Annotated in this window: 60 protein-coding genes (2 of these 60 only partly in view); 39 read left to right on the forward strand and 21 right to left on the reverse strand. The window is 69.6% G+C overall.

Annotated elements, in window-relative coordinates:
- The 4 genes from AKJ13_RS05250 to AKJ13_RS05265 all read left to right on the forward strand — a co-directional run.
- Positions 1–233, forward strand: partial view of a response regulator gene (locus AKJ13_RS05250; RefSeq protein WP_007568119.1) — the final stretch only. The gene continues 241 nt to the left of window position 1, outside the view; only the last 233 of its 474 coding nucleotides appear in the window; the start codon falls outside the window, past its left edge; the stop codon is at positions 231–233.
- A 110-nt stretch (positions 234–343) separates the two neighbouring features.
- On the forward strand, positions 344–1,426 hold the full coding sequence (locus AKJ13_RS05255; protein ID WP_050732396.1) for a Ppx/GppA phosphatase family protein: 1,083 nt from the start codon (positions 344–346) through the stop codon (positions 1,424–1,426).
- Positions 1,427–1,436: 10 nt separating this feature from the next.
- Positions 1,437–2,162, forward strand: coding sequence for an RlmE family RNA methyltransferase (locus AKJ13_RS05260; RefSeq protein WP_050732397.1), 726 nt, complete (start codon positions 1,437–1,439; stop codon positions 2,160–2,162).
- Between the two features lie 10 nt (positions 2,163–2,172).
- A complete protein-coding gene (locus tag AKJ13_RS05265; RefSeq protein WP_050732398.1) occupies positions 2,173–2,928 on the forward strand; it encodes a hypothetical protein in 756 nt (251 codons plus the stop codon).
- 197 nt (positions 2,929–3,125) lie between these two features.
- On the opposite strand, the gene AKJ13_RS05270 is transcribed toward AKJ13_RS05265, so the two are convergent.
- The 5 genes from AKJ13_RS05270 to AKJ13_RS05290 all read right to left on the reverse strand — a co-directional run bounded on the left by AKJ13_RS05270 (position 3,126) and on the right by AKJ13_RS05290 (position 10,677).
- Positions 3,126–4,244 carry a DUF4167 domain-containing protein gene (locus AKJ13_RS05270; protein ID WP_050732399.1) on the reverse strand — a complete coding sequence of 373 codons (1,119 nt, stop codon included), beginning with the start codon at positions 4,242–4,244 and terminating at the stop codon, positions 3,126–3,128.
- A gap of 421 nt (positions 4,245–4,665) precedes the next feature.
- On the reverse strand, positions 4,666–5,571 hold the full coding sequence (gene prmC / locus AKJ13_RS05275) for a peptide chain release factor N(5)-glutamine methyltransferase (protein ID WP_050732400.1): 906 nt from the start codon (positions 5,569–5,571) through the stop codon (positions 4,666–4,668).
- Positions 5,572–5,579: 8 nt separating this feature from the next.
- Positions 5,580–6,665: a peptide chain release factor 1 gene (prfA, locus tag AKJ13_RS05280; RefSeq protein ID WP_050732401.1), complete on the reverse strand. Its 1,086-nt coding sequence runs from the start codon at positions 6,663–6,665 to the stop codon at positions 5,580–5,582.
- A gap of 222 nt (positions 6,666–6,887) precedes the next feature.
- Entirely contained in the window at positions 6,888–9,149 is a 2,262-nt protein-coding gene (gene ptsP, locus AKJ13_RS05285; protein WP_007568133.1) for a phosphoenolpyruvate--protein phosphotransferase, read from the reverse strand.
- A gap of 292 nt (positions 9,150–9,441) precedes the next feature.
- A complete protein-coding gene (locus tag AKJ13_RS05290; RefSeq protein ID WP_050732402.1) occupies positions 9,442–10,677 on the reverse strand; it encodes an aspartate kinase in 1,236 nt (411 codons plus the stop codon).
- Positions 10,678–10,938: 261 nt separating this feature from the next.
- Between AKJ13_RS05290 and ubiG the strand changes: the two genes are divergently transcribed.
- The 6 genes from ubiG to AKJ13_RS05320 all read left to right on the forward strand — a co-directional run bounded on the left by ubiG (position 10,939) and on the right by AKJ13_RS05320 (position 15,107).
- Positions 10,939–11,700 carry a bifunctional 2-polyprenyl-6-hydroxyphenol methylase/3-demethylubiquinol 3-O-methyltransferase UbiG gene (ubiG, locus tag AKJ13_RS05295; protein WP_050732403.1) on the forward strand — a complete coding sequence of 254 codons (762 nt, stop codon included), beginning with the start codon at positions 10,939–10,941 and terminating at the stop codon, positions 11,698–11,700.
- Between the two features lie 46 nt (positions 11,701–11,746).
- Positions 11,747–12,319 (forward strand): YbhB/YbcL family Raf kinase inhibitor-like protein, encoded by a 573-nt coding sequence (locus AKJ13_RS05300; RefSeq protein WP_050732404.1) that lies wholly within the window; start codon positions 11,747–11,749, stop codon positions 12,317–12,319.
- A gap of 138 nt (positions 12,320–12,457) precedes the next feature.
- Positions 12,458–13,075 (forward strand): PAS domain-containing protein, encoded by a 618-nt coding sequence (locus tag AKJ13_RS05305; protein ID WP_050732405.1) that lies wholly within the window; start codon positions 12,458–12,460, stop codon positions 13,073–13,075.
- A 164-nt stretch (positions 13,076–13,239) separates the two neighbouring features.
- A complete protein-coding gene (gene ykgO / locus AKJ13_RS05310; RefSeq protein ID WP_003601867.1) occupies positions 13,240–13,365 on the forward strand; it encodes a type B 50S ribosomal protein L36 in 126 nt (41 codons plus the stop codon).
- 129 nt (positions 13,366–13,494) lie between these two features.
- Entirely contained in the window at positions 13,495–14,100 is a 606-nt protein-coding gene (locus AKJ13_RS05315) for a tetratricopeptide repeat protein (RefSeq protein ID WP_050732406.1), read from the forward strand.
- Entirely contained in the window at positions 14,097–15,107 is a 1,011-nt protein-coding gene (locus AKJ13_RS05320) for an alpha/beta hydrolase (RefSeq protein WP_050732407.1), read from the forward strand. Before AKJ13_RS05315 ends, AKJ13_RS05320 begins: the two co-directional genes overlap by 4 nt.
- 3 nt (positions 15,108–15,110) lie before the next feature.
- Here AKJ13_RS05320 and pyk read toward each other — a convergent pair whose 3' ends face one another.
- The 3 genes from pyk to AKJ13_RS05335 form a co-directional block, all read right to left on the reverse strand.
- A complete protein-coding gene (gene pyk, locus AKJ13_RS05325) occupies positions 15,111–16,547 on the reverse strand; it encodes a pyruvate kinase (protein ID WP_050732408.1) in 1,437 nt (478 codons plus the stop codon).
- Between the two features lie 123 nt (positions 16,548–16,670).
- Complete coding sequence (locus AKJ13_RS05330; protein WP_144426187.1) at positions 16,671–17,096, reverse strand: DUF1036 domain-containing protein; 426 nt, start codon at positions 17,094–17,096, stop codon at positions 16,671–16,673.
- Between the two features lie 31 nt (positions 17,097–17,127).
- Complete coding sequence (locus AKJ13_RS05335; RefSeq protein WP_050732410.1) at positions 17,128–18,447, reverse strand: glycerate kinase; 1,320 nt, start codon at positions 18,445–18,447, stop codon at positions 17,128–17,130.
- A gap of 193 nt (positions 18,448–18,640) precedes the next feature.
- Between AKJ13_RS05335 and AKJ13_RS05340 the strand changes: the two genes are divergently transcribed.
- The 3 genes from AKJ13_RS05340 to AKJ13_RS05350 all read left to right on the forward strand — a co-directional run bounded on the left by AKJ13_RS05340 (position 18,641) and on the right by AKJ13_RS05350 (position 20,171).
- Positions 18,641–19,405, forward strand: coding sequence for an N-formylglutamate amidohydrolase (locus AKJ13_RS05340; RefSeq protein WP_050732411.1), 765 nt, complete (start codon positions 18,641–18,643; stop codon positions 19,403–19,405).
- 59 nt (positions 19,406–19,464) lie between these two features.
- Positions 19,465–19,773, forward strand: coding sequence for a DUF1244 domain-containing protein (locus tag AKJ13_RS05345; protein WP_050732412.1), 309 nt, complete (start codon positions 19,465–19,467; stop codon positions 19,771–19,773).
- A 116-nt stretch (positions 19,774–19,889) separates the two neighbouring features.
- Positions 19,890–20,171, forward strand: a complete 282-nt coding sequence (locus AKJ13_RS05350) for a DUF2312 domain-containing protein (RefSeq protein ID WP_039904239.1) — start codon at positions 19,890–19,892, stop codon at positions 20,169–20,171.
- A 118-nt stretch (positions 20,172–20,289) separates the two neighbouring features.
- Here the strand turns inward: AKJ13_RS05350 and AKJ13_RS05355 are convergent, their stop codons facing one another.
- The gene (locus AKJ13_RS05355) at positions 20,290–22,116 is read right to left on the reverse strand and encodes a nucleotide pyrophosphatase/phosphodiesterase family protein (protein WP_050732413.1); all 1,827 of its coding nucleotides are present in this window, start codon (positions 22,114–22,116) and stop codon (positions 20,290–20,292) included.
- A 500-nt stretch (positions 22,117–22,616) separates the two neighbouring features.
- Here AKJ13_RS05355 and AKJ13_RS05360 point away from each other — a divergent pair, with 500 nt between their 5' ends.
- From AKJ13_RS05360 to AKJ13_RS05375, 4 genes are all read left to right on the forward strand, one after another.
- Positions 22,617–23,834, forward strand: a complete 1,218-nt coding sequence (locus AKJ13_RS05360; protein WP_050732414.1) for an ABC transporter substrate-binding protein — start codon at positions 22,617–22,619, stop codon at positions 23,832–23,834.
- 105 nt (positions 23,835–23,939) lie between these two features.
- On the forward strand, positions 23,940–24,812 hold the full coding sequence (locus AKJ13_RS05365; RefSeq protein WP_050732415.1) for a branched-chain amino acid ABC transporter permease: 873 nt from the start codon (positions 23,940–23,942) through the stop codon (positions 24,810–24,812).
- Positions 24,813–24,817: 5 nt separating this feature from the next.
- Complete coding sequence (locus tag AKJ13_RS05370; protein WP_050732416.1) at positions 24,818–26,869, forward strand: branched-chain amino acid ABC transporter ATP-binding protein/permease; 2,052 nt, start codon at positions 24,818–24,820, stop codon at positions 26,867–26,869.
- Positions 26,862–27,584, forward strand: a complete 723-nt coding sequence (locus AKJ13_RS05375; RefSeq protein WP_050732417.1) for an ABC transporter ATP-binding protein — start codon at positions 26,862–26,864, stop codon at positions 27,582–27,584. The genes AKJ13_RS05370 and AKJ13_RS05375 overlap by 8 nt, the downstream gene beginning before the upstream one ends.
- 77 nt (positions 27,585–27,661) lie before the next feature.
- On the opposite strand, the gene AKJ13_RS05380 is transcribed toward AKJ13_RS05375, so the two are convergent.
- Positions 27,662–28,702, reverse strand: a complete 1,041-nt coding sequence (locus AKJ13_RS05380; RefSeq protein WP_007568179.1) for an aspartate-semialdehyde dehydrogenase — start codon at positions 28,700–28,702, stop codon at positions 27,662–27,664.
- 241 nt (positions 28,703–28,943) lie between these two features.
- Here AKJ13_RS05380 and AKJ13_RS05385 point away from each other — a divergent pair, with 241 nt between their 5' ends.
- Positions 28,944–29,828, forward strand: a complete 885-nt coding sequence (locus AKJ13_RS05385) for a hypothetical protein (protein ID WP_244471517.1) — start codon at positions 28,944–28,946, stop codon at positions 29,826–29,828.
- Between the two features lie 136 nt (positions 29,829–29,964).
- Positions 29,965–30,387, forward strand: coding sequence for a hypothetical protein (locus AKJ13_RS05390; protein WP_007568184.1), 423 nt, complete (start codon positions 29,965–29,967; stop codon positions 30,385–30,387).
- Positions 30,388–30,654: 267 nt separating this feature from the next.
- Here AKJ13_RS05390 and AKJ13_RS05395 read toward each other — a convergent pair whose 3' ends face one another.
- The 9 genes from AKJ13_RS05395 to ruvA form a co-directional block, all read right to left on the reverse strand.
- Positions 30,655–31,623 (reverse strand): hypothetical protein, encoded by a 969-nt coding sequence (locus AKJ13_RS05395; protein WP_050732509.1) that lies wholly within the window; start codon positions 31,621–31,623, stop codon positions 30,655–30,657.
- 76 nt (positions 31,624–31,699) lie between these two features.
- Positions 31,700–32,101: a DUF2809 domain-containing protein gene (locus AKJ13_RS32560; protein WP_050732418.1), complete on the reverse strand. Its 402-nt coding sequence runs from the start codon at positions 32,099–32,101 to the stop codon at positions 31,700–31,702.
- Positions 32,098–33,027 carry a DUF817 domain-containing protein gene (locus AKJ13_RS05405; RefSeq protein ID WP_050732419.1) on the reverse strand — a complete coding sequence of 310 codons (930 nt, stop codon included), beginning with the start codon at positions 33,025–33,027 and terminating at the stop codon, positions 32,098–32,100. Before AKJ13_RS05405 ends, AKJ13_RS32560 begins: the two co-directional genes overlap by 4 nt.
- A 42-nt stretch (positions 33,028–33,069) precedes the next feature.
- On the reverse strand, positions 33,070–33,723 hold the full coding sequence (locus tag AKJ13_RS05410) for an alpha-ketoglutarate-dependent dioxygenase AlkB (RefSeq protein WP_050732420.1): 654 nt from the start codon (positions 33,721–33,723) through the stop codon (positions 33,070–33,072).
- Positions 33,724–34,362 (reverse strand): 2,3-bisphosphoglycerate-dependent phosphoglycerate mutase, encoded by a 639-nt coding sequence (locus AKJ13_RS05415; protein WP_050732421.1) that lies wholly within the window; start codon positions 34,360–34,362, stop codon positions 33,724–33,726.
- Between the two features lie 27 nt (positions 34,363–34,389).
- Positions 34,390–35,187: a 4-hydroxy-tetrahydrodipicolinate reductase gene (gene dapB / locus AKJ13_RS05420; protein WP_050732422.1), complete on the reverse strand. Its 798-nt coding sequence runs from the start codon at positions 35,185–35,187 to the stop codon at positions 34,390–34,392.
- A 147-nt stretch (positions 35,188–35,334) separates the two neighbouring features.
- Positions 35,335–35,832 carry a bacterioferritin gene (gene bfr / locus AKJ13_RS05425; protein WP_007568197.1) on the reverse strand — a complete coding sequence of 166 codons (498 nt, stop codon included), beginning with the start codon at positions 35,830–35,832 and terminating at the stop codon, positions 35,335–35,337.
- Positions 35,833–35,876: 44 nt separating this feature from the next.
- A complete protein-coding gene (locus AKJ13_RS32565) occupies positions 35,877–36,149 on the reverse strand; it encodes a (2Fe-2S)-binding protein (RefSeq protein WP_082316868.1) in 273 nt (90 codons plus the stop codon).
- A 238-nt stretch (positions 36,150–36,387) separates the two neighbouring features.
- Positions 36,388–37,005 carry a Holliday junction branch migration protein RuvA gene (gene ruvA, locus AKJ13_RS05430; RefSeq protein WP_050732423.1) on the reverse strand — a complete coding sequence of 206 codons (618 nt, stop codon included), beginning with the start codon at positions 37,003–37,005 and terminating at the stop codon, positions 36,388–36,390.
- A gap of 152 nt (positions 37,006–37,157) precedes the next feature.
- Between ruvA and AKJ13_RS05435 the strand changes: the two genes are divergently transcribed.
- The 18 genes from AKJ13_RS05435 (at position 37,158) to AKJ13_RS05520 (ending at position 51,961) form a co-directional block, all read left to right on the forward strand.
- A complete protein-coding gene (locus tag AKJ13_RS05435; RefSeq protein WP_050732424.1) occupies positions 37,158–37,778 on the forward strand; it encodes a YceI family protein in 621 nt (206 codons plus the stop codon).
- Between the two features lie 161 nt (positions 37,779–37,939).
- Complete coding sequence (locus AKJ13_RS05440; RefSeq protein WP_050732425.1) at positions 37,940–38,308, forward strand: hypothetical protein; 369 nt, start codon at positions 37,940–37,942, stop codon at positions 38,306–38,308.
- Between the two features lie 177 nt (positions 38,309–38,485).
- Positions 38,486–38,800, forward strand: coding sequence for a 50S ribosomal protein L21 (rplU, locus tag AKJ13_RS05445; protein ID WP_007568206.1), 315 nt, complete (start codon positions 38,486–38,488; stop codon positions 38,798–38,800).
- A gap of 64 nt (positions 38,801–38,864) precedes the next feature.
- Entirely contained in the window at positions 38,865–39,131 is a 267-nt protein-coding gene (rpmA, locus tag AKJ13_RS05450; protein ID WP_007568208.1) for a 50S ribosomal protein L27, read from the forward strand.
- Between the two features lie 185 nt (positions 39,132–39,316).
- Positions 39,317–39,913 carry a GNAT family N-acetyltransferase gene (locus AKJ13_RS05455; protein ID WP_050732426.1) on the forward strand — a complete coding sequence of 199 codons (597 nt, stop codon included), beginning with the start codon at positions 39,317–39,319 and terminating at the stop codon, positions 39,911–39,913.
- A 189-nt stretch (positions 39,914–40,102) separates the two neighbouring features.
- Complete coding sequence (gene obgE, locus AKJ13_RS05460; RefSeq protein WP_050732427.1) at positions 40,103–41,137, forward strand: GTPase ObgE; 1,035 nt, start codon at positions 40,103–40,105, stop codon at positions 41,135–41,137.
- Positions 41,138–41,200: 63 nt separating this feature from the next.
- Positions 41,201–41,500: a type II toxin-antitoxin system VapB family antitoxin gene (locus AKJ13_RS05465; protein WP_144426188.1), complete on the forward strand. Its 300-nt coding sequence runs from the start codon at positions 41,201–41,203 to the stop codon at positions 41,498–41,500.
- 20 nt (positions 41,501–41,520) lie between these two features.
- Complete coding sequence (locus AKJ13_RS05470) at positions 41,521–41,913, forward strand: type II toxin-antitoxin system VapC family toxin (protein WP_280137101.1); 393 nt, start codon at positions 41,521–41,523, stop codon at positions 41,911–41,913.
- 138 nt (positions 41,914–42,051) lie between these two features.
- The gene (proB, locus tag AKJ13_RS05475; protein ID WP_007568218.1) at positions 42,052–43,167 is read left to right on the forward strand and encodes a glutamate 5-kinase; all 1,116 of its coding nucleotides are present in this window, start codon (positions 42,052–42,054) and stop codon (positions 43,165–43,167) included.
- Positions 43,168–43,328: 161 nt separating this feature from the next.
- Entirely contained in the window at positions 43,329–44,627 is a 1,299-nt protein-coding gene (locus AKJ13_RS05480; protein ID WP_050732430.1) for a glutamate-5-semialdehyde dehydrogenase, read from the forward strand.
- Positions 44,628–44,679: 52 nt separating this feature from the next.
- Entirely contained in the window at positions 44,680–45,249 is a 570-nt protein-coding gene (locus AKJ13_RS05485) for a nicotinate-nucleotide adenylyltransferase (protein WP_050732510.1), read from the forward strand.
- Between the two features lie 166 nt (positions 45,250–45,415).
- On the forward strand, positions 45,416–45,766 hold the full coding sequence (gene rsfS, locus AKJ13_RS05490) for a ribosome silencing factor (protein WP_007568224.1): 351 nt from the start codon (positions 45,416–45,418) through the stop codon (positions 45,764–45,766).
- A gap of 306 nt (positions 45,767–46,072) precedes the next feature.
- On the forward strand, positions 46,073–46,567 hold the full coding sequence (gene rlmH, locus AKJ13_RS05495; RefSeq protein ID WP_050732431.1) for a 23S rRNA (pseudouridine(1915)-N(3))-methyltransferase RlmH: 495 nt from the start codon (positions 46,073–46,075) through the stop codon (positions 46,565–46,567).
- Between the two features lie 6 nt (positions 46,568–46,573).
- On the forward strand, positions 46,574–47,941 hold the full coding sequence (locus AKJ13_RS05500; protein ID WP_050732432.1) for a peptidoglycan DD-metalloendopeptidase family protein: 1,368 nt from the start codon (positions 46,574–46,576) through the stop codon (positions 47,939–47,941).
- Positions 47,941–49,275, forward strand: coding sequence for a S41 family peptidase (locus AKJ13_RS05505; protein WP_007568231.1), 1,335 nt, complete (start codon positions 47,941–47,943; stop codon positions 49,273–49,275). Before AKJ13_RS05500 ends, AKJ13_RS05505 begins: the two co-directional genes overlap by 1 nt.
- A 174-nt stretch (positions 49,276–49,449) precedes the next feature.
- On the forward strand, positions 49,450–50,685 hold the full coding sequence (locus tag AKJ13_RS05510; protein ID WP_050732511.1) for a divergent polysaccharide deacetylase family protein: 1,236 nt from the start codon (positions 49,450–49,452) through the stop codon (positions 50,683–50,685).
- A 63-nt stretch (positions 50,686–50,748) separates the two neighbouring features.
- The gene (locus tag AKJ13_RS05515) at positions 50,749–51,306 is read left to right on the forward strand and encodes an RNA pyrophosphohydrolase (RefSeq protein WP_050732433.1); all 558 of its coding nucleotides are present in this window, start codon (positions 50,749–50,751) and stop codon (positions 51,304–51,306) included.
- A 25-nt stretch (positions 51,307–51,331) separates the two neighbouring features.
- Positions 51,332–51,961, forward strand: a complete 630-nt coding sequence (locus AKJ13_RS05520; protein ID WP_050732512.1) for a DUF2939 domain-containing protein — start codon at positions 51,332–51,334, stop codon at positions 51,959–51,961.
- A 140-nt stretch (positions 51,962–52,101) separates the two neighbouring features.
- Here AKJ13_RS05520 and AKJ13_RS05525 read toward each other — a convergent pair whose 3' ends face one another.
- Complete coding sequence (locus AKJ13_RS05525) at positions 52,102–52,497, reverse strand: hypothetical protein (RefSeq protein WP_050732434.1); 396 nt, start codon at positions 52,495–52,497, stop codon at positions 52,102–52,104.
- Between the two features lie 24 nt (positions 52,498–52,521).
- Entirely contained in the window at positions 52,522–52,953 is a 432-nt protein-coding gene (locus AKJ13_RS05530) for a response regulator (protein ID WP_007568241.1), read from the reverse strand.
- Between the two features lie 207 nt (positions 52,954–53,160).
- On the opposite strand from AKJ13_RS05530, the gene AKJ13_RS05535 reads away from it, so the two are divergent.
- Both AKJ13_RS05535 and AKJ13_RS05540 read left to right on the forward strand, forming a co-directional pair.
- Complete coding sequence (locus tag AKJ13_RS05535; RefSeq protein WP_050732513.1) at positions 53,161–53,835, forward strand: YoaK family protein; 675 nt, start codon at positions 53,161–53,163, stop codon at positions 53,833–53,835.
- Positions 53,832–54,703, forward strand: the 5' portion of a protein-coding gene (locus AKJ13_RS05540; protein WP_050732435.1) for a hypothetical protein. It continues 142 nt past the right edge of the window; only the first 872 of its 1,014 coding nucleotides appear in the window; its start codon is at positions 53,832–53,834; its stop codon lies off the right edge, out of view. The genes AKJ13_RS05535 and AKJ13_RS05540 overlap by 4 nt, the downstream gene beginning before the upstream one ends.

Below are 54,703 nucleotides of genomic sequence, written 5' to 3' on the forward strand. Positions count from 1 at the left end.
CCTCGCCCTGCCCGACCATTCCGATCATTCTGATGCTGGCCCAACCGCGCCGGAACGTGGTCGACCGCGCGGTGGCGCTGGGGGTCAACGAGATCATCGCGAAGCCGTTCTCGCCCAAGACCCTGTGGTCCCGGCTCGACGAAGTCATCAACCGGCCCCGCCCCTATTCGCAGGTGAAGAGCCTGCTGCGGCCGATCCCGCGCCGGACCAGCGCCATGAAGGCGGTCGCCTGAGTACGGTCTCGATCGGACGTTGCAGTTCCCGACCGACCCTGTAGGGTCTTTCACCAAGAATGGCCGAGCGCGACGCTCATGGCCGACCCGAAGGACCGACGGCCGCGCCGATGAGGGACGAGACCGCCGCGGCCGCGCCGTCCCGCCCATCGACCGGCGCAGCGCCGCTCCAGACTCCGGCCCCGCTGCCGGGCCGCGACCGGCGTCGCGTCGCCTACGCGGCGCTGGATCTCGGCACCAACAATTGCCGCCTGCTGATCGCCGAGCCGACCTTCAGCGGCTTCCGGGTGATCGACGCGTTCTCGCGCATCGTCCGGCTCGGTGAGGGTTTGGGCACCTCGGACCGGCTGAACGAGGCGGCGATCGAGCGGACCGTCGAGGCCCTGCGCATCTGCCGGACCAAGATGCAGACCAGGGGCGTCCGGCGCGCCAAGGTGATCGCCACCGAAGCCTGTCGCCTCGCGGTGAACGGCGCGGCCTTCGTCGACCGTGTCCGCCGCGGCGTCGGGCTCGATCTCGAGATCGTCGACCGGCAGACCGAGGCGTATCTGGCGGTCACCGGTTGCGCGGCGCTCGCCGACCCAGCGGCCGAATCCGTGGTGATCTTCGATATCGGCGGCGGCTCCACCGAGATCGCCTGGCTCGACGGCGAGGCCGCCAACCCATCCACCGATCCGACCCTGCGGATCCGCGCCTGGGATTCCCTGCCGGTGGGCGTGGTGACCCTGGCCGAGCGTCACGGCGGGGCCGAGGTGACCCGGCGCATGTTCGAGGGCATGGTCGAGGAGGTGGCGGAAAAGCTGTCCGCCTTCGCGATCCGCGCGGCGGCCGCGGCCACGGCGCCGCATTTCCACCTGCTCGGCACCTCCGGCACCGTGACGACCATTGCCGCCATGCACCTGCGCCTGGCGCGCTACGAGCGGCGGCGGGTCGACGGCTTGTGGATGAGCGACCACGAGGTCTCGACGGCGATCGACGACCTGCTCGACACCCGCCTGGAGCAGCGGGCCGACAATCCCTGCATCGGACGGGACCGAGCTGATCTGGTACTGGCGGGCTGCGCGATCCTGGAAGCGATCCGGCGGGCCTTCCCGTCGGACCGTCTGCGCATCGCCGACCGGGGCCTGCGCGAGGGATTGCTGATGAACATGATGCGGGAGGACGGCGTCTGGAACCGGAAGGCCGTTCGATGAGGATTCGGCGATGACGGACCGGCGCGGGGGCGCGGGCTCCACCGGGGGCGTGCGCGGCGACCTCAAGCAAAGGGTGAAGACCGGCCGCGGCCGGACCCTGTCGCAGAAGCGCTGGCTGGAGCGCCAGCTCAACGATCCCTACGTCGCCCGGGCCAAGCGCGAGGGCTATCGCTCGCGCGCGGCCTACAAGCTCATCGAGATCGACGAGCGCTACAAGCTGCTGCGGCCCGGCCAACGGGTGGTCGATCTCGGAGCAGCGCCCGGCGGCTGGTCGCAGGTCGCGGCGCGGATCGTCGGGGCCACGGGGCGGGTCGTGGGCATCGACCTGCTCGAGATCGAGCCGATGGCGGGCGTCGAGTTCATCACCCTCGACTTCCTCGATCCCGAGGCGCCGGACAAGCTGACGACGCTGCTCGGCGGCCCGGCCGACCTCGTCCTGTCCGACATGGCCGCCAACGCCACCGGGCACAAGAAGACCGACCACCTGCGGATCATCGGCCTGGCCGAGACCGCCGCCGAGTTCGCTCGGGAGATCCTGGCCCCGGGGGGCGCCTATCTGGCCAAGGTGCTGCAGGGCGGCACCGAGAACGCCCTGCTGGCCGACCTGAAGCGCGATTTTACCACCGTCCGCCATGTGAAGCCGGCGGCCAGCCGCTCCGATTCGAGCGAGCTCTACGTGCTAGCCACCGGCTATCGCAGCGTCGCCGCTCGAGCCGCGACGGCCGACGAGGCCTGACCCCGCCCCGATGCTGCTCGCGTGGGCGCTGTCGCTGGTCAATCCCGCGCCCCTGCGCCTGCGCCGCCTCGGCTACGTCCGCCAGAGCGGCCTGCTCCACGCCCGGTCGCGCCGCTGCCGCGCCGCCTGGGCGCCGCACCTGATGCGGGGGCGTGGCGTCATCCTGGCCGCCGCGGAGGCGACGGTGGGCCGGGGTTCGGCAGTGGTGCTGGGCTCCGGGCTCCTCGACGACGTGCCGCTCGACTCGCTGGTGCAGCTGTTCGACCGGGTGACCTTGGTGGACGCGGTGCATCCTTGGCCGGCGCGGCTCGCCGCCCGGCGGCACGGCAACGTCGCCCTCCTGACCGCCGAGATCACCGCCGGACTGACGGATCCTGACCTCGCGGGACTCTGCGCGGCCGCCGACCTGATCGTCTCGGCCAACCTCCTGTCGCAGCTGCCGATCGTCCCGATCGACGCCTTCGAGGCAAGGGGCCGGGAGGCGCCGCCGCGGCTCGGCACGCAGATTGTCGAGACCCATCTCGCCGCCCTCGACCGGTTGGCGGGCACCGTCGAGCGGATCTGCCTGATCACCGACACCGTCCAGCGTGTAGAGGACCGGGCCGGGCGGGTGACCGACAGCCTCGACCTGATGTGCGGCGTGATGCTGCCGCCGCCGGCCGAGGCCTGGGATTGGGAGCTCGCGCCGTTCGGCGAGGTCAGCCGGCGCCGCCGGCTGATCCATCGGGTCCACGCCTATCCGGATTGGCGCGCCGCCCGGGACTGATCGGCTTTCGGGTTGTGGGCCGACAGCGTCATTGCGAGCGGCGAGAAGCTGCCCAGGGCCGCGCGCGGTCCCGGAATGGAGGCGCATCGCGCGTTGCTTCGCGGGCGCTCGCAATGACGGCAAGCGGTGCGTTGAAAAGGCAAAAAGCCGCTCCGGTTGCCCGGCGCGGCTTTGTCTGACAGCGACGGCGCCCCGATTTACTCGGTCGGCGCGTCCTCGGTGGGCGTGCGCGCCTCACCCTCCTCCGGGGCGATCCCCTCGAAGCGCGGCCGGCGGCGGCGACGCGGCTTCACGGGCGCCTCTTCGGCAGCGGCCTCGGGGGCGGGGGTGGAAGCCGGCTGCTCGACCGGCGTCGTTGCGGCCACGGGGCGCGGCGGCGTCATCAGGAAAGCCGGCAGGCTCGCCGGATCCTCTGCGGTAACCGGAGCCGGGGCTGCCTCGCGACGGCGCTCGCGGCGCGGTGCGGGCTCGGCCTGACGTGGTGTCTCGGCGCGGGGGGCAGCCTCGCCCCGGGGCTCGGACCGACGCGGCGGACGCTCCTCCGAGCGAGCCTCGGCCCGGCTCTCCTGGGGCCGGTTCTCGGGCTGACGCGCTTCCGGCCGCGCGTTCTCGGAGCGCCCGGACTCGTAGCGGTTCTGGTCGCCGCGGGAATCCTGACGGTTGTCCTGGCGGTCCTGGCGATAATCCTGCCGGCCGTAATCCTGGCGCGCGTCCTGCCGGTTCTCTTGCCGACCGTCCTGCCGGTTATCCTGGCGCTCCTGCCGGTAGTCCGGGCGCTGATAATCCTGCCGCGGCGAATCCTGGCGCTGGTAGTCCTGCCGGGGCTGATCCTGCCGCCGGTAATCCTGCCGACCGTTGTTGTCGAACCGGCGCTGGTCCCGGTTCTGGAACCGGTCGCGGCCCTGCTGGCGGCCGTCCTGGTTCGGCTCCTGGCGCATCTCGTAGGGCTGAGGCTGCTGGCCGGGATCGTTGTCGTCGTAGCCGTTATAGGCGTGGCCGTTCGGGCCCGAGCCGTTGCCCTGGCCCTCGTCGTCACCCTCGTCCATCTCGTCGTCGTAGGCGCGACTGGCATAGCCCCCGGTATTGGCCGGGCGAGTCTGCTCCTGGGCGCCGGAGACGATCCGGAAATAGTGTTCGCCGTGCTGGAAATAGTTTTCGGCCGCAACGGGGTCGCCGGCCGCCTGCGCATCGCGGGCGAGCTGCGCGTACTTGTCGGCGATGTGCTGCGCCGTGCCGCGAATTTTGACGTCTGGGCCGTTGGATTCGTACGAGCGCGTCAGCGGATTCGGACCTTTCGGCCGGTTGCGGCCGCGCATCCGTCGATTCTGGTTTGGTCTCATCGGTCTTCAGTGACCCTCGTTCACGCAAACGACGTTCTTCGGGGCGTCCGGCGTCGATCTTCAGACGCGCTCCGGCCAAATGCACCCAGTGGAGCCGCACGTATGACCGCTCCGCGGTCCGCGCGTCTGCCTGACCATCCCTTAGCACCGCGCGCCCGGGCACAGACGCCAGAAACCAGTCGATTGTCAGGTTCGAGTGCTGTCGAACCGCCGCGCAGTCGCACGCGCGCTCAAGTCCAACGGTACGGGGGATCAGCGAACCAAGCGGCGACCAGAGATCGTCACCGACCTTACAGTCGTCCGTCTTAACGAACCGTTCGCGATCTTCAAGCGGAGTCTAGCGTTCCCAAGGAGATGCAACAAGCATTTTCTCAACGCACCGATCGTCGTTGCCGAGTTAGGCATCCGTGTGGCTGGAAGAAAGACCCGGTGAGAGGCTGAATGCCAGCACCCGGTCATGGCCCGCGAGATCCCGGGTGAGCCCGCGATCGGCGAAGCCAGCCCCGCGCGCGAGGGCGCGGACGGCATCGGCCTGGTCGTAGCCGATCTCGAACAGAAGCGTCCCGTGCGATGCCAGCAGCGCGCGCGCGCGCACGCCCTCTAGGATACGGCGGTAGGCGTCGAGCCCGTCCGGGCCGCCATCGAGGGCCGCGCGTGGATCGTACTGGCGGACGTCCCGGTCGAGATGCGCGATGACATCCTGCGCGATGTAGGGTGGGTTCGAGACCATGAGGTCGAAGCCGCCCCGAAGGGCATCGCACCAATCTCCCGCCACGAAGGCGGCCCGGCTGCCGACCCCGTTCGCCACGGCATTGTGATGCGCCACACGCAAGGCGCCCGGCGAGCGGTCGAGGCCGATCCCGAAAGCGTTCCGCAATTCGCTCAGGAGCGCCACCAGGATGCAGCCTGAGCCGGTGCCGAGGTCGAGGCAGCGCAGGGGCGCCGTCCGGTCCCGCACGGATGCCAGCGCCGTCTCGACGAGGATCTCGGTATCGGGGCGCGGGACCAGCGTCTCGGGCGCCAGCTGGAACGGCAGGCCCCAGAATTCCCAGGCGCCGAGGATGCGCGCCACCGGCTCGCCGGTGAGCCGCCGCGCCAGGGCGGCATCGAAGCGTCTCGCCTCGTCCGCGCCGAGGCTTTTGTCGCCATCGAGCAGGAGATCGCGGGATTCGAGGCCGAAGAGGCCCAGCATCAGGAAGCGCGCGTCCCCCGCGGCCTCCGCGATGCCGCCTTCGCTCAGCAATGCCGTGCCCCGGCGCAGGGCGGCGCGGCGCGACAGGCCCTGGCTGGTATCGCCCGTCACGGCGCCGCTCAGGCCATGCCCTCGGAGGCCAGCAATTCGGCCTGGTGCTCGGTGATCAGGGCGTCGACCACCTCGTCGAGCGCCGTACCGGCCATTACCTCCTCCAGCTTGTAGAGCGTCAGGTTGATGCGGTGGTCGGTCACCCGGCCCTGCGGGAAGTTGTAGGTGCGGATCCGCTCGCTGCGGTCGCCGGACCCGACCTGCGCGCGCCGGTCGGCGGCCCGGGCCGAATCCTTGGCGGTCCGCTCGGCGTCGTAGAGCCGGGCGCGCAGCAGGGCCATGGCGCGGGCCCGGTTCTTGTGCTGCGAGCGCTCCTCCTGGACGAACACCACGATGCCCGTGGGCAGGTGGGTGATGCGGATCGCCGACTCGGTCTTGTTGACATGCTGGCCGCCGGCGCCCTGGGCGCGCATCGTATCGATCTTCAGGTCGGCGTCGTTGACGACGATATCGACCTCTTCGGCCTCCGGCAGCACCGCCACGGTGGCCGCCGATGTATGGATGCGCCCCTGCGTCTCGGTGTTGGGCACCCGCTGCACCCGGTGGGCGCCGCTCTCGAACTTCAGGCGCGCGAACACTCCCTTGCCCTTCACCTCGGCCACGACCTCGCGGAAGCCGCCGACCGTGCCCTCGCTCTCGGAGATCACCTCGACCCGCCAGCCCTTCGACTCGGCGTATTTCGCGTACATCCGGAACAGGTCGCCGGCGAACAGGGCCGCCTCGTCGCCGCCGGTGCCGGCCCGGACCTCAAGGATCGCGCTCTTCTCGTCGGCGGCGTCCTTGGGCAGCAGCATGAGCTGGAGCGCCCGGTGGGTTTCTTCAAGCCGCTCCTGAGCCTCCGGCTTCTCGTCGGCCGCCAGGGCGCGCATCTCCGGATCGGTGCCCGGCTCGTCGATCATCGCCTCGAGATCCGCCAGGTTCGCGAGCGCAGCCCGGTACGTGCGGATCGCGTCCACCACGGGATCGAGGTCGGACAGCTCCCGCGACAGCTGGATCACGGACTCGGATTCACCCTCGCCCGTGGCGAGTCGCGCGGTGACGAATTCGTGCCGCGCCAGGATGGCGTCGAGGCGCTCGGTGGGAAAGGGGATCATCGCCCGTGTTTCTGCAGGTTTTGACGTCCGGCGTTCCGGGCCGGGCGGGGTCTCGTCTCAGGGGTGCGAGCGCGGGATCAGGGAACTGACCGACGCGGCGAGACAGGTCCCCTACCCAACACCGCTTCCCTTCGAGAGCGGAGGCCGCCGCGCATCGACCGAAATCGTCGTGGCTTTGCCGTACTACCCCGGCCGAACCTTCGGCAAGGGTCGCATGACGGGTTAGATAGGTACGCCGTGGGCATGCGCGAAGGCGGTGAGCGCCGGGCGCAGGGAATCGCCGTCCTGCATCCGGGCCATCTCGGTCTCGATCAGTTCCGAGACCGCGCCCGCATGGAGGCTCAGCACCATCGCCTTGACCGGGCCGATGGCGGCCGGAGACATCGAGAGGCTGCGGTAGCCGAGGCCGATCAGCGCCATGGCGTCGAGCGGCCGTCCGCCGATCTCCCCGCAGACGGTCACCGGGCAGCCGGCGGCATTGGCCCGTTCGGCGATCAGCCGAAACGCTCGCAGGGCCGCGACGCAGAGCGGATCGAACCGGTCGGCGACACGGCGGTTCTCGCGGTCGACCGCGAACAGGAACTGCATCAGGTCGTTCGAGCCGACGGAGAGAAAGTCGGCCTCCCGGGCGATCTCGTCGATCTGGAACAGGAGCGAAGGCACCTCAACCATCGCACCGAGGCGGCACTCGGTGGGCAGCTGGTAACCGTGGCGGCGCAGATAGGCCTTCTCGCGCTCGACGATGCCGCGGGCCCGCACGAACTCGTCCACGGTGGCGACCATCGGGAACATGATCTTGAGCGGGTCGCCGTCGGCAGCCTTCAGGAGCGCCCGCAACTGCATCCGGAGCAGGGCCGGCCGGTCGAGGCCGATCCGGATCGCCCGCCAGCCGAGCGCCGGGTTCTCCTCCTCGAGCTTGGCCATGTAGGGCAGGATCTTGTCGCCGCCGATATCGAGGGTCCGCACCGTGACGGGCTTGCCGGCCGAGGCGACGAACACCTTGCGGTAGAGCTCCTGCTGCTCCGCGGCCGACGGCATCCGCTGGGCGACCATGAACTGCAATTCGGTGCGGAACAGGCCGACGCCCTCGGCCCCGGTCTCGTGCAGATGGCTGAAATCGACCAGCAGGCCGGCATTGAGCTGCAGGGCCACCCGCACCCCGTCCCGGGTCTGGGCCGGCACGTCGCGCAGCGCGCGATACTGCTCCTGCCGGCGGGCGCGCAGCCGCACCATCTCGGCATAGGCGGCCTCGACCTCGGGGCCCGGCCGGACATGGACCTCGCCGGCCACACCATCGACGATGATGGCGTCGCCCGCATCGCACAGGGCCGAGGCGTTCTCGACCTCGCCCACTGCCGGGATGCCGAGCGCCCGGGCGACGATGGCGACGTGGCTGGTCGGCCCACCCTCCTCCAGCACGATGCCGCGCAGGGTCGAGGAATCGTAATCGAGCAGTGCCGCCGGGCCCATGGTGCGCGCCACCAGGATGGCATTCTCCGGCAGGACCACGATCCCGGCCGCCTCGGGGCCGATCAGGGCCCGCAGCAGCCGGTTGGCGAGATCGTCGAGATCGTGCAGGCGCTCGCGCAGATACGGGTCCGACTGGCGCATCATCCGGGCGCGATTGTCCGATTGCACCCGCTCGACCGCGGCCTCGGCGGTCAGGCCCGAGGCCACCGCCTCGCGCATCCGCCGGAGCCAGCCCTTGTCGTGGGCGAACATCCGGACGGTCTCCAGCACCTCGCGCGATTCGGCGGTGCCGATCCGGTCGCCGCGCTCGACCAGCGCGTCGATGGCCGAGCGGACCTCCTCGATCGCCGCGTCGAGCCGCGCGACCTCGCGCTCGACATTCTCGGCGATCAGCGTCTTCACCACGACGCGGGGCTCGTGGAGCACCACGTGCCCGAGGCCGATCCCGTCGGCCAGCGCAATGCCGCGCGCGACCACCGGGCGGCGGGCGGCGGTGCCGGCATCCGGCGCCAGGCCCTCCAGTTCGCCGGAGGCGATCATCTCCGAGAGCACCATCGCGGTGGTCTGGAGCGCCTCAATCTCCTCCTCGGAATAGACCCGGTAGGTCTTATTCTGGACGGTGAGCACGCCGAGCGTGTTGCCGGCCCGCAGCAGCGGCACGCCCAGGAAGGCGTGATACGCCTCTTCCCCGGTCTCCGGCCGGTACGAGAAGGCCGGGTGGTTCTGGGCGTCCGAGAGAGAGAGCGGCTCGGCGGTGCGGGCGATCAGGCCGACGAGGCCCTCGTCGGCGTGCATCCGCGTCAGGTGCACCGCCTCGCGGTTGAGACCTTCGGTGGCGAACAATTCGAGGGTGTTGTCGTCCCGCAGGACGTAGACCGAGCAGACCTCGGCGACCACATTGGCGGCGATCAGGACGACGATGCGGTCGAGGCGCGCTTGGGGGCTGACCGGCTCCGCCATCGCTTCGCGGAGGCGGCGCAGCAGCAGGCGCGGGCCTCCGGGCGCAGCGGGCATCGGTTCGTCGTTCCAACGTGGCGAGTGGCCTTGGCGTCGACCACCCTGCAACCTTGGCGCCACCATCGAAACGGAAGGCGCCCGATGGACCGTGCCGCATGCCCCAGAGCACCTCTGGGATCGGCGGACCGGCCCGTGACTGTTCTAGTTCAAGACACCCGATCCGCTCCTGGATCCCGCCCGATCGGACACGATTCCAGGCTTTAGTCCAAGTCCTTGTTTCAGCGCGCGCCCGTCACCGAACCAGCATCCGTTCCGGCCCCAGGGCGCGCTAATCTAGACCCTCTCAGGCTCAGGCCTGATCCAGGCCGTATAGCGAGTGAAGCGTGCGCACGGCAAGCTCCGTATAGGCCGCGTCGATCAGCACGGAGAACTTGATCTCCGAGGTGGTGATCGCGCGGATGTTGATGCCCTTCTCGGCCAGAGCCCGGAACGCCTTGGCGGCGACGCCGGCATGGCTGCGCATCCCGACGCCGATCGCCGAGACCTTGACCACGTCGGTCGCGCCCTCGATCTGCGCATAGCCGATCTGCGGGCTGGCCTGGTCGAGGATCGCGCGGGTACGCTCGTACTCGGCGGCCGGGACCGTGAAGGTCATGTCGGTGGTCGACTGGTCGCCCGACACGGTCTGGATGATCATGTCGACGTTGATGTTCGCGTCGGCGAGCGGCCCGAAGATGGCGGCGGCCACGCCGGGGCTGTCCTTGACCCGGCGCAGGGTGATCTGCGCCTCGTCCCGGGAGAACGCGATCCCGGTGATGATCTGCTGTTCCACGATGTCGTCCTCGTCGCAGATGAGGGTGCCAGGGCGCGCGGCGTCCGGCGGATCGAAGGAGGACCGGACCGTGGTCGGCACCCGGTGGACCATGGCGAGTTCCACCGAGCGGACCTGCAGCACCTTGGCGCCGAGCGACGCCATCTCCAGCATTTCTTCGAAGGTCACGCGCTCCATGCGCCGGGCCTTCGGCACGATCCGCGGATCGGTGGTGTAGACCCCGTCCACGTCCGTGTAGATGTCGCAGCGCTCGGCCTGGATCGCGGCCGCCACGGCCACCGCCGAGGTGTCCGAGCCGCCGCGCCCGAGGGTGGTCACCCGGCCGGTCTCGGCATGGATACCCTGGAAGCCGGCGATCACCGCGACCTCGCCCTTGGCGAAGCCCGCCTCGAGGTTCTTCGGGTCGATCTCGGCGATGCGGGCCGAGCCATGCGCGTCCGAGGTGACCACGGGGATCTGCCAGCCCTGCCAGGAGCGGGCCTTGAGGCCGTCCTTCTGCAGGGCGACCGCCAGCAGGCCGGCGGTGACCAACTCGCCCGAGGCCACGACGGCGTCGTACTCGCGCGGGTCGTAGAGCGCGTTGGCGTCCTTGACCCAGTCGACCAGCTCGTTGGTCTTGCCGGACATGGCCGACACGATCACGGCGACGTCGTAGCCGGCCGCGACCTCGCGGGCGACGTGGCGGGCCACGTTGCGGATGCGGTCGACGTTGGCGACGGACGTACCGCCGAATTTCATCACCAGACGGGGCATGTTGGTTCTTCGCGGGTTCCCGACGTCTGGGAGAGGGACCGCCCTGGCGGGCCTCGGACAGTGCCCGGCGGGTACAAGCGGCTCGTTGAGGTGTCAACAACCGCTCAGGCATGGCTCCGGCGTCGCGGCGACGGCCCTAGGTCAGGCGTGCTATGGCGACCCCGACAGGTCCCGCCGATAGCCCCGATCCGGATCGCGCGTCGAGCGCCCGGTGCTCGGGCATCGCCCGGACACGGCCGGCATCTTCTGGACGGAACGCGCATGGACAGGGCAGCCACGAACCCGGGGACGGGCGGATTCGTCGATCGCGGCGAGGTCGCGCGCTTCGACGCCCTCGCCGCCACCTGGTGGGACGAGGCGGGCCCGATGCGGGTGCTGCACCGCTTCAACCCGGTGCGGCTGGCCTATATCCGCGACGCGCTGTGCCGGCGCTTCGGCCGAAATCCGCAGACGCCCTTTCCGCTGGATGGTCTGACGATCTGCGACGTCGGCTGCGGCGGCGGTGTGCTGTCCGAGCCGCTCGCCCGGCTCGGCGCGAGAGTCACCGGCCTCGACCCGGCGGAGCAGAACATCGCGGTGGCGCGCGCCCACGCCGAGTCCGCCGGCGTGCCGGTGGATTACCGAGGTGAGACCATCGAGGCCGTGGTCGCCGCCGGCCAGACCTTCGACGCGGTGCTGATCATGGAGGTGATCGAGCACGTCGCGGACATGCCCGCCTTCGTGCGCACCGCCTGCGTGGCGGTGAAGCCCGGCGGCATGCTGTTCGGCGCGACCCTCAACCGGACGATGCGCTCCTTCGCGATGGCGATCGTCGGCGCCGAATACGTGCTCGGCTGGTTGCCGCGGGGCACGCACGACTGGGAGAAGTTCGTGACGCCGGAGGAATTCAGCCGCGCTATCCGGGCGGGCAGCCTCGACGTCACCGATACGATCGGCGTCGCCTACAACCCGCTCACCGACGGCTGGCGCACCAGCCGGGACAAGGCGGTGAACTACATGGTCGCGGCCGAGCGTCGGGCCTGAACCGGAGGCTCCTTCCTCGGTTGAGACCGCAGCGGAGACCCGAACCATGCTCGAGAAGATCCCCACCGCGGTGGGCGCGGTGCTGTCCGGCCTCAAGGCCGGGATGGAGAAGACCGCCTATCGCGCAGCCTTCGCTGACATTCCGGAGACGCTGCGGCTGACGAGCTCCGCCTTCGCGGACGGCGCCGACATCCCGGCACGCTTCACCGCGGATGGGCCCGGGACTTCGCCGCCGCTCGCCTGGGAGGGAATGCCGTCCGGGGCCTCGACCCTGGTCCTCCTGGTCGAGGATGCCGGCAGCCCGACGCCGCAACCGTTCGTTCACCTGATCGTGTGGAACCTGTCGATCACCGCCGGAAGCCTCGCGGAAGGGGCATTGCCGAGTCCGGATCAGGGGTCCAGCCGGCTCAGCCTCGGGCAGAACAGCTTCCTGCGATCCGAATGGCTCCCACCCGATCCGCCCGGCGGTCACGGGAGCCACGCCTACGTCTTCCAGCTCTACGCGCTTCGCGACGCTCTCGACCTTCCGGAAAATCCCGGCCGCTCCGCCCTGCTGGACGCGATGCGCGGCCACGTAATCGCAAAGGGACGGCTGATCGGCACCTACGCGCGAACCTGAGGCCGGGTATCGCGGCGCTTGGATTGGTCGGCGGCCAAAAGCCGTTCGCGGTGTACGGCCGGGCGCCGCACGTTACTGTGTCGACAAAATATCGCCTTGGCGATCAGAGACTTTCCTTCCGTTCAGGAGACGAGATCCGTGGGCGTCGATGCGTCGCCGAAGCGGCGGGACAGCGAGATCATCGCGCGCGCGCTCGCCGCGTCGAATGTCGGGACCTGGGAGTGGCGGATCGCCGACGACGTCGTGCGCTGCGATTCCGTCGCTGCCACGATGCTGGGCATTCCCCGGGCGGCGACCGGGCGGGGCACGACCTACGCCCTGTTCTTCGAACGGATCCATCCGCAGGACCGGCCGCGCATCGCCGCGATCGTCGGCGACCTGCAGCGTCACGGCGGCCTGTACGTCGCCCAGTACCGCGCCGTGATCGCGCCCGACGACGTGCGCTGGGTTCTGGCGCGCGGGCGCTTCGTCATGGGCTCGGACGGGATCGTGAGCGAGGCGCGCGGCATCGTCATCGACGTGACCGAGAGCAGCCGGGACGGTTTCCTCGACCCGGCCACCTTCTGCGCGATCGACGCCCCGGGCGGCGGGATCGACCGGGTTGCCGAGCTGGCGCTGGCACTGTTCACCGTGGCCGAAAGCCTGGCGGTCGACGATTTTGAGCGGCTGAAGCCGCTGATCGACGCGCTGCTGCATGAGATCGGCCGGCAGCTGGTCGTCACCGCCGCGGTGCCGGCCTCCGACAGCGTGCATTGAGCCGCCGCGCCTGCGACGCCTTGCCTTGCGGTGGCGAATCCTGATATGGCGGCGCCATCCCGCGATGCGTGTGCCGTGATCGCTGGACGCGACCTCGCGTCCTGCCTCGCGACCACGTTCCCGATCCCCCGTGAATGGACGGCCCACCCGGGCTCGAGAGACCGATGAAGATCCGTAATTCCCTCAAGTCCCTGCGCGGCCGTCACCGCGACAACCAGCTCGTGCGCCGCAAGGGCCGGGTCTACGTGATCAACAAGACCCAGAAGCGCTTCAAGGCCCGCCAGGGCTGAAGCCTGCGCCCGGCTTCGGTCGGGTCAGTCAACGCGAAAGCAGCCGCGCTCGTCCGGGTTGCGGCTGCTTTCGCGTGCGCGGCACCGCGGCACGTTGACGAGCCCCACACCCGCGCACACTCTGGGGCGATGAAGCCGACCCGTCTCCTCGCCGCCCTGGTCTGCCTGCCGGTCTTCGCGGCACCGATCGCCGCCGCGGCCCCGGATACGGGCCGGTCCGGCCGCCCGGCGCCCGAGGCGAAGCCGGCGCCCAAGCCCGTGAGCCTCGACGACCTGTTCGCGCGCCTGCGCGCCAGCGAGGATCCGGCCGAGGCGAAGGGCATCGCCAAGCTGATCGAGCGCCGCCTCGATGCCTCGGGCAGCCCGACCGCCGACCTGCTCACCGACCGCGCCCGGCAGGCCATCGCGGCCCACGACTTCCCCCTGGCGGCCGAGTTGATGGATCGGGTCACCGCCCTGGAGCCGAACTGGTCCGAGGGCTGGAACCGGCGCGCCACGGTGTTCTGGCTCCTGACCGACAAGGACGACGCCATCGCCGATTTGCGCCGCGCCCTGGTGCTGGAGCCGCGCCATTTCGAGGCCTGGGCCGCCATGGGGCGGATCTACGAATCCCTCGACGACAAGGCCCGGGCTCTGGCCGCCTTCCGCCGGGCCAAGGCGCTCTATCCGAAGATGGAGAAGATCGGCGAAGCGGTCGACCGCCTTGCCCCGGAGGTTGACGGCCGCGACTTGTGAGCCGGGTGGCCGCACTTCTCATCACGCTTCTCGCCCTCCCCTTCGCGATCCTGGGTCTCGTCCTCGCGCTCGGCGCGGTGGCGAGCCTGGTCATCGCCCTGCGGGCCGGCGCGGCGAATCCGCCGGCCGGGCCTTTCGTCGAGGTTGCCGGCGGACGGCTGGCGACCATCCAGGCCGGGCCGACCGACGGTCCTCCGGTGATCCTGCTGCACGGGGCCTCAGCCAACGCCTCCGACCCGATGGAGGGTTTCGGACGCCGTCTCGCCGAGAAGGGCTTCCGCGTCATCGCCTTCGACCGGCCGGGCTTCGGCTGGAGCGACCGCATCGCCGGGAGCGAGGCGGCCGCGCCTTCCGTCCAGGCGCGGATCATCGCCGAGGGGCTACAAAAGCTCGGCGTCGGCCCGGCAATGGTGTTCGGCCATTCCTGGGCCGGCGCGCTGGCCCTGGCGCTCGCCCTCGACCATCCCGCGCGGGTGTCGAGCCTCGTGCTCGCGGCGCCCGTGGCGATGCCGATGCCGGCGCAGATGCTGGTGCTGCCCTGGTACTGGCGTCTCGCGCTCAAGCCGCCGGTAGCCTGGCTACTGAGCCGCACGATCGGTCCGCCGCTGGCCCAGTCTTATCTCCCCGAGACAGCCAAGCGGGTCTTTCAGCCTCAGTCTGAAGTCCCCGGCTACGCGGAGGCCGTTCGCGCCGCCCTGGTGCTGCGGCCTGGAACCTTGCTCGCTAACGTGCAGGACCTCGTCGGCCTGCCCGCCGCTCTGGCGGCGCAGAGCCCGCGCTACGGCGACCTCCGCGTCCCGACCCTGGTGATCTCGGGCGCGGCCGATCCGATCGTCCGCAGCGAGACCCAGGCGGTCCCTCTGGCGAAGGCAATCCCCGGCGCGCGGCTCGTGCTGCTGCCGGGGATCGGCCACATGCTCCACTTCGTGGCGGCGGAGCGCCTGACCGACGAGATCGCCCGGTTCGCCGGCGAGCGGCGCGAGGCCGCTCCCCTCCTCAAGGAATAAACCTCACGCCTTCTCGGCGTGCTCCCGGGTGATGAAGGTCAGCCGCACGAGGTTCGTCGCACCGGGTGTGCCGAAGGGCAGGCCGGCCACCACGATCACCCGGTCGCCCACCGCGGCGAATTTCTCTCGGACGGCGAATTTGGCGGCGCGGAACGACATGTCGTCCACGTCGCTGGCATCCTTGGTGACAATCGGGTGCGTCCCCCAGGCGAGCGCCAGACGGCGGGCGGTCTCGCGCCGCGGCGTCAGGGCAATCACCGTGGCGTTCGGGCGCTCGCGCGACAGGCGCAGGGCGGTCGAGCCGGAATTGGTCCAGGCCATGATCGCGTCGAGGTTCAGGGCGTCGACCATCTGGTGAGCGGCCGCCGCGATGGCATCGGCGGCGGTCTCGTCCGGCGTTGCGCTCTGCGCCCGGATGATCGACCAGTAGACCGCGTCCCGCTCCACCTGCTCGGCGATGCGGTTCATCGTCTCTACGGCCCCGACCGGGAAGGCGCCCGACGCGCTCTCGGCCGAGAGCATCACCGCATCCGCGCCCTCGTAGACGGCGGTGGCCACGTCCGAGACCTCGGCGCGAGTCGGGACCGGCGCCGTGATCATCGATTCGAGCATCTGAGTCGCCACCACCACCGGCTTGCCGAAGCGGCGGGCGCTGCGGGTGATCCTTTTCTGCACGCCGGGCACCTGCTCCAGCGGCATCTCCACACCGAGATCGCCGCGGGCGACCATCAACCCGTCCGAGATCTCGATGATCTCGTCGAGCCGGGTCAGGGCCTGCGGCTTCTCGATCTTGGCCATGACCAGAGCGCGGCCGGCGCAGACCTTCTTGACCTCGGCCACGTCCTCGGGCCGCTGCACGAAGGAGACGGCGATCCAGTCGGCCCCGGCATTGAGGCCGGCATCGAGATCGGCTCGATCCTTCTCGGTCATCGCCGGAACCGGGATCACCGTGTGGGGCAGCGACACGCCCTTGCGGTTCGAGATCTTCCCGCCGACCTCGACCCGGGTCACCGCCCGGTTCTCCGAGGTCTCGAGGACGGTCAGCCGCAGCTTGCCGTCGTCCAGCAGGATCGCGTGGCCGGCCTCCAGGGCCTCCAAAATCTCCGGATGCGGCAGGTGGCAGCGTCCGGCATCGCCGGGCGTCGGGTCGCCGTCGAGCACGAAGGTCGCGCCCGTCTCCAGCATCACGGCGCCCTCCGCGAAGGTACCAAGCCGGAGCTTGGGGCCCTGCAGATCGACCAGAATGCCGATCGGGCGCTTGGCCTCACGCTCGATCGTCCGGATCGCCTCGACCTTCTCGGGCAGCTTCTCGCGCGGAAGGTGGCTCATATTGAGCCGGAACACGTCCACGCCCGCCCGAAACAGGCGTTCGATCATCTCCGGCGAGTCCGAGGCCGGCCCGAGGGTGGCGACGATCTTTGTACGGCGCGAGCGTTTCAAGCGTGATCCTCCGGGTGTTCCGCCGCGTCCGCGCGGGCTCGGCCCGCGACAGCGTCGGTTCGGTTCGTTGGGTGGCGGTGTAGGCATCCCGCCCGGGGCAGCGTCAAGGGCGCAGCGGCGCCCTCACGGCTTGGCCGGCGCGTCCGCCCGGTTGGGATCGGTGAGCTGGATGGTCCAGCTCTTCTGCTCACCGGTATCGACCTCGAAGAAACCGTTCCGGTCGTAGCCACGGGCGAGGCAATCCTCGACGCCGCGGATCGTGAACTCCGAATCGCGGGTGCACATCAGCGAGCGCCCGCTCCACTCGCCGCCGCGCGTGTAGTCGACCGCGAACACGTAGTAGAACCGCGCCGCCAACGCGCCCTTGAGCAGGGTCTCGCAGGCCTTGGGCGCCAGATCCCACCAGCCCTCCGTGACCCAGCCCTGCGGGTCCCGGTAGCCCAGCGAGATGCCGACCTTGCTGGCGGTCTGGTTGCACAGGCGCAGATCGGCCTTGGCGGGGCCGACGCCGAGCAGAGCGACGCCGACCCCCAGGACCACCGACAGCATGAGCGGCGACGCGGCTCCGCTCCGAGAATAACTACCCGACGAGGAGGATGCGGCAATCGTTGACATTGGTACGGGTCGGGCCGGGGTTCACGAGGTCGCCAAGAGCCGCGAAGAACGCGGTCGAGTCGTTCTGCGCCAGCATCGCGGCGGGGTCGAGGCCGGCGGCGCGGGCGCGGTCCAGGGTGGTCGGATCGACCAGGCCGCCGGCCGGGTCGGTGGCGAGGCCGCGCCCGCCATCGGTGCCGTCGGTGTCGGCGCTGATCCCGAAGATGCCGGGCTCGCCGTCGAGGGCCACCGCCAGCGCGAGGGCGTATTCCTGGTTCGGGCCGCCATGGCCCTCGCCCCGGATGGTCACGGTCAGCTCGCCCCCCGAGATCAGCGCGACGCGCTGGCCGAGGGCCTTGTAGCGCTTGGCCTCGCTGGCATGCACGGCGGCGACCTCCCTTGCCTCGCCTTCGAGGTCGGCGCCCAGCATGATCGGCTCGTAGCCCGCCTCCCGGGCGGCCGCGGCGGCAGCCTCCAGGGCGTCGATCGGCCGGGCAATGATCCGATACTCGGCCCGGGCGAAAGCGGGGTCGCCGGCCTTCGGGGTCTCGTTGTTCGGATCGTTCAGCAGCCGGATCGCCGTCTCCGGCAGCGGGATGCCCCGGCGCTCGCAGATCGCCCGGGCATCTGCCAGGGTCGAGGGATCGGGCACGGTCGGGCCCGAGGCGATCACCGCCGGATCGTCGAAGGGCACGTCGGAGATCGCGAGCGTCAGGACCCGCCGGGCGTTGCGGGCCGCCATGGCGAGCCGGCCACCCTTGATCCGGGAGATGTGCTTGCGGACGGTGTTGATCTCGCCGATCGGCGCGCCGGAGCGCAGCATCGCCCGGGTGATCGCCTGCTTCTCGGCGAGGGTCAGATCCCCGGCCGGGGCGATCCAGTTGGCCGAGCCGCCGCCCGAGAGCAGGACCAGCACCTCATCGTCGGGCCCCGCCTCGGTGGCGAGCCGCAGGGCCTCCTGGGTGGCGGCGATTCCGGCCTCGTCGGGGACCGGGTGGCCGGCCTCGACCATGTGGATGCCCGGCGCGTCCTGCCCGTAGCCGTGGCGGGCCACCGCGAGGCCGACGATCCGGTCGTCGCCCAGCCCGTGCTGCTGCCGGTAGAACCGGCTCGCCACCGCGCTCATGCTGCCCGCCGCCTTGCCGGCCGCCAGGATGATCAGGCGCCCCGGGCTCGGCGCCGGCAGGTGCGCGGGCAGGCACAGATCCGGATGAGCGGCGCGAATGCCCGCATACAGCAGGGTCTCGAGGAGTGCGCGCTGCTTGAGGATGGCAGGATCGGCGATGGGCGGGACGGTCTCGGGCATGGCGTCGGACGGGCTCCTCACTGTGATTTGCGCGTGCGATCCCCGCCCATTCGTTGGTGGGCGGCGGGCCCGTTTGTTGCCGTGAGCGCACGTTCTTTGATAGGCATCACGCCTTGTCAGGTGATCTGCCCGAGCCGCCGCCTCACGGCAAGCGCGATCGGCGCCGTCCCACAGATCCAACCCTCGGAGCCCCGTGACCCGTCCGGAGATCGAAGCGCGCCCCCCGGCCACGCACCCGTGCGAGATCATCCCGGGTGATCCCGCCTGCGGCCTCGTGATCGCCTGCGACCACGCCTCGAACTTCGTGCCCGCGGATATCGAGCTCGGCGTGCCGGAATCCGAGTTCGGCCGGCACATCGCCTACGATATCGGCGCGGCGGCGGTGACCCGGGGGCTCGCGGCCCGGCTGAGCGTGCCCGCGATCCTGACGAACTTCTCTCGCCTGATCATCGACCCGAACCGCGGCCGGTCCGACCCGACCCTGGTGATGCGCCTGTCCGACGGCGCCGTGGTGCCGGGCAACGCCCGGATCGACGAGGCCGGCAAGCAGGCCCGGATCGCGCGCTTCTACGCGCCGTTCGACGCGGCGATCGACCAAGCAGTCGCGGCCGCCGAGGCTGCCGGGCGCCCGCCGGTGATCCTGACCATGCACAGCTTCACGCCCTATTGGCGCGGCATCGCCCGGCCCTGGCAGGTCGGGATCCTGTACGACCGGGATGAGCGCTTCGCCCGGCCGCTGATCGAGGCGCTCGCGGCCGACCCGGCCGGGCTCACGGTCGGCGACAACCAGCCCTATGGCGGCGGCCTGCCGGGCGACACGATCGACCGCCACGCCACCGCCCGCCGCCTGCCCAACGCCCTGGTGGAGATCCGCCAGGACCTCATCGCCGGCGCGGCCGGCCAGGAGGAATGGGCCGAGCGCTTCGCCCGCATCCTGCGCCCGCTGATCGCGGCTTGATCCGGACGCGGCCGATCCCGAGATCCGTGCCGACGGCCCTTACCTGAAAGCGTTCCACGATGCCCGAGATCGACCCACAGACCCAGACCGAACTCGAAGCCGCGGTGTTCCGCCGGCTCGTGTCGCATCTGCGCAACCGCACCGACGTGCAGAATATCGACCTCATGAACCTGGCGGGCTTCTGCCGGAACTGCTTGTCGAACTGGCTCAAGGATGCCGCCGACGCGAAGGGCGTGCCGCTCACCAAGGACGAGAGCCGCGAGGCCGTGTACGGGATGCCCTACAGCGACTGGAAGGCGAAGCACCAGACGGAGGCGAGCCCCGAGCAGCAGGCGGGTTTTTCGGCGTCCCAGGCCAAGGATCACTGACCGGGCGAGAGGGGCGGCGAGAATCGGCTAAGCTTCCGGTAAGTTCGGCCCGTTAACCACCGGTCCAGGGCGCAACCGCGCCGCGCATCCCGGAGAGCCCCATGAACGCCCATTCGATGCCCACCGCAGCAGCCCAGCGGCCCGGCGGCGACGTCTCGTCGGCCGAGGGCGTGGCCGCCGACGAGCTGAAGCAGTTCATCGAGCGCTTGGAGCGCCTCGAGGAGGAGAAGGCCGGCATCATGGGCGACATCAAGGAGGTGTTCGCCGAATTGAAGGGCCGGGGCTTCGACGCGAAGGCGGTGCGCACGATCATCCGGATCCGCAAGCAGGATCACAGCGAGCGCCAGGAGCAGGAGGCGATCCTCGAGCTCTACATGCAGGCCCTCGGCATGGCGTAGCCCCGGCCGTTGCCGAGCCGGATAGCGGGTCGGCGGATGGATCAAATTGAGACTGCCAAGGGCCGTACCCCACGCGAGTACGGCCCTTGGCTTGTTCAGTGATCGCCTCCGTCGGAGGTCAATGCCCGCCCGCGGCGTGCGTCTCCTCGATCAGGCCCAGGGTCCGCCCCGGATATCCGGCAGCGTCGAAATACCGGGTCTCGCCCACCGTCTGGTAGTTCAGCACCGTCACGATGCCGGCCGCGTCCGGCTCCGAGCGGCGGATATGTTTCTGGGCCGCCGGCTTGGCGCCGTCGACCATCGCCTCGGTCAGGATGCGGCCGACCAGCTTGCCCTTGTTGGGGATGTCGAGATCCAGGATCCGGGCGATGGTCTTGCCGAGATCGGCGTTGCTCGCCGGTATGTCGCTCTCCAGGCCGCCCCGGAAGCTCGGGCCGACCGCGCCCATGACGTTGCGGGTATCCGAGCGCGCGAAGCTGCCGTGCATGCCCTGGCCCTGCTGCAGTGTGGTGTCCGATACTTCGACACCGCAGGTGGTGGGATCGGCGCAGCCGGTCGAGAAGCTGCGGAAGTTCACGACGATCGCCGGCATCGGGGTCAGGGCCGACCCGTCGAGGGCGATCGATGAGAGCGGCAGGGTTCCGGGGATCGCGCCGAGGGAGTCGCTGACGAACAGGCCGCTGACGTAATCCTGGCGCGACAGGGCCTCCACCACCTTGCGGGCGAGCGCCTTGTCGTTGCTCGGCACGTAGACGAGGTCCGAGCCGCCGTTGGCCGCGACCACCACGTCGGGCTTGACCGGATCGGAGCCGATCAGGCCGTTGGCGCGGCTCGGGAAGACCCCGGCATCGAGCTTCGCGCCCTTCGCGTCCGGATCGAACAGGGTCATGCCGAGGTCGTGGGCGAGATCGATCGCGAGGAAGCCCGGCGGCAGCTGCTTGGCCGGCACGCCCTTGTAGGTCTGCGACGCCGCGAAGCTCGTCGCGCTCTCTTTCGAGATCGTGGAGAAGCCGTGATCCGAGGTGAGGACGATGTCCGTGGTCTCGGCCAGCCCCTGCTCGCGCACGGCGGCCTGGAGGGTAGCGAGGTTGTCGTCGGCGTTGCGGATGGAGGCCAGGCTCGTCGGCCCGTTGATCCCGGGCACCAGCCGCCCGAGACTGTCACCCTGGTTGTGCTGCGTCCCATCGGGATCGCGCGACCAGAACACCAGCACGAACGGTTTCTGCCGGGCTTTGAACAGCGGCAGCACGGCCTTGGTCGCGACGGCGGCGAAATAGCCCTGCTGTTCGACATTGGCCGCGACCGTGCCGGGCGTCTCGGCGGTGCCGGCCTGGCCGTTGGCGCCGCGGGTCGGCGCCTGATCCGGCAGGTTGACCTCCTTGAGCCGGGCGCGGAACGCGTCGCCGAGCGGGATGCCGCCGGCCCGGCCCGTGCTGTCGTCGATGTGGATGTTGTACTGGCCGGTGCGTTCGGTGTGGTCGAAGACCAGGGACGGTCCGAGCTTGCCGATGCTGGCGGTGGAGAAACCCTTGGCCCGGGCGGCCTTCAGGATCGTCTCCTCGTTGAGGTAATTGCCGGCGAAATGCTCGTCGACGTCGCCGAGCACCGGGTCGCTCTCTAGGAACGGGGTCAGGCTGTCGCCGGCTCCGGGCACCGGGAAGGCGGTGTAGATCGTGTTCCCGAACTGGCCGGTATCGCCGAGCATGTGGCCGGTCGCCATCGCGGTGGCGTTCGGCATGGTGAAGGTCGGAAACATCGAATGCGTGTTGGTGAAGCGCACACCGGTCTTCATCAGCCGATCCATGGTCGGCGCAGTCTGCGGGTTCACCATCCCCGCCCGAAGGCCGTCGGCCACGAACAGGATGACGTTGTGGGGCCGCGTCTCGGCACGGGCGGCGCCGGAGGCGCACAATCCGACGAGGCAGGCAACGATGACGCGACGCATGACGAATCTCCGACCGATCCGGGCAGCGGCGTGGCCGGCGAAGATCACAACGCGATGACAGGCGCCCGGCGTTTGAGCTCTGCCAAGCCGGCGGGATTGCAGCCCACAGAAGGGCGCAAGACTGGGCGATCGGCTGAAGCAGCCCCGAAGAACCGCGAAAATACGTACAGGACCGAGTCTTAATCCGCCCCGTTTCGGTCCATTCACATGATCGTGCCGGCTGTTAAATGCTGAGGACGGCGCCTCTTCCACAGAGAACGGCGGCCGTCGCGTAACGCCGTCGCTGAGACCTTGACGTTAGCGCGATCTTTGCTGAAAGAGTGAGTAACCGCATCCGGTATGCCACATTGAAGGGCAGCCCGCGGACGCTTGAACGCTCATGAGACGCGGCCACGACCGGCGCGTCGACTGCAGGCGCACAGCGGATTCAACACGATCGATACGCCACACGGGATCCGCGGGTCGGAACGCGGCCCGGGACGCGCTTGGGAGAGGAAACGATGATCCTGACGAAACGCGCCCTTGTGGGCGCCCTGCTCGGCGCCACGGCGCTGGGGCTCGTGCCGGCGCAGGCTGCGGACCCGATCAAGATCGGGCTCACCGGGCCCTATACGGGCGGCTCGTCGTCCATGGGCGTCTCGATGCGCGACGGCGCCAAGCTGGCCGCCGCCGAAATCAACAAGAACGGCGGGGTGCTCGGCCGCCCGATCCAGCTGATCGAGCGCGATGACGAGGCCAAGAACGAGGTCGGCGCCCAGGTCGCGCAGGAACTGATCAACAAAGAGAAGGTCGTCGCCACGGTGGGCTTCATCAACACCGGCGTCGCCCTGGCTGCCCAGCGCTTCTACCAGGAAGCCGAGATCCCGGTGTTCAACAACGTCGCCACCGGCACGGTGATCACCAATCAGTTCAAGGAGCCGGATTACGACGTCAATTACGTCTTCCGGAACTCGGCCTACGACGTTCTCCAGGCCGGCATGATGGTCGACGAGGCGCTGGCGCAGAACTTCAAGAAGATCGCCATCCTGGCGGATTCGACGAATTACGGCCAGCTCGGCCGCGAGGATATCGAAAAGTACCTCGCGACCAAGGGCGTGAAGCCCGTCGCGGTGGAGAAGTTCAACATCAAGGACGTCGACATGACGGCCCAACTGCTGAAGTCGCAGCAGGCCGGCGCCGACGTGATCCTGGCCTACGGCATCGGCCCGGAGCTGGCCCAGATCGCCAACGGCATGGCCAAGCTCGGCTGGAAGGTGCCGATCATCGCGTCCTGGCCGGCCTCGATGCAGAGCTTCATCGATATCGCCGGCACCAACGGCAACGGCGTGATCATGCCCCAGACGTTCATCGAGGATAAGACGCTGCCCAAGCGGGCGTCCTTCCTCGACGATTACTACAAGACCTACGGCGTGACCAAGATTCCGACCCCGGTGGCCGGGGCCCAGGGCTACGATTCGGTCTACCTGATCGCCGCGGCGATCAAGCAGGCCGGCTCGACCAACGGCCCGAAGATTCGCGAAGCGCTCGAGAACCTGAACACCAAGGTCGAGGGCGTGGTGACCACCTACGATCACCCCTTCACCGCGAAGGACCACAACGCGATCTCGCGCAACATGGTCGTGTTCGGCAAAGTCCAGGACGGCAAGATCGTCTACGCCAAGCCGGAAGACGCGAAGAACGCAGGCGTCGTCCGCGTCAAGGAAAAGTCCTCGAACTGACGCGCGCGGACCCGTGCCCCCCGGCGCGGGTCCGAACGACGGGCAGCTGAGCTCGAACGGCCGGCTGCCCGCCTGCCCCGTGACGCCTGGGACGGCTTCGACACCATGACCATCTTCCTTCAGCTCGTCGCCTCGGGCGTCGCGGTCGGCATGATCTACGCCGCCATCGCGTTCGGCTACCAGCTCACCTTCGCCACCTCGAAGACCCTGAATTTCGGCCAGGGCGAGGCCCTGGCGCTCGGCGCCCTGTTCGGCCTGACGGTTGCGCCGTTCACAGGCTACTGGCTGATGATCCCGCTCGTGCTGGTCTTCGGCTTCGCCCTCGGAGCTGTGGTCGAGCGCCTCGCGGTGCGCCCGGCGATCAAGATCAAGTCCGAGTACGGGTGGATCATGGCCACCATCGCGCTCGGCATCATCTTCCGGAACCTTGCCGAGAACATCTGGGGCCGGGACGATTTGAAATTCCCCTCCCCGCTGCCCGACGCGGCCGTGGAGATGGGCGGCATCCGCGTGCTGCCGATGGAGATGCTGATCGTCGCCGGCGCGCTGCTGATGATGCTCTGCGTCGAAATCTTCAACCGGAAGTCGATCTGGGGGAAGGCAGTCGTGGCCACCTCGAACGACATCGACGCCGCCGGCCTGATGGGCATCAACACCAAGCGGATCATCACCCTGTCCTACTCGATCAGCGCCATGACGGCGGCCTTCGCGGGGGTGCTCGTCGCCCCGGTGACGCTGACCGGCGCCACGATGGGGGCGGTGCTCGCGCTCAAGGCCTTCGCGGTGGCGATCATCGGCGGGCTCGAATCCGGCCTCGGCGTGATCGTCGGCGGCCTCATCCTCGGCGTCGCGGAGACGCTGACCGGCTTCTACATCTCGACCGGCTACAAGGACGTGCCGGGCCTGATCCTCCTCCTCGTTGTGCTCTCGATCCGCCCGGTCGGCCTGTTCGGCAAGGCCGTGATCAAGAAGGTCTGACCGTCATGGCGCATTCCGCCCTCGCGCCCGTCGCCGCGCACCCGCCCGCCACGAACGCCCGCGGCCTCGGGCTGATCGGCGCCGTGCTGCTGGTCGTCGCCCTGGTGGCGTTCCCCCTCGTGGTGACGAGCACCTATTACATCCACCTGCTGACCGTGATCGCGATCTACGCGATCCTGATCCTCGGGCTCGACATCGTGGTGGGCTATACCGGCCAGGTCTCCCTCGGCCATGCCGGCCTGTTCGGCATCGGGGCCTACGCGGCCGCGACGCTGTTCCTGCACTTCAAGATCGGCATCTGGCTGGGGCTGCTCGCCGGCATCGGCGTTACGGCGGCATTCGGAATCCTGCTGGCGGTCCCGGCGCTGCGGGTGACCGGGCCCTACCTGGCGATGGTAACCCTGGCCTTCGGCACGATCATCCAGATCTTTATCAACGAGCTGACCCCGATCACCAACGGGCCGCTGGGCATCACTCTGCCGCCGGCCCGGGTGCTCGACTTCTCGCTGATCGGCATGCAGGCGCCCTGGGGCGCGGCCGGGCGCAAGCTGGAATTCTACTATCTCGTCTGCGCGGCTTTGCTGCTCACCATCCTGGTGGTGAACCGGGTGGTGCGCTCGCCCTTCGGTCGGGCCTTCGAGGCCCTGCGCGACTCGCCGATCGCCTGCGATTGCATGGGCGTCAGCGTCTACCGCTACAAAGTCTACGCCTTCGTGGTCTCGGCGGCGCTCGCCGGCCTCGCCGGGGCGCTGTTCGCCTGGTCGGAGCGCTACGTCGCGCCGAACTCCTACGGCTTCGAGCTCACGGTGCTGTTTCTGCTTGCGGTCACCATGGGCGGGCGCAAGTCGCGCTCCGGGCCGCTGATCGGCTCCGCGATCATCGTGATGATGCCCAACATCCTGGCCGATATCGAGCTCGTCCGGATCATGGCGGGCCTCATCGCGGCCGCGGCCGTGATGGTCGGCGCCCTCGCCTTCATCCGCAAGCAGCCGAACCGCTACGCGATCCTGGTGCCGGTGGTGCTGTGCGTGCTGTTCCTGCCGGCGACCCTGGCGCTGCAATCGGTCACCGATTTCCGCCTGACGGTCTTCGGCCTGATGATCCTGTTCGTGGTCTACTACCTGCCGGACGGCATCGTCGGCTTCCTGCGCCAGAAGATCCCGGCGCTGCGGCCGGCCCACACGGCAGAGGGTCGCGATCTCGCCGCCGGCGGTGCGGCGCTGATCGCCCAGCGCGGCGATGCCGGCGGGGACGCACTGCTGAAGGTCGAGCAGGTGCTGATGCAGTTCGGCGGCCTGAAGGCGCTCGCCGGGATCGACCTCACCGTGAAGCCGGGGACGATCCACGGCCTGATCGGGCCGAACGGCTCGGGCAAGAGCACGATGATGAACGTGCTCACCGGCATCTACAAACCCACGGCCGGGTCGGTGACGCTGGCGGTCGCCGGCGGCCGGCGCCTCGACGGGCGCACGCCCTCCGAGATCGCCCTGTCGGGAGTGGCCCGCACCTTCCAGAACGTGCAGCTGTTCCACGAGATGACCGCGCTCGAGAACGTGTTGGTCGGCCTGCACCACACCTTCCGGGGCACGATCTTCGACGCGATCCTCGGCACGCCCCGTCGACGGCGCGAGGAGCGCGAGGCCCGCGCCCGGGCCATGTCGATCCTGGACTTCATGGGGCTTGGAGCCCTCGCCCAGGAGGAAGCGCGCAACCTGCCCTACGGCAAGCAGCGCCTTCTCGAGATCGGCCGGGCGCTCGCCCTCGACCCCGTGCTCCTGCTGCTCGATGAGCCGGCCGCCGGCCTCACCGCGCCCGACATCGCCGACCTCGTGGCAATCATCCGCAAGATCCGCGACGCCGGCATCACGGTGATCCTGATCGAGCACCACATGGACGTGGTCATGGGCCTGTGCGACCGGGTCAGTGTCCTGGATTTCGGCCACAAGATCGCCGAGGGCGGCGCCCGCGACGTGCAGCAGGATCCCAAGGTGATCGAGGCCTATCTCGGCGCCCCCGACGACATGGGCGGCAGCAGCCCGGAGCACGCCCATGCTTGAGGTCTCCGATCTCCACGCCGGCTACGGCCAGATCGAGGTCCTGCACGGCCTCACGTTCCAGGTGCCGAAGGGCCAGGTGGTCACGCTGATCGGCTCCAACGGCGCCGGCAAGACCACGACCATGCGGGCGCTCTCAGGGATGATCCGCCCGCGCGCCGGCACGATCCGCCTGAACGGCCGCGAGATCGGTGGGCTCGACAGCCACGACGTCGCCCGCGAAGGCCTGGCGCATTCGCCGGAGGGCCGCCGTGTGTTCCCGACCCTGTCGGTCGAGGACAACCTGACGCTCGGCGCCTTCCCGCGGCTGACCGGGTCCCGGCCGAAGGGCGATGTTGCCGCCGACCGCGAGCGCGCCTTCAGCCTCTTCCCACGTCTCAAAGAGCGGCGCACCCAGCTCGCCGGGACGCTCTCGGGCGGCGAGCAGCAGATGCTCGCCATGGGCCGTGCCCTGATGCTGCGCCCCGAGATCCTGCTGCTGGACGAGCCCTCCATGGGGCTGGCGCCCAAGCTGGTGGAGGAGGTGTTCCGCATCATCCGCCAGCTCAAGGAGGAGCGCGTGACGATGCTGCTGGTCGAGCAATTCGCCATGGCGGCGCTCGGTGTCGCCGACCACGCCTACGTGCTGGAGAACGGCCGGATCCGCTTCCAGGGCCCGGCCGCCCAGCTCAAGAGCGACCCGGCGGTGCGCGCCGCCTATCTCGGCGGCGGCCATTGAGCCGTCCGGCGCCCTGAAAACGGGAACGGCCGCGATCGTCTCCGATCGCGGCCGTCCAACGCGTTAATCGCGGTGTCTTACGCGGCCTTGGGCTTGGCCCGGTTCAGCAGCTTGCGGTTCACCAGCACCTCGGCGATCTGCACCGTGTTGAGCGCGGCGCCCTTGCGCAGGTTGTCCGACACGCACCAGAAGTTCAGGCCGTTCTCGATGGTCGCGTCCTCGCGGATGCGCGAGATGTAGGTGGCATCCTCGCCCGCCGCCTCGTGCGGGGTCATGTAGCCGCCGTTCTCGCGCTTATCGATCACCAGGACGCCCGGCGCCGAGCGCAGGATCTCGGTGGCCTTCTCGGCCGAGAGCGGACGCTCGAACTCGACGTTCACCGCCTCCGCATGCCCAATGAAGACCGGCACGCGGACCGCGGTGGCGGTCAGCTTGATCTTCGGGTCGAGCATCTTCTTGGTCTCGGCGACCATCTTCCACTCTTCCTTCGTGTAGCCATCCTCCATGAACACGTCGATGTGGGGGATGACGTTGAAGGCGATGCGCTTGGTGAACTTGCCGCCTTCCTTGATGTCGCCGGCGGTGAACACGGCGCGGGTCTGGTTGAACAGCTCGTCCATCGCCTCCTTGCCGGCGCCGGACACCGACTGGTAGGTCGAGACCACGACGCGCTTGATCGTGGCCGCCTCGTGCAGAGGCTTGAGGGCGACGACCAGCTGGGCGGTCGAGCAGTTCGGGTTGGCGATGATGTTGCGCTTGGTGAAGCCCACCACCGCGTCGGCATTCACCTCGGGGACGATCAGCGGCACGTCCGCGTCGTAGCGGAACGCCGACGAGTTATCGATCACCACGCAGCCCTGCTGGCCGATCCGGGGCGACCATTCCTTGGAGGTCTCGCCGCCCGCCGACATCAGGCAGATATCGGTGTCGGAGAAATCGTAGGTGTCGAGGGCTTTGACCTTGAGCGTTTTGTCGCCGAAGGAGACTTCCTGACCCTGGCTGCGGCGCGAGGCCAGCGCCACGACCTCGTCGGCGGGGAAGGCCCGCTCGGCCAGGATATCCAGCATCTCACGGCCCACGTTGCCCGTGGCGCCTACGATGGCGACCTTGTAACCCATCTCTCGTCTCCGCGCGGAAAACCCCGACCGATCCGGGTGCCGCGCTCTTGCCAGCAAACTCGGCCGAAGGATCGTTCGCGCCGAAGGGGCGCCCGGCGAACGGGCACGGCCGCGAACCCTCACGAAGTGGGGGCGACGGCCTGTCCGAGCAAGGCGCCGAAGGCGTGGGGCTGTCAAGGCCAGGATTGGCGCTGCAAGACTCGATTTACCCTGTGGCGGGAATGCCGGGCATGACGGCCGGTTGGAGGGTGGTGATCAACCCGGCGCGGTGATGATCGCGGGCGGCCAAGACGAGCGGCCGTCCGCACGGGGCATCATGCAGACCGACCCACCGAGCACAGATGAGGCGGGCGCTTCCAGCGCGCCCAAGGGTTGGCGCACGCTCTCGCTGGTCGGCCTCGGCCTGCGTCTCGTCATCGCCTCGGCAATGATTGCCGGTCTCTGTCTCTATGCCCGCCAAGCGCCGGTGGCGCCGCAGGTGGCAAAGCCCGTCACGGCGGCGTTCGTACCGGCGATGCCCGCGCCGAAAGCGCCCTCCCCAGCCGCCCCGGTGCGGTTCGGGCTCACCGAGCCCGGCCTCGACCCGATCCGGGTCGCGGCCGGCCGGATCGATCCGGCGACCGGTCTACGCGAGGATGCGCTGGCACGGGGTGTCTTCGAGGCGTTCGAAGCTCCGGCCCTCCGGGTGACGCTGACCCGCGGCGACGCGGCCGGACGGGCACCCGGCCTGTTCATTTTGCTGGCCCGGCGGGCCGCGACCGATGGGCCGGCGCTGGCCGTGATCCGTACCGGGCCGGGCGGCACGATCGCCACCAAGTTCGGCGCCGTGGAGACATTGGAGGTCACTCTCGGCGGCCCGACCCAGCGGACCTGCTTGGGCTTCGTCAGCCGCGAGACCGCTTTCCGGCTGGACGGCTGGCTCTGCGCTCCCCTTGGGCATCCCCCCGAGGCGCGAACCTTGGGCTGCATGGTCGATGCGCTGAGCCTCGACGACCCGGCGGATCCCGACGCGACCGCGGCGTTCATGGCCCCCCGGACGGATCAGGGATGTCCAGTCACGACGGTCGCGGATGCCTCCGAACCGACCGGGTCGATCGGTCGTCGGCGATCGCACACGAAAAAATGAGGCCAGAATAGGGCAAATCGCCGAAGCTCGGCCATTTTCGCGGAACCACAGCCCCACTCAAGCGTCGTTCTATCAAAGGCGGCGAACTGTTAAGCTTCGGTCGCCATACTGATGGCACTCACAGACAAGGTTGGCCATGCGCTCGCTTAAGATCGCTCTTCTCGGCGTCATCGCCGCCACCGGCTTCGGCGCTCTGGCGTCTGCGCCCGCCCAGGCCCAGGAGGGTTTCGGCCCGGGTCGCGTCTACAGCGTCAGCCGTCCGCTCCCGATCCGCGTCCGTCCGCGCAGCTGGCTCGATGCCGGCAACGTGCCCCTGACCTCGAACGTTCCGGGCGCCGGCGGTTCGGGCAACCCGGCCCTGAACCCCTACCTGATCGCGGCGTCGAACCAGCTGAACCCGGCCTTCGGCCCGAACGACCGCTTCGGCCGCGGCATCCTGCCCGACCCGATCACCAACGGCCCGTTCATCGGCGCGCGCTCCACGGCCGTCCGCAACGTCGACCTGTCGTTCGTCGACCGGCTGGACCCGACCTCGCCGCTGTACGGCCGCCCGTACTAAGCCGAGCCCTATCCCTGACGGTGAGAAGCGCGGGCCCTCGGGTCCGCGCTTTTTCGCGTTTTTGGGGCTCAGTCACGCACCGCCGCATCCTGAGGTGCGGGCGTCGAAGGAGCGCTCCGGCTGCCCCGGTGATCCCCGGCGCGCTCCTCCGAGACCCGCTGACGCGGGCTCATCAGGATGAGGCAGGAGGGTCGGGCGACCGCCGACTTGAGCCCTTCGTGGGATCGATCCGCGTGGCAGGCGACCGCGGGCTCGGCACCGCGTCGGTTACTTGACCTGCACGCTGTCGACGACTTCACGGAACTTGGCCAACACGCCGGTGCGCTGATCCTCGCGCACGACGCCCAGAGCGCGCAGGTACCCGTCCGGATTGAATCGGATGGTCTGTGAGACGACCACGGGAACGTTGGTCGGCATGTCGACGGCCCGGGCGACGATCTCGTGCCAGTCGACGCCGTTGGAGCGGTAGCTCTGCGCGCGCTCGATCACGAAATCCTTCATGGTCTGGTTCGAGGCCAGGGCCGCCCGGGCGAAGCCGTCGCGCTGCTCGGCGGCGGGCGGCTGCTGGACCGCCTGGGCCAGCACCAGGATCGGCTGTTCCAGATTCTGCATCTGGTCCTTCGGGGCCGCCGTGAGCAGGACCGAATTGCCGGCCAGCACCCGGATCGGTCGGAAGCCCGCCATGTTGCCGATGCGGAACGGCAGGGCCTCGACCTGCTGGTCGAGGGTGAGCGGCGGGCGCAGGGTGACGCCGGTCACCAGCTTGCGCATCGTCTCCTCGGTCTCGGCATCCGGCAGCGCCTGGGCGATGATCAGGCCGGTCACGGTCGGCGTGCCGACCACCAGGATCCATTTGCGGATCGCCGGTGCGGTGGCGTTGGGATCGGCGGGCTGCTCGCCGGTGTAGAGCATGCCCTCGTTGTCGCCGACCTTCACCTCCTCGCGCTTCTCCACCGCGAAACCCTGGCTCAGGAGGTTGGCGTCGGTGAAGCCGCTGACCAGTTCCGCGAAGGCGTTCGGCGGCAGCTCAACCACCGACAGGGTGGCGCCGCCCTCCTTGCGCTCGAAGCCCGAGAAGCGCCGCGACAGCGCCATATCGGCCGGCGGCTCGAAACCGAAGCGGGAGCCCGGTGGATAGACCGGATCGGCGGCAAACGCCGCAGATCCGAGCCCGGCCATCAGGACGGCCAGGGACAGAACCCGCCCGAGACGCAGCGTCAGGTTACGCACCAGCATCGGAAACCGGTTCTCCACGCGCGAGGACCCGAGCGGGCTCGCTTCGTGCGATGGGTCTGCCCGCGGCCATTATCTGTCAAGCCGACAATGAGGCGGACGCGCGATCGGTCCGGGGAGAGACGATCATCAACGCGGCGAGACTGATACCGCAGGCGTAGGCCGCCAGGTTCCAGGCCGAGAAGATATTGCCGAGAAGCAGCTGGCCGGCCAACGTCCTGCGGAACGCGTCGAGCTCGGCACCGTGCAACAGGCGGCTGCCTTCGATGCCGGCCGCGATGACGCCCGCGGCGACCAAACAGCCCGGCACGCGCCAGCCGGGTGGCCGCACGGCAGCAACGAGCGCGAACAGCATCGCACCCCAGAGGATGCCGCCGCCGTAATGGTGAATCGCCAGGGGCAGATCCCATTTCGGCAGCCGCAACAGCAGCCCGAGGCCGATGAACGCCGCGGCTGCGCCGAGAGAGCGTGTCCGGCTCATGGCACGGCCACGCCCGCCGATGCCGGGGAAGCGAGGGGCTGAGCGCTCAGGCGGCTGATCCCGTTCACCCGCGCGATCAGCGTGTAGGACACGATCATCAGGAGGAACCAGGACGAGAGTTTCGCGAGCGGGACGGGGGACCAATGAAGCTTCTGGTTCGGGTAGAGCCACGTGCCGGTGAAGGTCCCGACATTCTCGGCGAACCAGATGAAGAGCGCCACGAGGAGCAGGCCGAGGAGGAGCGGCATCCTGCGATGGGATCGCCAGACCTGGAAATGGATCGTGGCCGGCGCGAACAGGATGACCGCAACCGCCAGGAGGCCGTAGCGCAGGTCGTAACCCAGGTGATTGGTCAGGAAGTTGACGTAGATCGCCACCGCGAGGGCCGACAGAAAAGTCAGGTTCGGGTGCCGGGTGAACCGGAAGTCGAATAGGCGCCAGACACGGGCCAGGTAGCTGCCGACGGCGGCGTACATGAAGCCGGTGAAGAGCGGCACACCGCCGATCCGGAAGGCGCTGATTTCGGGGTAGACCCAGCTCCCGATCGCCGTCTTGTGCACCTCCATCACCGTACCGATGACGTGGAAGACGAGGATGACCTTGGCCTCGGTCCAGGTCTCCATCTTGGTCGCGAGCAGGATCGCCTGAAGCGCCAGCGCGGCGAGGAACAGCGCGTCGTAGCGCGCGAGCGGCGCGTGGGCCGGCCAGACCAGGCGCGTGCCGATCATCAGCGCGAGCAGCAGGCCGCCGAACAGGCAGGCCCAGCCCTGCTTCACGCCGAAACGCAGGGATTCGTAGAGCGCCGCCGCGACGGGCCCGCGGCCGGCAGCGGCATCGCCCAGGCGGCGCTCAGCCGCGATGAACCGGGCGATGGGCGGCCATTGCGCCGCCGCGCTGTCACGTCGCGCGAAAGAGGCTGGCTGCATGGCTGGATCCCGTAAGGTTGCGGCCGTGAGAGCGAATCACCGTCATGGCTCTCCGGTGACGCCGGCGGTGACCCGGCGCAGGGTCAGGTTGCAGCGCCCGCCATCCGGCAGAAAGCCTGGCAATGAATTCTCAGCCAGCAGGTCGTTCTCCGGATAGAGGCGGTCGACCCCGTGGTGGATCAGGCGCGAGGCGCCGCCGATCACCAGGACGTCGCCGGGATGGAGGCGGATCGAGCGGGTCGGGTCCGAGCGGCGCAGGCCGCCGTAGCGGAACAGGGCCGTGGCGCCGAGCGACAGGGAGACGACCGGGGCGGAGAAATCGGCCTCGTCCCGATCCTGGTGCAGGCCCATCCGGGCGTCCGGGGCGTAGAGGTTGATCAGGCAGGCTTCGGGCGGCGCCGGAAACGCCGCCAGAGCGTCCCAGGCGGCCAGCGCGAGGGGTGGGATCGCGGGCCACGGCTGGCCGGTCTCCGGATGGTTCGGTTGGTAGCGGTAGCCGCTCCGGTCGGAGACCCAGCCCAACGGGCCGGCATTCGACATCCGCACCGAGAAGGGCTTTCCGGTGCGCGGCATGCACGGGGTGACGGGCGGCGCGGCCGCCAGGACCGCCGCGACTTCGGCGGCGAGCCGCGCGCGGGCGGCCGGATCCAGGAAGCCCGGATGGTGGATCAGGCCCGGCGCGAGTTCGGTCGCCAATCAGCGGTCCGCTTCGCCGTCGCGGGCCAGGATCTGCTTGGAGGCGACCGTGGTGTCGGCGGCCAGCCGGTAGACCAGCGGCACGCCGGTCTTGATCTCCAGGCCGGCGATGGTGTCGGGGCCGAGATGGTCGAGCACCATCGCCAGGGCGCGCAGCGAATTGCCGTGGGCCGCCACCAGGACCCGCTGCCCAGCCATCACCCGGGGCAGGATCGTCTCGATGTAATAGGGCAGGACCCGGGCGGCGGTGTCCTTCAGGCTTTCGCCGCCGGGCGGCCGCACGTCGTAGGAGCGCCGCCAGAGGTGGACCTGCTCCGCGCCCCATTTGGCACGGGCATCGTCCTTGTTGAGCCCCGCGAGGTCGCCATAATCGCGCTCATTCAGGGCCTGCGACCGCTGCACGTCGAGATCCGGGAGGCCCATTTCCTCCAGCATCAGCGCGCAGGTGCGCTGCGCCCGGATGAGTTCAGACGTGAAGGCGATATCGAACCCGTAGCCCGCCTGCTTCAGGGCTCGTCCGGCCGCGCGCGCCTCGTCGATGCCACGCTCGGTGAGACCGGGGTCGCGCCAGCCGGTGAACAGGTTCTTGAGATTCCACTCGCTCTGGCCATGGCGAGCGAGGACGAGCAGTCGCTCCATCGGCAGATCGTATCCCTCCTTGGTGGCCTAGAGCCCGAGCACATCCGCCATGGAATACAGTCCCGGCGGCTTCGGGTGTGCCCAGAGCGCGGCCTTCACAGCGCCGGCGGCGAACAGCCCGCGATCGGCGGCATGGTGACTGATGGTCAGGGTCTCGCCGGCGCCGGCGAAGATCACGCTGTGGTCCCCGACTACGGAGCCGCCCCGCAGGGTGGCGAACCCGATATCGCCGGGGCGGCGCGCGCCGGTATGCCCGTCCCGGGTCGAGACCCGCACGTCCTTCAGGTCGACGCCGCGGCCCTCCGCGGCGGCCTCGCCGAGGAGCAGCGCGGTGCCGGAGGGCGCATCCACTTTCATGCGATGGTGCATCTCGGCGATCTCGATGTCGAACTCGTCGCCCAGCGCCTTGGAAACCCGGCGCACCAGCTCGGCCATCAGATTGATGCCGAGCGACATGTTGCCGGAACGCACGATGCGCGCGTGGTAGGCGGCGGCCCGGAGTTTGGCGAGGTCGTCGTCCGACAGGCCGGTGGTGCCGACCACGTGGACGATGCGGGCCTGGGCAGCCAGCTCGGCGAATTGCACGGTGGCGGCGGGGGCGGTGAAGTCGAGCACCCCGTCCGCGGTGGCGAAGGCCTTCAGCGGGTCGTCGGTGACCGGCACGTCGAGGGGCGGAAGCCCAGCCAGCACGCCGGCATCCTGCCCGAGAACCGGCGAGCCCTCGCGCTCGATCGCCGCCGCGAGGGTGCAGCCCTCGGCCTCGGCCACCGCCCGCACCAGCATCCGCCCCATGCGCCCGCCAGCGCCGACCACCACGAGCCGCATTCGCCTTGTCCTGTCATCGTTCCGTCCCGGACAAGCCTGGCCGATGTCGGGCGCGCCATCAATGGCCGGACGCCGGCCGGGACTGTTTCGGGCGGGGGCTCCCACGGCCTCTCTCCGATGAGAAGGGCGCGGGAGCCTGCGTGACGGTTAGTCCTTCTCGGGGGCGATCGCCTCAAGACCGCCGATATGCTTCTGCGCGTAGAGCGGCAGGCCGATCTGCTTGATCAGCTCCAGCTGAGTCTCGAGGAAGTCGATATGGCCTTCCTCGTCCTCGGCGAGATCCTCGAACAGGCGCTCGGAGACGCGGTCGTTGATCGATTCGCAGTACTTGGCAGCTTCGAGGTACAGGCTGCGCGCGCCGTTCTCGGCGGCGAGATCGCATTCGATGATCTCCTGCACGGTCTGCCCGATTCGCAAAGGCTCCAGCTCCTGCAAGTTCGGGAAGCCGTCCAGGAACAGGATCCGGTCGATGAACCGATCCGCGTGGTTCATCTCCTCGATCGATTCCTTGCGCCAGAACTTGGCGAGATCGATATAGCCCCAATCATTGAGCATCCGGAAATGCAGCCAGTACTGGCTGACGGCGGTCAGCTCGCTCTTCAGGCCGCGATTCAGGTACTCGATGACCTTGGTGTCGCCCTTCATGCCCCCGTACTCCTTACAGCTAGTCTGGCGGGGGGGCATTGGCGTCACGCCGTGATCCCGTCCTCCGCAGTTTGGAATAAAACCAAACTGCAAGCGCTGGCGCAAGCCGTGGAGCATTCATGGCTGCTCTGATCGGCCGCCGCTTCTCTCAGCGCATTGCGCATGATTTCCCGGATGGTCCGGGCGCAGCGCCCGCATTTTGGGCTGCAGCCGAGGCAGGCATAGACCTGCGCCGGGGTGCGGGGACAGCCCGGCCCGGGCGACAGGCAGCTGCGAACGGCGCCATCGGACAGGACGTTGCAAGAACAGACGATCATGCGCGGTGCAGAACCCGTCTTCCTCGGGCCAGACCCGAACGCGTCGGGCCAGGCAATTCGGATCTACCAGATTAGAATGACTGAAAAGTAGAAGACTTTTCAATATCTTACTGGTCATCGGGGAGATGGCACCGCTGCCCCGGCGGGTCAAGGCAAAGCCAATCACCGCGTCGCGATCGATCTCTCACAGCCGGTCAGAGGCCTTGAAGACCGAAGGCGTCACGCGGGACATCCGGCCTCAGCGGGCGAGTTCGCGCAGGCCCAGCCGAATCAGCACCTTGGCCTCGGCCCCCTCCTCGGCGCCCTTCAGGGCTGCCGCGATCGCGGCGGCGGCCTGCACCTGCGGGTAGCCGAGATTCACCAGCGCCGAGATCGCGTCGGCCACGGGTTTGGGGGCGGCCCCCTCCTCGACGGCGCCGGTCAGCGCGATCAGCGCCGGATCGACCGGGGCGAAGGAGGGGGCCTTGTCCTTCAACTCGGCGTTGAGCCGGGCCGCCAGGCGCGGCCCGACGCCGGGCGCCCGGCTGATCGTCCCCTTGTCGCCGGTGGCAATGGCGTTCGCGAGGGCGTCGGGTTCCAGCACCGACAGGATCGCCAGGGCGACCCGCGCGCCGACGCCCTGGACGGTCTGGAGCAGGCGGAACCACTCCCGCTCGGCATCCGAGCGGAAGCCGTAGAGCCGGATCATGTCCTCGCGGACATGGGTCTCGATCGATAGCTCCGCCGCCTCGCCGACCTTAGGCATGCGCTGGAGCGTGCGCGCCGAGCAATGTGCGATGTAGCCGACGCCGGAGACGTCGAGAATCACGAAATCCTCGCCGAACGAATCCACCACGCCCTTAAGCTTGCCGATCATTCTGTGCCCGTCCGCTGTCGTGGCGATGCCTATAGAAGCCGGGGCGCGTCCGCCAGACGCGCTTGAGCCCCGGGGCACTTCGTGAAATCAGGGGGCCGTAACGGTCAGGCTTCGAGACGATCCTGCCGGGCCGGACGAGCGGGGAAACGACCATGCGCGCGCCCATACTCGCCCTGATCGGCCTGTTGTGTCTCGGGCCCGCCCGGGCGGCGGCCGACCCGGCCGCAGCGGCCCCGAGCAAGGATCCGACCCAGGTCCGGGCCGGCGCCTATGTCCTCGACCCGGATCACGGCAAGATCACGTGGTCGGTCAGCCATCTCGGTTACTCGACCTATTACGGCCAGTTCACCGGCCTGTCCGGCAAGCTCGACCTTGACCCGAAGGCGCCGGACAAGAGCCGCCTGGAGGTCACCGTCCCGCTCGGCGGCGTCGTCACCGGCAGCCCGCGCCTGAACGAGCATCTGGCCGCGCCGGACTTCTTCGACACCGCGAAGTTCCCGAGCGCGACCTTCACGGCGACCGCCGTCGAGCCGACGAGCCCGACCACCGCGCGGATCACTGGCGACCTCACCCTGCGTGGCGTCACCCGACCGCTGGCGATCGACGCGACCTTCAACCAGGCGGGCATCCACCCGGTGGACCAGCGCTACACCGTCGGTTTCGACGGGCGCGCCGTGGTGAAGCGCTCGGATTTCGGCGTGAACGCCTACCTGCCCGCTCTGGGCGACGAGGTGTCGTTGCGCATCGAGGGCGAGTTCAAGGCGGCGCCCTGAGCCTCGGTTCTGCGAAGTGGGACGAGCGAGCCGGCGCCGAGATGGCCTTGGCGCCCAGGGCGGTATAGGCAGCACCGGTCGCACCTACCCCGGGCCGGTCGCCCGAGAGGGCCGCGCCCGTCGCGGGCGGCGCGCCGATCGTTGCCATGGAGGTCTGAGCGTTGCGCGGTGCTTGGCTGATCTGGTCTCTGGTGCTGGCGGGTCCGGCCTACGCGCAAGCGCCTGCGCCGCCCGCGCCCTCCCCGCTCGACAATTATGCCGAGGCGGCGGCGACGACCATCATCGCCGAGCAGGCCTGCCCGGGCATCCAGGTGAAGGCCGGGCAGCTGACGACCCTGCGTCTCGCCACCAAGGTCGGCGCGTCACAGGAACCCATTCTGCAGGAGAAGCTGCGGACTCGGGCCACGCAGGTCCGCCAGCAGCTCGCGGCCGACGGCCGGGAGGCGTGGTGCACGCAGGCGCTGGCCGCCTTCGGTCCCCAGGGCAGCGTCGCCAAGGGTATTCTGGCGACCGGCGCACCGATCCGCTGACCCTGTCCAGGATTGACACGGAGCCACCCCGCCCCTACTGACCCAGCATGGCGCGCGGCCTCCTCGACGAGGTCCGCGCGTTTCGCGTTGTCCGGGTCCGCCCGTGCAATGACTTCAAACAAGAAGCCGGTCCAGGGGCAGCCGCCCCGGAGGCCGTTCGAGAACACGAGAGCAACGATGTTCGCAGTCATCAAGACGGGCGGCAAGCAGTACCGCGTCGCCGCCAACGACACCATCACCATCGCCACCCTACCGGGCGAGGCCGGTGAAACCGTGACCTTCGGTGAGGTCCTCCTGTTCGCCGACGGTGCGGGCGCGACGCAGGTCGGTGCGCCGACCCTGTCGGGCATCAGCGTCACGGGCGAGATCGTGAGCCACGGCCGCGACAAGAAGGTCATCGCCTTCAAGAAGCGCCGCCGCCAGAACTCGCGCCGCAAGCGCGGTCACCGCCAGCACCACACCGTGGTGCGCATCACCGGCATCTCCGCGTGATCGAGCGCGGGCCCCAGGCGAGGCCCGCGATCCGCGCGACTCACACGCATTCGGAGCAGATCTCATGGCACACAAGAAAGCAGGCGGCTCGTCCCGCAACGGTCGCGACTCGGAAGGCCGGCGCCTCGGCGTCAAGAAGTTCGGCTCGGAAGCCGTGATTCCGGGCAACATCATCGTGCGCCAGCGCGGCACCAAATGGCATCCCGGCAGCAATGTCGGCATGGGCAAGGACCACACGCTGTTCGCGCTGGTACCGGGCCATGTCCGCTTCGAGACGCGCCGCGGGCGCGCCTTCGTGGCCGTAACCCCGCTGGCCCAGGCCGCGGAATAACAGGCGGGCGCCCGAGCGGCGAAGCTGGCGTCCCGCCCGGTGTCCCACACCGGACCGGAGACGTCGATGCCGAGCCCCTCACGGGACGGGTCGGACGGAACACCGGGGAGGATGGGGCACCATCCTCCCCTTCGTCGTCTTGAGGCGGTGCCCCGGACTCGGGAACGCCGCCCTGCGAGGGCACGATGTTCCCCGATCTCACCCGCGACGATGTCTTCCGGATCGAGACGCGCAGGCTCTGGCTGCGCTGGCCGACGGCCAAGGACAGGGACGCCATTCTGAAGCTGGCCGGCGACCGTGCGGTGGCCGAGATGCTGGCGCGGGTGCCGCACCCGCTGCCGGCTCCCGTGGTCGACGCGTTCCTGTTGCAGGCGCGGGCCGAGAACGCGACCGGCGCGGGCCTGACGCTGGCCATGGCGCGGCACTCGGCGCCCGCGAGCCTGATCGGCGTGGTCGCCATCCACCCCGGCAGCGACGGCTCGCCCGAGCTCGGCTACTGGCTCGGCCAACCCTATTGGGGCGCCGGCCTGATGCGCGAGGCGGTGCGGGCTCTCTGCAATGCGTTCTTCGCCTATGCGGGCGGGACCGACCTCGCCTCCTCGGCGCGGATCGTGAACCCGGCGTCCCGGCGCGTGCTGGAGGCTTGCGGGTTCGTGCATACCGGCACCGGCACGAAGCCGTTCCCGGCCCGCGGCGCCGATCTGCCGGTGGACCTGTTCCATCTGGATCGGGCCCGGTGGCGGGCCTGCGCCGCCGAGGCGGTGTTGACGGAGGCGGCTTGAGCGCGCGGCCTTCGACATCCGCGATCGAGCGCAATCGCCGACGGAATGAGGGTGCGGGTCGCTGATCCGCATCGGAGAGCGTCATCGCCGAAGGGTTTCGGACTTTCGGACACTGATGATGCCACCTAGGTACTTAGAGCATCGGCGCGGATTCCGGATCCGGGACGGTGCTCGACAAGGGATAGAGCTGTGAAATTCCTCGACGAAGCCAAGGTCTATGTCCGCTCCGGTGACGGCGGTCCCGGCTGCGTCTCGTTCCGCCGGGAAAAATTCATCGAGTTCGGCGGCCCGAACGGTGGTGATGGCGGGCGCGGCGGCGACGTCTGGGTCGAGTGCGTCGAGGGCCTCAACACCCTGATCGACTACCGCTACCAGCAGCACTTCAAGGCCAAGAAGGGCGAGCACGGCATGGGCTCGAACTGCCACGGCGCCAACGGCTCCGACGTGGTGCTGAAGGTGCCGGCCGGCACGCAGATCTTCGCCGAGGACGGCGAGACCCTGATCGCCGACCTCACCGAGGTCGGCCAGAAGATTCGGCTCGCCAAGGGCGGCAATGGCGGCTTCGGCAATGCTTACTTCACCACCTCCACGAACCGCGCCCCGAAACACGCCAATCCGGGCCTGGAGGGCCAGGAGATGTGGATCTGGCTGCGGCTCAAGCTCATCGCCGATGCCGGCCTCGTCGGGTTGCCCAATGCGGGCAAGTCGACCTTCCTGGCGAGCGTCACCGCGGCCAAGCCGAAGATCGCCGATTATCCGTTCACGACCCTGCATCCGGGCCTGGGCGTGGTCCGTTCGGACAACCGCGAATTCGTGCTCGCCGACATTCCCGGCCTGATCGAGGGCGCGCACGAGGGCGTCGGCCTGGGCGACAAGTTCCTGGCTCATGTCGAGCGCTGCCGGGTGCTGCTGCACCTCGTTGACGGCACCACCGAACATGCCGGCAAGACCTACAAGCTGGTCCGCGGCGAGATCGAGGCTTACGGCAACGGCCTAGCCGACAAGCCCGAGATCGTGGCGCTCTCGAAGGCCGACGCGCTGGACGCCGAGACGCTCAAGAGCCAGGTCGCCAAGCTGAAGCGCGCCGCCGGCCGGGCGCCGCTGGTCCTGTCCTCGGCGAGCCGCAAGGGCGTGCCGGAAGCGCTCCGGGCGATCCAGACCGAGATCGACAGGCGCACAGCCGCGGAGGCGGACGCCCGGCCGGTGGTGGCTTGGCAGCCGTGAGTGACGGGGTGGCTCGGCTCCGATAACCCATCCGATCAAGACGTTATCGCGGAGGCGACGACGATGGATGCTCTCGTTGTAGAGGGTGATGGGGCGCGGAGCCTGGCGCGTGAGTTGGCCGAACGCCAGGGCACTTCGGTCGATGAGGCCGTGTTGACCGCCCTTCGCGCGTCATTGAAGTCGTCGGCTGTCAGCGAACCGTTGGCGCCGCAACTCTCGCCGCCAGATATGGATCCGATGACCGCCGAGCAGAGGGTGCGGTACGAATCGATCCTGGAACTCGCTCGTTCCATGGCCGCAAAAAAGCCGGGCGCTACGTCACGGCACGACGATCTGTACGTTGAATTCGGCTTGCCGAAATGACCAATGACTAGACGATTGCTCTGGATACGTCAGCTATCTTCGCGATTCTCGCATTTGAACCGGAAGCCGCACTGTTCACTGCTTTGATCACGCGCCGACAGACGCTAGTTGGGGCACCGACACTCGTGGAGGCCCGATTGGTCATGGAGCGGCTCTCCGACGAGCCGGAACATGATCTGCGCACCTTCCTAGATCGAGCCGAAGCGAAAATTGTCTCTTTCGATAAGATCATGTTCGAAGCCGCCGCCGACGCATTTCATCATTTTGGAAAGGGCCGTGGCCACCCGGCTAAGCTGAACTTCGGCGATTGCCTGGCCTACGCAGTGTCCAAGGCCCATGCGGTGCCCCTCCTCTTCGAGAGGAACGACTTCATCCACACCGATCTGGTGCCGACCTACAACCCGCGCGCCTGATCGGCCGAGGGGTCCAATCCCGCAGGCCCGCGGCAATGCCGGGCTCGGCGTCTTCGAAAGGCCGTCGCGCCTCCGCACGCTGTTCATTCGCGCGGACTTCGTCCAAACCGCATCGATGCCTCGTCTCTGCGAAAAACGATGATTCCGGCCCTCGAAGAATTCCGTCGCGTCGTCATCAAGGTCGGGTCGGCCCTTCTGGTCGATCGCAATGCCGGGCGGCTACGCCACGCTTGGTTGGCGGCTCTGGCGGAGGACATCGCCGAGTTGCATGGGCGGGGCGTCGATGTGCTGGTCGTGTCGTCTGGCAGCATCGCCCTCGGGCGGACGGTCCTGGGCCTGCCGCCGGGAATCCTCCGGCTGGAGGAGAGCCAGGGGGCGGCCTCGGTCGGGCAGATCACCCTGGCCCGGCACTGGGCGGAAGCGCTCGGCCATCACGGCATCGTGGCGGGCCAGATCCTGGTGACCCCACAGGACACCGAGGAGCGCCGCCGCTACCTCAACGCCCGGGCGACCGTGCTGAAGCTCTTGGAGATGCGCGCCGTCCCGGTGGTCAACGAGAACGACACGGTGGCGACCTCGGAGATCCGCTACGGCGACAACGACCGGCTCGCTGCCCGGGTCGCCACGATGATCGATGCCGACGTGCTGGTGCTGTTCTCGGATATCGACGGGCTCTACACGGCGCCGCCCCAATCGGACCCGGATGCGCGCCACCTGCCGGTGGTGGAGCGCATCACCCCGGAGATCGAGGCGATGGCCGGCGGCCCGGCCTCGGAATTGTCCCGGGGCGGCATGCGCACCAAGGTCGAGGCGGCCAAGATCGCGGCCTCCGGGGGCACGCACCTCGTCATCGCGGACGGGCGCGGCAAGAACCCCCTGAAGGCGGTGCGCGAGGGTGCGCGCTGCACCTGGTTCCTGTCGGGCTCGACGCCGACCGCGGCGCGCAAGACTTGGATCGCCGGCTCCCTGGAGCCGCGCGGGACGCTGACCATCGACGCCGGTGCCGCGAAGGCCCTGCTCGGCGGCGCCAGCCTGCTGCCCGTGGGCGTCCGGGCGATCGAGGGCAGCTTCTCCCGGGGCGACGCCGTGATGATCCGCGATCCCGAGGGCCGCGTGCTCGGCCGCGGCCTCGTGGCCTATGACAGCGCCGAGGCGGCGCTGATCATCGGCCATCCGAGCGCGCGCATACCGGAATTGCTCAACTATCCGGGCCGCGCCTGGATGGTGCATCGGGATGATCTCGCGATGTTTTAAACTGGACTGATTTCGATCAATTCTTGTCTAGTTGTAGAATGCGGGATCTCTGTCACGCCCGGTGAGTCAGCACACTTGTGGGCCCGTCGCCCGATGTGCGAAGACCGCCTCATCCCCTGTCGGGCCGGTCTTCGCGGCCCCCGAACACCGAGGACGCCAGCGTGCCCGTCCTGAACCTGAGATCCGATCTCGCCGAGGCCGAGGCCCTGCCGGAGCTGATGGCGGCGATCGGCCGGCGAGCGCGCGTCGCCGGCCGGCGCATGGCGCTCGCCTCGGCCCAGACCAAGGACCAGGCGCTCCGGCTGATTGCCGAGCGGCTGCGGGCGAACGCGGACGAGATCCTGCGCGAGAACGCCCGCGACGTCGCCGCTGCCCGTCAGGCCGGCCAGAGCGCCGCGCTGGTTGACCGGCTCGCCCTGGATGCCGGCCGCCTTGCGGCGATCGCTGAATCTGTCGAGAAGGTCGGGGCGCTGGCCGATCCGGTCGGGCGTCAGCTCGCCGCGATCGAGCGGCCGAACGGCCTGCTGATCGAGCGGATTGCGGTGCCGCTCGGCGTGATCGGCGTCATCTTCGAGAGCCGCCCGAACGTCACGGCGGATGCCGGCGCGCTCTGCCTCAAGGCCGGCAACGCCGCGATCCTGCGTGCCGGTTCGGACAGCCATCGTAGCGCCCTGGCGATCGCCAAGGCCATGAGTGAGGGCCTGGCCGAGGCGGGCCTGCCCGCCGATGCGATCCAGCTCGTGCCGACCCGGGACCGCGCCGCGGTCGGGTTGATGCTCGGCGGCCTCGACGCCTGCATCGACGTGATCGTGCCTCGGGGCGGGCGCGGCCTCGTGGAGCGCGTCCAGGCCGAGGCTCGGGTGCCGGTCTTCGCCCATCTCGACGGCGTCAACCACGTCTACGTGGCGGCCGCCGCCGACCTCGACATGGCGCTGGCCGTGCTGCTCAACAGCAAGATGCGCCGGACCAGCGTCTGCGGCGCCGCTGAGACCCTGCTGGTCGACCGCGCCTGCGCGGCGACGCATCTCGCCCCCCTCGTCCGCACTCTGCTCGATGTCGGCTGTGCGGTGCGCGGCGACGCCGAGACCCAGGCGGTGGATCCCCGGGTGACGCCGGTCTCCGAGGCGGACTGGCACACCGAGTATCTCGACGCGATCATCGCGGCGCGGGTGGTCGACGGGATCGACGCGGCGATCGAGCATATCGAGACCTACGGCTCGCATCACACCGACGCGATCATCACGGCCGACCGCGCCGAGGCCAACCGCTTCCTAGCGGAGGTCGATTCGGCGATCGTCACCCACAACGCCTCGACCCAGTTCGCCGATGGCGGCGAGTTCGGCTTCGGCGCCGAGATCGGCATCGCCACCGGGCGCATGCATGCCCGCGGCCCGGTGGGTGTCGAGCAGCTGACGACGTTCAAGTACCGCGTCCACGGCAGCGGGCAGATCCGCCCGTGATCCGACCCGAAGTCCCGGCGTGCGGCTGATCCTGCCGCCGAGTGCGCCCGGCATGCGGATCGGCCTCTACGGCGGATCCTTCAACCCAGCCCATCGCGGCCACCGCCACGTCACCGTGACGGCTCTGCGCCGGCTCGGCCTCGACCGGGTGTGGTGGCTGGTGAGCCCCGGCAACCCGCTCAAGAGCCGGATCGCCCTGCCCTCCGTGGAGGCGCGCTGCGCCCAGGCCCGGGAGATCGCCCGGCACCCGCGCATCGCGGTGACCGGCATCGAGGCGGCGCTGGGTGTGCGCTTCACGGTCCAGACCCTGCGCTACCTGACCCGTCGTTGCCCCGGCGTGCAGTTCGTCTGGATCATGGGGGCGGATTCGCTCGGCAATTTCCACCGCTGGAAGGGATTCGCCGAGATCGCCCGGCTCGTGCCGATCGCGATCATCGACCGGCCGGGATTCACCATGACGCCGCTCAGCGCCCGGGCCGCCCACAGGCTGGCCGGGGCACGGGTCCCCGAGGCGGCGGCCCATACTTTGCCGACGCGCCCACCCCCGGCCTGGGTGTTCCTCCATGGACCGCGGTCGCCCCTGTCCTCGACCCAGATCCGCAACGGGAAACGGGAACGCTGAGGGCTCGAATGCGACGCAGTTGCAATCGTCGCACGATACAGCCAATTTCATACCGGTTCGCGAACCCTGAGAGGGCGGCGCGACATCACGAGGAATCAGGACGCTGCCCGAGACCATTCGCACGGAGACCATCCGCACACATGCCCCCGTTCCGGAAGAGCCCGGAATGGCGCGCTCGGACGACCTGAAGGCGCTCGCCCTCTCGTGCCTCGACGAGATGAAGGCCGAGGAGACGATCGCGATCGACCTCGCGGGCAAGACCTCCCTCGCCGACACGATGATCATCGCCTCCGGCCGGTCGCAGCGCCATGTCGGCTCGATCGCCGACAAGTTCATCCAGGAGATGAAGAATCGCGGCTACGGCAATGCCCGGGTCGAGGGCATGCCGGCCTGCGACTGGGTGCTGATCGATGCCGGCGACGTGCTCGTCCACATCTTCCGCCCGGAAGTGCGCGGCTTCTACAATCTCGAGAAAATGTGGGGCGCGGATCGCCCGGTGGGCCTGGCGGCGGATTAGCGGCCGTCCGATCCTCGCGGTCATTGCGAGCGCAGCGAAGCAACCCAGGGCAGCGCGCGATCTCTCGACGTAGTGCCCCAGCTGGGTTGCTTCGCTGCGCTCGCAAGGACGGCGTGGCAACATCTGTTCCACCCCCTCATCCTGAGGTGCCGCGGTGCAGCGGAGGCCTCGAAGGAGTCTTCCAGGGATCGCGCGGCCGGCGGGAGGGCTCCTTCGAGGCTCGCTTCGCTCACACCTCAGGCTGGGGGTCAGGGTTGGGACAAGCTTCATCGAACCCGTTCCGAAACAGCAAGAGATCCCCTCCCCGTGCGCCTCGTCCTGGCAGCTATCGGCCGGTTGAAGGCCGGCCCGGAGCGTGAGCTCGCGTCGCGATACCACGACCGCGCCGCGCAGCTCGGCCGTGGGCTCGGCTTTCCCGCCTGCGACAGCGTCGAGATCGTCGAATCCCGGGCTCGCCGGACGCCGGACCGCTGCGCCGAGGAAGCGTCCGCCCTGCTGACGCATCTGCCGCCCGGCGGGGTGCTGGTCGCCTATGACGAGCGGGGGCGCTCGGATATCGCCAGCGAAGCTCTCGCCGAGCGGATCGCCGGCTGGCGCGATGCCGGCCGGCCGACGCTGATGGTCGCGATCGGGGGTCCGGACGGCCTAGATGCCTCAATTCGGACGAAGGCGGAGCTGATCCTGTCGTTCGGGGCCGCCACCCTGCCCCATGGACTCGTGCGCGTGCTCGCCCTGGAACAGATCTATCGCAGCCTGACCATCCTGGCCGGCCATCCGTATCACCGCGGCGAGCCGGGCTGAGACACCGTGCAGTGTGATGGTGCAGCCCGCGGCGTCTCGATTCAGCGATCGGCCTTCCGCGCTCTCGTTCTGATCGCCCTGGCCTGCTCTGGCGGACCATCGCGCGCCGAGGACCCGCGTCCCAACGCCGAGGCCGAGAAGATCCAGCGCGCCACCGAGGAGCGCGAGCGGCGGGCTGAGAACCTGAAGCGGGTGCAAGACGCGCTCGCCGCCAGCGCCGGCCAGCGTGCGCAGTTCGAGGCCGAGATCGCCGCCATCGGCTCGGACCGGGCCAAGCTCGACAGCGCGCTCCTCGATGCGGGGCGCCAGGCTCAGGCCACCGAGGATCGGTTGAGCCGCCTGGAAGAGCGGCTGAAGGCGATGACCGAGAGCGAGGCTGCGATCCGGCGCTCGCTGCATGCCCGCCGCGGCATCGTCGCCGAGATCCTGGCGGCTTTGCAGCGGATGGGCCGACGGCCGCCCCCGGCCGTGCTGGTGAGCCCGGAGGACGTGCTCGCGGTGATCCGCACCTCGATGCTGCTCGGCGCCGTGGTGCCGGAGCTGCGCGGCGAGGTCGACACCCTGGCCGCGGACCTCGCCGAGATGATCCGCCTGCGCGGCCTGATCGCCCAGGACAAGGAGGGTCTGGCCAGCGACCTCGCCGGCTGGGCCCGCGAGCAGCAGCGGCTCCAGGCCCTCGTGACCGCCCGGCGTGCCCGGCAGGCGGAGGTCGAGAGCGGCCTGACGGCGGAGCGCCGACGCGCGGCCGAGCTCGGCGCCCAGGCCAAATCGCTGAAGGATCTGCTCGACCGCACCGAGGCCGAGGTCGCCGCGTCCAAGCGCTCGGCGGAGGAGGCCAAGGCCGCGGCCGAACGCGAGGCCCGGGTGACGCAGGAGCGTTTCGCCGCGGCGGGCTTCCGCGACCCGGCGCGGCTGGCCCCGAAGGTGCATTTCGCCGAGGCGCGGGGCGAAGTGCCGCGGCCGGTCAGCGGACGGCTGATGCGCGGCTTCAACCAGCCCGACGGCAATGGCGGGATCACGCGCGGCGTGTCCTTCACGACCCGGCCGAAGGCGCTGGTCTCCTCGCCGGCGGATGGCTGGGTCAAATTCGCCGGGCCGTTCCGGTCCTATGGGCGTCTCTTGATCATCGACGCGGGCGATGGCTACTATCTTCTGCTGGCGGGGATGGATCAGATTAGCGTAGAGGTCGGCCAGTTCGTACTCGCGGGGGAACCCGTGGGCAGCATGGGCGAGGGTAGCGCGGGCTCGCCCGGGTCCGACGGTGAGCCGACCCTCTACGTCGAGTTCAAGAAGGATGGCGGCTCCGTCGATCCGGAGCCGTGGTGGGCGAAGAGCCCCAGTGATAAGATACCTGGCGAGAAGGTTCGCGGCTGATGCGCAAGACATCCCTGATCATGCTCGGCGCCTTCCTGGGTGCCGGCACCTCCATGGTGGCGACCCAGACCGACTTCCTGTCGGGACCGCGGGCGGTGGCCGCCTCGGCCGAGACCTATCGCCAGCTCAGCCTGTTCGGCGACGTCTTCGAGAAGGTCCGCACCGACTACGTCGAGAAGCCCGACGAGTCGAAGATGATCGAGGCCGCCGTCAACGGGATGCTGACCTCGCTCGACCCGCATTCGAGCTACATGGACGCCAAGGCGTTCCGTGACATGCAGACCACCACCCGCGGCGAGTTCGGCGGGCTGGGCATCGAGGTCACCATGGAAGACGGCCTGATCAAGGTCGTCACGCCGATCGACGACACCCCGGCCGCCAAGGCGGGCCTGCTGGCCAACGACATCATCACCCAGATCGACGACGACCAGGTCCAGGGCCTGACCCTGAACCAGGCGGTCGACAAGATGCGCGGCCCGGTGAATTCGAGCGTGAAGCTCAAGATCTCCCGCAAGGAGTCGAAGGACCCGATCGACGTCACGCTCACCCGCGACGTGATCAAGATCAAGCCGGTCCGCTCGAAGGTGGAGGGCGGCGACGTCGCCTATATCCGCCTCACCCAGTTCAACGAGCAGACCTTCGACGGCATGCGGGCGGCGATCGAGAAGCTCTCGAGCGAGATCGGCGCCGACAAGCTCAAGGGCTACGTGGTCGACCTGCGCAATAACCCGGGCGGCCTGCTCGACCAGGCCGTGATGGTCTCCGACGGCTTCCTCGACCGCGGCGAGATCGTCTCGACCCGCGGCCGCAATCCGGACGAGACCCAGCGGTTCTCGGCCAAGGCCGGCGACCTGACCAAGGGCAAGCCGGTGGTGGTGCTGGTCAACGGCGGCTCGGCCTCGGCCTCCGAGATCGTGGCCGGCGCCCTGCAGGATCACAAGCGCGCGACCATCATGGGCACCCGCTCCTTCGGCAAGGGCTCCGTGCAGTCGATCATCCCGCTCGGCGGCTCCGGCGCCCTGCGGCTCACCACGGCGCGCTACTACACGCCGTCCGGCCGCTCGATCCAGGCGAAGGGCATCGAGCCCGACGTCGAGGTGCTGCAGGACGTGCCCGACGAGCTGAAGGGCAAGGACGAGACCAAGGGCGAGGCCGGGCTGAAGGGCCACCTGAAGCAGAAGGATACCGACGAGCGCGGCGGCTCCTCCGCCTACATCCCGCCGGATCCGGCCAAGGACAAGCAGCTCCTCTCGGCGATCGACTTCCTGCACGGCATCCAGAAGGGCGCCGCCAACGGCACCCAGGCGCCGGCGAAACCCAGCGTGCCGAACTAATCTCTTCTGCCTGAAAGAAACTCCGACACGGCCCCGTCCGGCCGCTGGGCCGGGCGGGGTTTTTCATGGCCGATCGGGGCGTTAGCGGAAGATTAACCATACCGGCCGGCAATGATCGCCGGGATTCGCGCCGCTGCTATCGGGCGTGGGACGCGCATCCGCATCGAGTGCCGCTTGACCGAACCCACCGACGATATCCTGACGCGACCTCTCGGGGTGCCGGAGTCGCGAGCGCCGGAGCGGCCCCTGGGCCGGTTCGCGCGCCTCGTCGCGCCCCTGCGCCGGCCGAAGGTCGCGGCGGGCGCGATCGCGGGCGGGTTGCTCGCGGCCTGCGGGCTGGTCCTGGCTCTGGGCGATCCCCAGGGCGGCGAGCCGCGGGTCGAGATCGCGATCACGCTGCGCGAGCCCCTGGCGCGCCCTGCCCCGGCGCCGGTCGCGGCCGCCCCTGAGCCCCCGGGCCCGGTGGTGGTCAATGCTGGCGGCTCGCAGCAACGCAGCGCCGAGGAGATCGAGACCGCCTCGGGCGTGACCGTGGTGCGCCCCCCGGGCTCCGGCCCGAGCGAGGCCGTGGTGATCCGTGTGCCGCCGGCCAACGCCCCCCGGCTCGCCGCCGCGCCCGACCTGCGGATCAGCGAGCAGGGCCGCCACGGCATCATGCCGAAGCTCGGCGAGGGCCGGGTCCGCGCCCTCGACGTCTATGCCCGGGCGGAGGAGCCCGGCACCGGTCCGCGGATTGCCATCCTGGTGACCGGCCTCGGGGTCGGCCAGGCCGCCACCGCCGGCGCGACCGTGCGCCTGCCCGCCGCCGTCAGCCTCGCCTTCCTACCCTACGGCGCCGAGGCCGAGCGCTCGGCCGCCCGAGCCCGCGATGCCGGCCACGAGGTCTTCCTCCAGCTGCCCATGGAGCCGTTCGACTATCCCGACAGCGACCCCGGCCCCCAGACCCTGCTCACCGCCCTGAAGGGCCTGGAGAATGCCGACCGCCTCGCTTGGTCGCTTGCCCGCTTTCCCGGCTATGTCGGCGTGGCGAACTTCATGGGCGCCAAGATGATGGCCGACCCGGCTTTCGAGCCGGTCCTGCGCGAGATCGGCGCTCGCGGCCTCGGCTTTCTCGACGACGGCACCGGCCCGAAGCCCGCGCCGGCCAACAAGGGCCGCACGCCGCTGGCCAGGGCGGAGCTCGTCCTCGACGCGGTGCCGCGCGCCGACGCCATCGATGCCGCGCTCGCCCAGGCCGAGGCGCGGGCCCGGGCCAGCGGCTTCGCCCTGGTCTCGGCCAGCGGCGCGGCGCTCAGCGTCGACCGGATCGCCCGCTGGGCCCGGGACCTCGACGCCCGCGGCATCCGCCTGGTCCCGGCGAGCGTCGCCCTGCGCGGCGCGCCTGAGAAGCGGGTCAGCGTCGCCAATTGACCGCGCGCTTTCCGGGTCGGCGGCGTTGCCGCGCGACTTGCGCCTGACCTATGGTCGCCGGTGATGACCACAGATTCTGATCCGGGCGCCGCGTTGCCCTACCGCCCCTGCGTGGGCGTCACGCTGATCGCGCCTTCGGGCGGCGTCTTTGTCGGGCGCCGGACCAAGGATGCCGGCCCGGAGCACGTCGCCGGCCCGTATATGTGGCAGATGCCGCAGGGCGGCATCGATCCCGGTGAGGATCCCGAGGTGGCCGCCCGCCGGGAACTCTACGAGGAGACCAACGTGCCGCCGGACGCGGTGCGGTTGCTCGGTGAGATCCCGGATTGGCTTGCCTACGACCTACCCCCGGCCGTGATGAAGCAGGCCTGGCAGGGACGCTATCGCGGCCAGACCCAGAAATGGTTTGCCTACGGCTTCCTCGGCAGCGAGGACCTGATCGACGTCCTGAGCCCCGGCGGCGGCGTTCACAAGGCCGAATTCGATGCCTGGCGCTGGGCGCGGTTCTCCGAGCTGCCGGACCTGATCGTGCCGTTCAAGCGCCCGGTCTACGAGCGCGTGGTCGAGACGTTCGCCGGCCTCGCGGGCTGGGCGGTCGAGACCGGGCCGAGCCGGCCGTGACGCAGCGGACGGGATCGTAACGGTGGTGCGCTGGCTCGCGATCCCGCTCGCACTCGCTCTGGCGTGGCTCGCCTTCACGGTGAGCCCGCTCTGGTCGCTCTACGATCTCGCGCAGGCCGTGCGCCGGCACGACGTGGCCTATATCGAGAGCCACGTGAATTTTCGGACGCTGCGTCTATCCCTGGTCCGCCAGATCACCGGGGCGGTGCGGGCCGCCTCCGACACCGACCTGGAACTCGAGCCCCGCGACCGGCAGCGCCTCAACGACGTCGCCTACGGCCTCGCCCTGGCGCTGGCCGAGACCCTGGTCACGCCCGAGACGGTCATGGACCTGCTCGACAACGGCTGGCCCGACAAGCTCGACATCGAGCGCCCCGCCGACCTCAAGCCGGAGGGCCTGGCGATCCGCAGCGCCGGCCGGCTCCTGCCCTTCTACACGTCACTGGAGATGCGCGGCTTCCGGGCCGTGGTGATCCCGATCCCACCCGAGGCCCCCCGGGCGGAGCGTACCCGGATCCGGCTGCGGCTGCGCGGCCTGAGCTGGCGGCTCGTCGATATCGAGATGGCCGACATCCTGCGCGCCCAGATCGCCGCCAAGCTCGGCCGGGCGCTGGCCCGGGCCAAGCTCGGTGCGAGCGCGGGGGAAGAGAAGTAGCGGTGCTTCCGGGCGCGCGATAATCGCGGAGTGACGAACTCGGACCGCGACGGCAGCCCCCCGAAACCCGAGCCGCTTCCTCATCCTGAGGTGGAGTGTCAGGACAAACGTCGATTGTCGGTGCGCGGGCTTACCCCTGCTCAATCCGGCTTCGCGGCCGGCGCTTTGGCGGCCGGTGTCTTCTCGTCCAGCGGTGCCTTGGCCTTGGGCTTGCGGGCTTCGACGAGGCTCTCGGCCTCGTCCTCGTCGGTGTCGCCGCCCTGCACGATCGTCTTGTCGGGGTTGGCCAGGAGCGACTTCGCGATGCCGAGCAGCACCTCGCACTCGCCCGGGAATTTGTAGGTCTCCAGCACGATCGCCGCGTCGCGCAGCGTGCGCAGGTCGCGCACCGTCTGGGCATTGGCGTCCGCCTGCAGTTCCTTCTTGGCGGCGATCCCCTCCTCGATCTGGGCGCCCTTCACGTCGCACGCCGCCCGGGCCGGCAGGGCGGCCGTAAGGGCGAGGGCGAAACCGGTGGCGATGAGGGGGCGCCGCATGGCGGGAATCCTTGGGGGTGGGGTTCAGGCGTGGTGGTGGTGCGCGGTGCGCAGGATGTCGTTCGTGAGCGCGACGAGCTGGCTGGGCCGGTACGGCTTCGGGACGAACACCGATTCGGAGACGGCGTCGGCGGCCGACAAGCAAGCACGGCCGCCGGACGTGTAGATGACGGGCAGGTCCGGGCAGACGCTGCGGGCGCGGCGCGCCAGCGCCAGGCCGTTCGTGTTGCGGGCGAGGTCGATATCGGTGAAGAGCATGTCCACGCTCTCCCGTGCCAGGATCGCCTCGGCCTCCCAGGCATCCGCGGCGGTGAGCACCCGATAACCCTCTTCGAGAAGCGCCTCGGCGGCCAGCTCGCAGACGGTCGGCTCATCCTCGACCACGAGGATGGTCGCGGCGGCCGGGTCCAGGGCGGGCATGGACGGGCAGGCGAAGGCGGCGGCGAACGGCATCATGACGCAACTCCCACTCACCCGGCGGGGGCGCGGTAGCCCCGTGCCGGATCGAAGGAGCAACGGGCCCCTGCGCCCCGGCGTTCGCCGTGATTGCATCGAATTGCTCGGACTTGGTGCACGGCCCGTTAACCCCGCCCCGGCGCAGGTGAACGGAGGCTCCGAAATGGTTAACGGTGCGTTACCGCGATGCATCGGGAGGGCGGATCCGTGAACCGGTCGTGGCAGCTGGGCACCGGCCTGCTCCTCACGGGCCTCGCCGGATACGTCGATGCGCTGGGCTTCGTGCGGCTCGGCGGGCTCTACACCTCGTTCATGAGCGGCAACACCACGCAGCTCGCGGTCTTCGGCGCCGAGGCGAACCTGCACAAGATGCTGCTGCCGGCGATCCTGATCGCGGCCTTCCTGACCGGCTCGGTCCTGGGCAGCGGGCTCGCGATCCTGGTGCCGACGCGCTGGAGCACCCCGGTGGTGCTCGCCTACGAATCGCTGCTGATCCTCGGCGGCTTGGCGCTGGGCCTGGCCACGCCCGAGCTGGGGCTCGCCGCGTTCTTCGTGGCCGTCGCCATGGGGGCGCAGAACGCCGTGCTGGCGCAGGTGCAGGGGTTTCGCGCCGGCACCACCTTCGTCACCGGTGCCCTGTTCAGCCTCGGCCAGAAAATCGCCAAGGCGCTCACCCGCACCGGCGACCCGCTCGGTTGGATCGGCGACGGGCTGGTCTGGTTGTCCCTGTTGCTGGGGGCCCTGCTGGGGGCCCTGGCCTACGACGCGTTTGCCCTCTACGCCCTGATCGCGCCGGCAGCGGTTTCCGGGGTGCTCGCGTTCATCACCGCGTTCCTGGTCCTGCGCGCCGGCGCGCGGGCCCCGAAGGTCGAGTCTCCATGAGCAGTTCCGTCAGCCATCCGTCCCTCACCGACCACGTCGCCCCGCTGGAGGCGGGCGCCCACGTGGTCGCGGCGCATTTCCTGAAGGAGGCTCCGGCCCTGGCGCTCGGCGACGGCACCGTCGCCCTGATGCGGGGCGATGGCCTCACGCGCATCGCGGCCCATCCCGACAGCGGGATCCTGGTGGCGGCCGGAAGCCCGGACCGCCTGGTCACCGGCGGCGACGACGGCCGCGTGGTCGAGATCCGGGCCGATGGCGCGACGCAGGAACTCGGCGCCGCGAAGGGCGGCGCCTGGATCGACGCGCTGGCGCTGCACCCGGACGGGTCCGTCGCCTGGTCCGCGGGTCGCGCGGTCGTCGCCCGGGACGCCAAGGGCCGGGAGAAGAGCTTCACGGCCCCGTCCACGGCCCGGGGCCTGGTCTTCGCTCCGAAGGGCTACCGGCTCGGCGTCGCCCACTACAACGGCGTGAGCCTCTGGTACCCGAATCTCGAGACCCCCGCCGAGGTCGTGAGCTGGAAGGGCTCGCATATCGACGTCACCTGGTCGCCCGACGGCCGCTTCGTCGTCTCGACCATGCAGGAGAATGCCCTGCATGGCTGGCGCCTGCAGCCGGATCGCGGCCACATGCGAATGTCGGGCTATCCCGGTAAGGTCCGGTCGGTGTCGTGGTCGTCGGACGGCAATTGGCTCGCCACCGGCGGCGCCGAGGCGGCGATCGTCTGGCCGTTCGATTCCAAGGAGGGCCCCACCGGCAAGGCGCCGCGGGAATGCGGCGTCCGGCCGGCCCGGGTGTCGCGGGTGGCGTTCCACCCGAAGGCCCCCGTGCTGGCGGTCGGCTACGAGGATGGCTGCATCCTGCTGGTGCG

The organism is Methylobacterium sp. ARG-1, from assembly GCF_001262595.1.
Lineage (GTDB): Bacteria > Pseudomonadota > Alphaproteobacteria > Rhizobiales > Beijerinckiaceae > Methylobacterium > Methylobacterium brachiatum.

What these genes read in the sequence shown, in the direction of transcription:
- AKJ13_RS05255 (WP_050732396.1), top strand. Translation starts at nt 344, where the DNA reads ATGAGGGACGAGACCGCCGCGGCCGCGCCGTCCCGCCCATCGACCGGC.
- AKJ13_RS05260 (WP_050732397.1), top strand. Translation starts at nt 1,437, where the DNA reads ATGACGGACCGGCGCGGGGGCGCGGGCTCCACCGGGGGCGTGCGCGGC.
- AKJ13_RS05265 (WP_050732398.1), top strand. Translation starts at nt 2,173, where the DNA reads ATGCTGCTCGCGTGGGCGCTGTCGCTGGTCAATCCCGCGCCCCTGCGC.
- AKJ13_RS05270 (WP_050732399.1), bottom strand. Translation starts at nt 4,244, where the DNA reads ATGCGCGGCCGCAACCGGCCGAAAGGTCCGAATCCGCTGACGCGCTCG.
- prfA (WP_050732401.1), bottom strand. Translation starts at nt 6,665, where the DNA reads ATGATCCCCTTTCCCACCGAGCGCCTCGACGCCATCCTGGCGCGGCAC.
- ptsP (WP_007568133.1), bottom strand. Translation starts at nt 9,149, where the DNA reads ATGCCCGCTGCGCCCGGAGGCCCGCGCCTGCTGCTGCGCCGCCTCCGC.
- AKJ13_RS05290 (WP_050732402.1), bottom strand. Translation starts at nt 10,677, where the DNA reads ATGCCCCGTCTGGTGATGAAATTCGGCGGTACGTCCGTCGCCAACGTC.
- ubiG (WP_050732403.1), top strand. Translation starts at nt 10,939, where the DNA reads ATGGACAGGGCAGCCACGAACCCGGGGACGGGCGGATTCGTCGATCGC.
- AKJ13_RS05300 (WP_050732404.1), top strand. Translation starts at nt 11,747, where the DNA reads ATGCTCGAGAAGATCCCCACCGCGGTGGGCGCGGTGCTGTCCGGCCTC.
- ykgO (WP_003601867.1), top strand. Translation starts at nt 13,240, where the DNA reads ATGAAGATCCGTAATTCCCTCAAGTCCCTGCGCGGCCGTCACCGCGAC.
- AKJ13_RS05315 (WP_050732406.1), top strand. Translation starts at nt 13,495, where the DNA reads ATGAAGCCGACCCGTCTCCTCGCCGCCCTGGTCTGCCTGCCGGTCTTC.
- AKJ13_RS05330 (WP_144426187.1), bottom strand. Translation starts at nt 17,096, where the DNA reads ATGCTGTCGGTGGTCCTGGGGGTCGGCGTCGCTCTGCTCGGCGTCGGC.
- AKJ13_RS05335 (WP_050732410.1), bottom strand. Translation starts at nt 18,447, where the DNA reads ATGCCCGAGACCGTCCCGCCCATCGCCGATCCTGCCATCCTCAAGCAG.
- AKJ13_RS05345 (WP_050732412.1), top strand. Translation starts at nt 19,465, where the DNA reads ATGCCCGAGATCGACCCACAGACCCAGACCGAACTCGAAGCCGCGGTG.
- AKJ13_RS05350 (WP_039904239.1), top strand. Translation starts at nt 19,890, where the DNA reads ATGCCCACCGCAGCAGCCCAGCGGCCCGGCGGCGACGTCTCGTCGGCC.
- AKJ13_RS05355 (WP_050732413.1), bottom strand. Translation starts at nt 22,116, where the DNA reads ATGCGTCGCGTCATCGTTGCCTGCCTCGTCGGATTGTGCGCCTCCGGC.
- AKJ13_RS05360 (WP_050732414.1), top strand. Translation starts at nt 22,617, where the DNA reads ATGATCCTGACGAAACGCGCCCTTGTGGGCGCCCTGCTCGGCGCCACG.
- AKJ13_RS05365 (WP_050732415.1), top strand. Translation starts at nt 23,940, where the DNA reads ATGACCATCTTCCTTCAGCTCGTCGCCTCGGGCGTCGCGGTCGGCATG.
- AKJ13_RS05370 (WP_050732416.1), top strand. Translation starts at nt 24,818, where the DNA reads ATGGCGCATTCCGCCCTCGCGCCCGTCGCCGCGCACCCGCCCGCCACG.
- AKJ13_RS05375 (WP_050732417.1), top strand. Translation starts at nt 26,862, where the DNA reads ATGCTTGAGGTCTCCGATCTCCACGCCGGCTACGGCCAGATCGAGGTC.
- AKJ13_RS05380 (WP_007568179.1), bottom strand. Translation starts at nt 28,702, where the DNA reads ATGGGTTACAAGGTCGCCATCGTAGGCGCCACGGGCAACGTGGGCCGT.
- AKJ13_RS05390 (WP_007568184.1), top strand. Translation starts at nt 29,965, where the DNA reads ATGCGCTCGCTTAAGATCGCTCTTCTCGGCGTCATCGCCGCCACCGGC.
- AKJ13_RS05395 (WP_050732509.1), bottom strand. Translation starts at nt 31,623, where the DNA reads ATGCTGGTGCGTAACCTGACGCTGCGTCTCGGGCGGGTTCTGTCCCTG.
- AKJ13_RS32560 (WP_050732418.1), bottom strand. Translation starts at nt 32,101, where the DNA reads ATGAGCCGGACACGCTCTCTCGGCGCAGCCGCGGCGTTCATCGGCCTC.
- AKJ13_RS05405 (WP_050732419.1), bottom strand. Translation starts at nt 33,027, where the DNA reads ATGCAGCCAGCCTCTTTCGCGCGACGTGACAGCGCGGCGGCGCAATGG.
- AKJ13_RS05415 (WP_050732421.1), bottom strand. Translation starts at nt 34,362, where the DNA reads ATGGAGCGACTGCTCGTCCTCGCTCGCCATGGCCAGAGCGAGTGGAAT.
- dapB (WP_050732422.1), bottom strand. Translation starts at nt 35,187, where the DNA reads ATGCGGCTCGTGGTGGTCGGCGCTGGCGGGCGCATGGGGCGGATGCTG.
- bfr (WP_007568197.1), bottom strand. Translation starts at nt 35,832, where the DNA reads ATGAAGGGCGACACCAAGGTCATCGAGTACCTGAATCGCGGCCTGAAG.
- AKJ13_RS32565 (WP_082316868.1), bottom strand. Translation starts at nt 36,149, where the DNA reads ATGATCGTCTGTTCTTGCAACGTCCTGTCCGATGGCGCCGTTCGCAGC.
- ruvA (WP_050732423.1), bottom strand. Translation starts at nt 37,005, where the DNA reads ATGATCGGCAAGCTTAAGGGCGTGGTGGATTCGTTCGGCGAGGATTTC.
- AKJ13_RS05435 (WP_050732424.1), top strand. Translation starts at nt 37,158, where the DNA reads ATGCGCGCGCCCATACTCGCCCTGATCGGCCTGTTGTGTCTCGGGCCC.
- rplU (WP_007568206.1), top strand. Translation starts at nt 38,486, where the DNA reads ATGTTCGCAGTCATCAAGACGGGCGGCAAGCAGTACCGCGTCGCCGCC.
- rpmA (WP_007568208.1), top strand. Translation starts at nt 38,865, where the DNA reads ATGGCACACAAGAAAGCAGGCGGCTCGTCCCGCAACGGTCGCGACTCG.
- AKJ13_RS05455 (WP_050732426.1), top strand. Translation starts at nt 39,317, where the DNA reads ATGTTCCCCGATCTCACCCGCGACGATGTCTTCCGGATCGAGACGCGC.
- AKJ13_RS05465 (WP_144426188.1), top strand. Translation starts at nt 41,201, where the DNA reads ATGGATGCTCTCGTTGTAGAGGGTGATGGGGCGCGGAGCCTGGCGCGT.
- proB (WP_007568218.1), top strand. Translation starts at nt 42,052, where the DNA reads ATGATTCCGGCCCTCGAAGAATTCCGTCGCGTCGTCATCAAGGTCGGG.
- AKJ13_RS05485 (WP_050732510.1), top strand. Translation starts at nt 44,680, where the DNA reads ATGCGGATCGGCCTCTACGGCGGATCCTTCAACCCAGCCCATCGCGGC.
- rsfS (WP_007568224.1), top strand. Translation starts at nt 45,416, where the DNA reads ATGGCGCGCTCGGACGACCTGAAGGCGCTCGCCCTCTCGTGCCTCGAC.
- AKJ13_RS05505 (WP_007568231.1), top strand. Translation starts at nt 47,941, where the DNA reads ATGCGCAAGACATCCCTGATCATGCTCGGCGCCTTCCTGGGTGCCGGC.
- AKJ13_RS05515 (WP_050732433.1), top strand. Translation starts at nt 50,749, where the DNA reads ATGACCACAGATTCTGATCCGGGCGCCGCGTTGCCCTACCGCCCCTGC.
- AKJ13_RS05525 (WP_050732434.1), bottom strand. Translation starts at nt 52,497, where the DNA reads ATGCGGCGCCCCCTCATCGCCACCGGTTTCGCCCTCGCCCTTACGGCC.
- AKJ13_RS05530 (WP_007568241.1), bottom strand. Translation starts at nt 52,953, where the DNA reads ATGATGCCGTTCGCCGCCGCCTTCGCCTGCCCGTCCATGCCCGCCCTG.